Raw genomic sequence first — 53,366 nt, forward strand, 5'->3', positions numbered from 1 at the left:
CTGGACCCTCTTCGCAAGCGGCACGGCTGACGCCCAGGCACGGGTCGCCTGGGCGTGTTCGTCCGGAGAACGGAAGTGCCCGAGCTTTTCCCGCGAACCTCGCTGCGCTCGGACCGCGAAAAAATCTCGGGCACGGTTGCCGATGGGGCCCGATTACCGGGACAGTCTCCCCGAACCCTTCCCCCACAAGCGGAAATTCCGGCAACGACGCCTTCACCCTCTTCTTTGCCGGGAGGCTTCAAGAGCGCACGTGCGGGTCGCCGCGGGCAGAGGAGATGCGTGCAGGCCGGACCGATCGTTTTGCGGCGGGGGGTGAAGCGAATCCGAAGGCGTCCCGCATGGTCGCTCAAAAAGTGCTGGATGCAAGGAGCAAGAAGAATGCAAGCCCGATGCGTATGCTCCAATACGCGAGGGTTTGCATTCTTCGCAGCGACGCCGCAGACGGTGCTTTTTCAGCGACCAGGGGGGAGGGATGGGGTGTGGGGAAGGGAGGGAAGGACCCCTTTTTAAAGGGGTCCTTCCCTCCCTTCCCCACGATAAATCGACAGCAGACGCAACGCCCCACCGCACAGCAGGCCGCTCAAAAGGCGTCGGATGCAAGGAGCAAGAAAAAATCGCGCCCGACGCGTATTGCGACATACGCGAGGGCGCGATTTTTTCGCGGCGACGCGGCAGACGGCGCCTTTTCAGCGGCCTGCCTCGAGGGCCTCGATGTCGGAGATGAGCTTCGCGGGGACTTCGGAGCCGCACTCGTGGGCCTTGGCCACGTTCAGGCGGGCGGTCTTTGCGTCGCCGCGCTCGAGGGCGACGAGGGCGAGGTTCTGGTAGGCCGGGCCGAACTTGGGCTCCACGGCCAGGGCCTTGTGGCACCAGTTCTCGGCCGCGTCGAGCATGCCCTTCATGAAGTAGATGCCGCCCAGGTTGGCCATGGCCTGCACGAACTTGGGGTCCTGGGCCACGGCCTTCTTGAAGGCCGCGATGGCCTGGTCCGCCTCGCCGCGCTGCATGTGCACGAAGCCGATGTTGGCGTGGGACACGGCGAAGAAGGGGCGCTCGCGCGCGGCCATCTGGTTGTAGCGCAGGCAGGTCTCGAGGTCGCCGCGCTGCATGGCGATGCCGCCGAGCTGCACGTAGGCCTCCACCAGCTTGGGCGAGCAGTCCAGGGCCTTGATGAAGGACTCCTCGGCCTCGCGGAACATGCGCTTGGTCAGGTAGCCCATGCCCAGGTTGTAGTGGGTGTTGGCGCACTCCGGATTCTTGACCAGGGCGGCCTGCTGCTCCGCGATGTATTGGTCGACGTTCTGGGCGTTGGTCGGCATGGCTCTATTCCTCGTTTTGGTTCTGGCCTTCCATGTTCGTGACGTACCAGCGGGCGAAGTCGAACATGCCGAGGACACGCTCGTCCTCGTTGATCATGCCCAGGCACGCCTCGAAGGCGCCGCGCGCGTAAGTGTCGTTGTAGCGCTCGCGCGGCACGGTGTAGAGAAAGGCCCGGATGAGCTGCTGGGTGGTCATCCGGTTCTTGTCCTTGCGGATGTCGATGGGGTCCTTGGGCTCCTCGAAGGGATCCCACTTCTCGTAGCCGATGCGGTCGATGTACTTGCGCCGCCTCGGCGAAAGCTTCTCGTAGATGGCGCGCTTCAGCTCCTCGCGCTCCTCGGGCGAGACGTTGGCGGTCATGACTTGCCGCCTTCGCCCGGGCCCTTGACCTCGAGGACGTAGGGCTTGCCCTTGCAGCCGCCGGAGGCGGCCTGGGCGCAGCCGGAGCAGTCGCTCTCGCCGCACTCCCCGCACTCCTCGGTGGGGAAGTCGATGCGCTTGCCGGGCACGTAGGTCGCGGCGTCGGCGGGCCCGGTGGGCTTGTCGGCGGGCGCGGCGCCGGGCAGCTCGTCGGGCGCGAGCCCCGCGATCTCCTCGCCCTCGCCGTCCTTCTTGAGGCCCAGGTATTCCTCGTCGTACGTGTTCATGAGGGCCACGGACACGGGCACGAAGAGCGTGGCCAGGCCGGAGAACGAGCTGCCGAGGTCCTCGGCCACGCGCTGCGAGAGCTCCACCAGGCGGTCCTGGATCTTCTCGAGCTGCACGGTGGGATAGGGCTTGCCCGCCTCGAAGCCGGACAGGCCGCAGGTGCGGGTCTGCCCCTCGAAGGCCGTGGGGATGCCGTACAGGCGGCAGGTGATGGGCCGGTAGTCGTACCCGGCGCAGGCGCTCTCCTCGGTCAGCAGGGGGCAGCGCACGCGCTCGGCCGCGAGCTGGCGCAGGACCACCATGGTGTCCTCGCCGCTCTCCTTGGCCCGGAAGGCCTGGCGCACGATCTTGTGCTGCAGCCGCTCGGCCGCGTCGGCGCGCATGAGCACGGCGTCGCGCTCGCGGCCGGAGAAGGCCTTGTTGAAGCGGTCGTTGAGATAGGCGCCCTCGATGAGCGAGAGGTCGAAAAGGGCGTGGCAGCAGTCGTCGCAGCCCTGCTTGCAGGTCACGAGGTCGCCGCACTGCCCGCGCACGGTGGCGAAGAGCTTGTCCACCTCGGCCACGAGGGCTTCGTACTCGGCGAAATACGGGGAAAGGTCGATACCCATGCTGGCCTCCATGAACCGGCCGCACGGCGGATGCGTCACGCTGGACGGAGAGCGGAACCGGGGGCGCATGACCGGCGTTGTGCGCCCTGCCGCCGGTGCGACGTACGGTAAAAAAAGGGAGCGGCTTGCGGCCGCTCCCGTGATCCCGGATGCTCCGGGAAGAGCGCTTTACTCTTCTTCGACCGTGATGGCGTCCTGCTCGCAGACTTCGACGCAGGACTCGCAGCCAAGGCACTCTTCCTCGTTCACGGCCACGGCCTTGCCGTCCTGCATTTCGTAGACTTCGACGGGGCAGACGTCCACGCACTCGCCGTCGCCGATGCATTTCTCAACGTCGATGGTGATCTTGTAGCCCATGAGATTCCTCCAAAAAAAGATTTAATTCGGGTCTGTCTCCCCGTATGCGGAACCAGGATGGAACCGCCCCTGGAGCATTGCCTGCCGTCCGTTACGCCTCGCCAGACGAGGGGTGCGAACGAGTCGTTCTGCAATATCTTCCGAGTCCTGGCCTGTCAAGCGCGTGACCGGCCTCGAACCACCTTTTTTCACAGCCCCCGGGATGGCTTGCGAAGCCTTGTGGAACGGGCCTTTCAGGACCTCGAAGCACCGTCCGGATCGGTCGGACTTGACCGGATACGGAGCGCATGCGGCCGACGTGCCGGAGAGGGGGGCGGACCGCTCAGTCTTCGGCCTGGGTGGGGAGGTAGAAGAAGAAGACGTTGCCGCCGTCGTCGCGCTCGTAGCCCACGGCACCGCGGTGCAGCCGCACGACCTCCTTGATGAAGGACAGGCCGTGGCCCGTGCCGTATTCCGAGCTCGCGTTCCGGCTGCGGAAGCCCTCGCTGTAGAGCTTGGGCACGTCATCCTCCGGGATGGGCGCTCCGCTGGTGAGGACCGTGACGAGCACCGCCTCCTCCTGGTGGCCGTCGAAGCTCGGCACCACGCGCCAGTCGTAGACCAGCCTTGGGCCCTGGCCGTCCTCGTCGCGCGCGTACTTCACGGCGTTGGAGAAGAGGTTCGCCACCACCTGGCTTATGAGCCCCACGTCGGCCAGGACCTGCGGGTCCGGGACCTCCCGAGTGCCCGGCCCGGCCTCTATGCGCACCCCGCGCTCCTCGAGCCTCGCGCGGTAGCGCTCGAGCTGCGGCTCCACGATCTGCACGCGCAGGTTGCAGGGTCGCGGCTCGATCACGTAGCGCCCCTGCTCGAAGTGGCTGCGCCGAAGCAGCGTCTCCAGGAACATGGAGGTCTGCTCGTAGTGGCGGTAGATCTCACGGTACTGGCTCATCAGCGAGTCGAAGGCCGAGTCGATGTCGCGCTGGATGCGGCGGCACTCGTTCTCCTTCTCCGGGTCCTCCAGCGAGCAGTCGCTCGTGAACTCCGTGAACTTCGCCGTGATGTCGCGAAGGCGCATGATCCTGCTCTCCAGACGGCGGTAGAAGAGCTTGAAGTACATGTTCGGCACGATGACGTTGTGGCCGATGTCCTGCACCAGGTTGCGGATGAACTCCAGGTGCTCCTGGTTCTTTCCGGCGATGAGGCGGTTGTGGATGCGGTAGCCGATGCGGTTGGCGTACTTCTCGAAGAACAGCCGCTCGTGGTCGCCGAAATCGCCTGCCGGAAAGACCTCGAGCAGCCCGATGAGGTCCTTGTCCGGCTCGAAGGGGAGCTGCGAGAGCAACTCGTGGTTGCCCTTGATGGGGATGAAGTAGCGGCCGTCGGTGAGCGTCGGCACCTCCACGAGCACCGGCTCGGGCACGTCCGCGGGGGACTTGGGCGCGCAGCCGCCCTCGGAGCAGCAGCGCCACTCCAGGCGCTTGTGCGCGTTCAGCAGATACAGGCGGGCGCTCTTGCCGAAGATCACCTTGGGGATGAGCACGGTCAGGGTCCACAGGTCCTGCTTGTCCGTGAACTCCTGGGCCAGGTCGAAGAAGACGTTCAGGGCGCGGCTCTCGCGCTTGGTGAACTGGTAGTGCTGGTAGGCACTGAGCTTTTCGGCGATGCGGCGCGAGAGATGTTCCACGCGCCCGGCCTCCTGGTCGGGCGCCACGTCTTTCGTGCCGGCCAGATCGGGAAAGAGGATGTCCACGCCTACCGTGTTGCCTTCGTCCATATCGTCCTTCGCGTCCTGTCCGTTGCTTCTCCTGACCATTCTCTAAATGTCTTCGCCACTGCTTTGCAAGCCCCGCGCGAAACCTTCGGCAGCGCCCGGAGGCTTCATGCGCCGTTTGGCGGCGTTGCCAAAGGCGCCCCGCCTCGTGTACATGGTCGAGCACATTCCGGGGGGGATTGGGAGTCTTATGAAAGAAACGGCGTACCTGCTCAGCCGCGACGAACTTGTCGGCAAGTTCAGGAAGCTGCCCGTCCTGAACAACTTCGAGAACAAGTACCTCAGGCAGATCCTCTCGCTCAGCAAGCTGCGCATGTACGAGCCGGGCGAGCAGATCATCGAGGAGGGTCAGAACGACCGCTGGCTCTACATCGTCATCTCCGGCGAGGTGCGCGTGCACAAGGGCGGCGAGGAGCTCACCCGGCTCTCCCACGTGGGAGACATCTTCGGGGAGATGAACGTCATCGACGGCCAGCCCCGCTCGGCCTCCATCCACGCCGTCACCAACACCACCTGCCTGGCCATAGACGCCTCCTTCCTCGACAAGCTCGACGAGCAGGACAAGCACCCCTTCAACGCCGTGCTCTACCGCCTCTTCTCCGAGATCCTGGCCGAACGCCTGCGCGAGACCGACGCCGAACTCGCCCGCTGCCGCAAGGACCTCGAAAAGTACCGCAAGGCCTAGGCCGACAGCCCTCTTCCTGCACGGAGCCCTGCCGCACGCGCGCTTCCCGAGAGCGTGCGCCCCGGTACCGCTCGCCCAGGCAGACGTCGGGCGGGCGCAGCCGGTTGCCCTTCATGTCTGCGCGGGGTTTCGCGCATGGCGGACCGCTGGAATTGGATGATTTATCATCCAGCCGCTTTTATTTTCAGACCTTTTCCTTGTCGAGCAAAGAAAGAATGAAGAGCACGTGTGCATATGTATCCGTTGTGAAACGGATGCTTTTTTCATGCACGACCTGAGCGTAGAGGACAAATATTCACTCTTCCATGAAACAAGCATACTGATGCAGCTGTTGCTGCAGGCTCATTTTCCATTTTTGCACCGTCCAGATGAATGATCCAACGCAGCTTCTGGATCATGTTCCATGGCGTGTTCTCTTCGTTCTCGAAGGTCAAGGCCGTCCCGGAAGAGTGCTTGCCGCTCCACAGTTCGCCGAGCCATGCTCCATCCAGCCTGGACAGTGTGACATCGGCTGATTTATACACGGCTGCCGACCTGATCGATCGCCCATGGAAGCCTCCTGCCGCACGGCAGGGCCATGGTTTTCGGACACCGGCGCCCGCTGACGGCACTATCCTCGGGAGAATTGCTTAACAATGCGCATAAACTGGAAATATTCCTTCCTGGCGGCGATCCTGCTGCTGCCCTTCTTTTACTCCATGTGGTTCACCTTCCCCGCTGGCGACGACTTCATGTGCGCCAACCTGGCGCGGTATCCCTTCGACCTGTACACGAGCATCCAGCGAATGGGGTGGGAATGGTGGACATGGAGCGGGAGGTACACCTACCACTTCCTCTCGATATTCGTGGGAGACGCCGCCACGACGCGCTCCGGCTACGCGCTGGTCTGCACGGGGGTGGCGCTTGTATATTTCACGGCATTGCTGGGCATCTTCCGTGAATTGTGCGAGGGGCGCCACGTGGGCAATGCCGTCTTCTTCGCCCTGGTCTGCCTGCTGACCGTCTTCGCCGGCCACCGCACCTTGAGCCCGACATACTACCTGATCACCGACGCGCTGACCCTTGGACTCGGCAACGGGCTGGTCCTGCTCTTCATCTGGGCCCTATGCCGCGTGTGGTTCGCCGAGACCGTCACGCGGGGCGCCACACTCTTCGCCATCGTCAGCGGGGCCGCGGCCATCGGATGCTATGAGCATTCGGCCATCGCGACCCTCCTCGCCGCTGCGACCGCTGTCCTGCTGGCCCATGTCTACGACCACAGGCACCGCTCCACGTTCCGGCTGATCTTCAAGTTCATCGCCGGGTTCTTCCTTGTCTCCTTTCTGGCTCGAGGCAACTTCCGGCGCCAGACCAAGCGCAATGTCACCTGGGAGCTGATGCTGGAGCACCTGCTGACCGCAGGCAAGGACTGGTTCGTCTACTCGTTCTGGGGTTTCACCTCGGTCTTCCCTCTGACCGCGCTGTTCGTCTCCGGCATGATCAGGCCCCGCTGGAAAGTCTCGCTTGCAGCCAGGATCTCCGCACTGCGGGTTTTCCTCCTGGGGGGCATCCTCTTTTTCATACTTTCGGCCGGAATCGTCCTGGTGCACGCATTGAGCGACGTGACCGTGGGAGATACTCCGAAACTGCCTGCGAGCATCGGGCTTCTGACGGGCTACATCCTGGGGTTCGTCGCCTTGGCGTGCGGAGATCCCCTGCGCCGCCGGGTCGGGCGTATCCCTGTCTGGCTCCCGTCCCTGGCCCTGCTGGCCATCCTCGCCGCAACGGATAATGTCCAAAGGGCCGTGACTTCGGTGCTCAGCGGCGAAACGGCTGCCTATGGTGCGACGCAGGAGCGACGCTTCTCGGTTTTGCGCGAAAGCGCCGGACATTCCGTCGAGGTGGCTCGGCTGGATATCCACCCCTTTCCGGCTTCCACAGGGGAGGCCATCCCCGGCAATCCAGAGGCATGGCCTTCGCGCCACATTCGCCGGATGTTCGGCCTGACCGGCGTGCAGTCCACCCCTTTGTCCCCGAGCGTGGCGCTGGAAGATGCGGAGGCCTCGAAGGCCATCCATCCCACGGGCCTGCAGGTTCCACCCTTTTCCCGGACGGACATCGCCTTCGGGGTACGGGGAGGACCGAACAGGTCGTATGATTTCGACTGGCTCCTGCTGTCGGGCAAGGACATTGCGCCTGATACTGTCGTGACCGTCCTCGAGATCCCCGAGCCGGGAGGCGAACGCCTCATCCCGGTCGCTTTGCAGCGATGGCTCGACGGACGGGTCCTTTCCCAGGAGCAAGTGCGCCTTGGTTGGCTCGAGAGACTCGCCGGCTTTACACGCACGTTCGAGCTGCACGAGTGGCGCGTGCAGCCGCTACCCTCGGCAGCCACGGAATACGCGCTTCCTGTGCACAATCCGGCTGCGGGCGGTCTTCGCGCCCTTTACGTCAGTACGGACGGCACGAGATTCCAGTGTGCCTATCGGCGGGAATAATCCAGACTGCAGGCATGGCGGAAAAGACGGCGGCCTGCCCTCCGCCACCCGGCGAACGGGTGCAGGCCGTGCCTTTTCCCAGACGCGAGAATGCCCATTCAGCCAACCTGCCAAACGGCCTCCAAGGAAACCGACATGCCAGCAAAGCAGCGTACCCTCCGTTCGATCAGCCTCGTCATTCCTGTCTTCAACGAGGTTGAATCCCTCGGATACCTTCGCAAGGAGCTGGAACGCTGGCTCCCCTCCCTGGGAGACGTGACGGCGGAAGTCCTTCTCGTCGATGACGGCTCAAGGGACGGCTCGCTGCCTTTCCTGGCCCAATGGGCGGCAGACGACAGCCGCGTCAAGGTCATCTCCTTCAGCCGCAACTTCGGCCATCAGGCTGCGGTGAGCGCTGGTCTGCAGTATGCTCGAGGAGAGGCGGTGGCGGTGCTGGATGCCGACCTGCAGGACCCTCTCGATGTCGTTCACGACATGATCGCACGCTACGAGGAAGGCTACGACGTCGCCTACGGACAACGTGTGACCCGCCACGGGGAAACACGCTTCAAGCTGGCCACGGCCTGGCTGTTCTACAGGATAATGAGATTCGGCGTGCACAAGGAACTGCCTGTGGACGCAGGAGATTTTCGCCTGATTTCGCGCCGGTGCGTGGATTCCATAAATGCCATGCCGGAGACGCACCGGTTTCTGCGCGGCATGGTCGCGTGGTCCGGATTCCCGCAGGTGGGAGTCCCGTATGAGCGGGCCGGTCGCAGGTTCGGCGAGACGAAGTATTCCCTGCGCAAGATGCTTCGTTTCGCGTGGAACGCCATCACCTCTTTCTCCACCATCCCGCTCAAGCTCATGACCGCTGTCGGCGCGATCTTCTTCCTCCTCGGGCTCGGAGCCGGCGCCTATGCATTGTCGAGCCATATCTTCGGCCATACGGTCCCCGGGTGGACATCGCTCATGGGATTCAACGCCCTGGCCGACGGGCTCGTGCTCATCGGGCTCGGCCTCATCGGCGATTATGTGGGCAAGATATACGAAGAGGTGAAGCGCCGCCCTCTCTACATCATCCAGCGGGCTATCAACGTCGACGAGAAAGAAGGCGCACCCGACAATCGATAGACCAGGTGCGGCAGCCGGAACGTCCCGGCATCCGCCGGCCGCGCTCCATGCCCGGCGAGGCTGCCCGGCCGCGTCGGCACGCAGAGGGCACGATGCATCCCGCATTGCATTGCAACGACGCGCCGCCCCCCGGCAGTCTCCACCTGCGCTGACCTGCGGCGGTATCCGCACGAGTCGCCATCCCGGGTAGAAGCCATTTCCGCCCCCCTCGGGCTCATCAGGCCGGAGCCGCGCCAGAGGATCGCGCACATGCTTCGACAGGAAGGCCGCGCAGACAAAAAAAAGACCGGACACTGGGCCCGGCCTTTGCAACGTCAGCGATCAGGGACGGCTATTCTTCGGTGTCCTTGAGGGTGATGTTGAAGGCCACGTTGAAGAAGTGGTGGAAGAAGTCCACGTATTCGACCGTGGTGTTCTCGGGCACGTTGATGCGCGTGGGCGCGAAGGTGATGATGCCCTTGATGTTGGCGTCCACCAGGTAGTTGGCCGCGCGCTGGGCGCGTTCCGGCGGGGTGGTGATGATGCCGATCTCGATGTTCAGCTCCTTGACCTTTTCGGGCAGGCGGCGGGAGCAGATGACCTCGAGCCCGGAGACGACCTCGCCGATCTTGAAGGGGTCGCAGTCGAAGGCGCCCGCGATGTGGAAGCCCCGCTGCTTGAAGACCTTGTGGCGCAGGATGGCGCGGCCCAGGTTGCCCACGCCGACCAGGGCGCAGTTCCAGGTGCGATCGACGCCGAGCGCCTTCTTGATGGAGGTGTTCAGGTCCTGGACGTAGTAGCCGACGCCGCGCACGCCGAACTCGCCGAAGTAGGCGAGGTCCTTGCGGATCTGGGAAGGGTTCACGTCGCAGATGCGGGCCAGGTGCTCGGAGGAGATGACTTCCACGCTGTCGCTGTGCAGGCTCTCGAGGACCTGCACATAGATGGCGAGCCGCTGGATGGTCGCCCTGGGGATGTGTTCGCTCTTCAACGTACTCACGGTGTGCTCACGGGGGGCTCACGTTATCGTGATCTTTGTGAAATCTGTAACTTTTTCAAACGCGAAAACGGGGAGGCCCCATGGGGCCTCCCCTCTTCGCAGTCGTGACTACTGCAGGGTGACGCCGCCGACCCAGGGGTTGGCGAAGATGAGGATCAGGTTCACGACCAGGGCGTAAATGGCCAGGGACTCGATGAAGGCCAGGCCCAGGATCAGGGTAACGGTCAGCTTGCCGCCGGCCTCGGGGTTGCGGGCGGTGCCTTCGCAGGCGGCCTTCAGGCCAAGGCCCTGGCCGATGCCGCAGCCGGCGGCCGCAATGGCCATGCCGAGGGCGGCGCCCCAGGAGGTGGCGGTGATGGCGGCGGCGGCGCCGTCGGCGGCGAACGCGACGGAGGCGAAGGCGACCATGGCCATGGCGGCGAACAGAATCGTCAGCATCTTGCGCATGATGAAACTCCTTAAGCGTATAATGTTAGTGGTCTGAGACCATTTCCCCCAAGACTAGTGGGCGTGCTCCAGGGAGCCCTTCAGGTAGATCATCGTCAGGATGAAGAAGATGAAGGCCTGGATGGTCTTGGCCAGCCCGAAGAGGAAGTACATCGGGATGGTGGAGACCACCGGCGCCAGGGTGAAGAGCAGCACGAGCACGATTTCCTCGCCGCGGATGTTGCCGAAGAGTCGCAGCGTGAGAGAGAGCGGGCGGGCGAGGTGCGAGACGATCTCGAGCACCAGCATCAGCGGCGCCAGGGCCGGGATGGGGCCCATGAAGTGCTTGATGTAGCCGAAGCCGTGCTGCCGCACGCCCCAGTAGTTGTAGTAGAGGAACACGAAGATGGCCATGGCCGCGTTCGTGTTGACGTTGGCGGTGGGCGCGTCGAAGCCCGGCACCAGGCCTGTGAGGTTCATGAACCAGATGAAGAGGAAGATGGTCGCCAGGATCGGGAAGACCCTGCGGCCCGCCTCGCCCACGTTGGCCACCACGAAGTCCTCGAGGCCGCCGATGATGACCTCGAAGAAGTTCTGCAGACCGGCAGGAACCATGGACACGGAGCGCGCGACCAGAAGGCTCATGCAGATGAGCACCAGCATGACGAACCAGGTGAAGAGCACGTGCTCGGGCACATGCAGTCCCACGCTTTCCGCCAGCGTGGGTATGATCAGCAGCGAATGGGGAAGACCTCCTGCAGCGGCCATGCCTAAGCCTCCTTCACTTTTTGCCCGGCAACCCGGGTCGCGCCCCACACGAGCGCGGTTGCCACCACCGTTGTCAATCCGGCCAGCAACCCGCTGAGCGGCACGCGCAGCCAGACGATCAATCCGTACAAAGCCACTCCCGTCAGGCCGAGCCTCAGGTAGAAGCGCATGATCTGCGCCCCCACCGCACCCTGGCGCACCTTGACGGCGACCTGGGCGAAACCGGCCAGACAGTAGAAATTCACCGTCACGATCAGGGCTCCGGCCGCGAAGGCCAGGCCCCACATTCCGGTAACGGCGAAGAGCAGCGAGAGGACCGCGGCGAGAAGGATCTGCATGGCGACCAGACGGCGCACGTCGGCCTGCCGGAAACCGCGCTTGTAGAGCGCGGACTCGACATGGTGCCTAATGCTCTGGATCATCATCCTTTCCTTCCGCCTTCCGGGCGTCCTCTTCCGCTTCCTCTGCCGCCGCAGCCTGCTGCATCTTGCGTACGTCCTCGAACATGTTCTTGAAGCCCGCGACGATTCCAGCGATGAGCCAGAACAGCATCACCCAGGGCTTCCAGCACAGGCCGTGGTCACACAGCCACTTTTCGAGAAAGTACCCTATCGCCAACCCGACGAAGGTGCAGGTGACCATGTGAATGCCCATGGTCGCTGCGTTGGCAAAATAACCCCACGCTCCGGATTTCTTGCTGGTCACTTCTGCGCCTGTCGTTGGGTCCGCGTTCTCGCCGGGCCCCCCGCCGGGGCCTCGTGCAGAGGACCTCTCCGGACTCGTTCTTGAATTCACAAGTAGGAACGGCACCTACCATGCACCTCCTGTCAAGTCAATCGCCGGGGGCCGAAAAATATACAGCGAGGCCGCGCTGCCCTTGGCTCGCGCAATTTCTCCCGCGCCCGCGCGAAGCTCCCGGACCGCTCCCCCGTGACATTCCGGGGGGAAGAATTTACTTTAAGCAGCTCACTATCCCCAAGCGAGGTATCAATGGCCGCACCCAAGTCCCTGCCCGTCTCCAAGCTCTCCGCCCGGCTCGAACCGGACAAGGTCCCGTTCGCCGACTCCACGGCCATACCCCACTCGGGCAAGGCCCAGGGGCAGCAGCCCCGCGCACTGCAGGCCTTCGAGCTCGGCCTGGCCATCCCCGGCGGCGAGCACCACATCTTTCTGTCCGGAGAGCCGGAACTCGGCAGGACCTATTTCGTGCGGCGCCTCCTCGCGCCCCGCGCGGCCCGCCTCCCCGCCCCGCCGGACCAGCTCTACCTGAACAACTTCGAGGACCCGGACCGCCCCCTGGCGGTCTCCCTGCCCGCCGGAACCGGCCGCCGCTTCAAGGCCGCCATGGCCAAGGCCGTCAGCGGCCTGCAGGGCGACATCCCCGCCCGCCTCGAGCAGGACGCCTTCCACAAGCAGCGCGAGGCCCTGGTCGCGGGCTTCGCCTCCCGGCGCGACGCCATCTACCGCGAGATGGAGCAGATGGCCGAGCAGCAGGGCTTCGCCCTGGCCTTCGACGACAACGGCGGCATGACCCTCGTGCCCCTGTGGGAAGGCAAGCTCGTCAACCAGCCCGAGTTCGACCGCCTCTCCCCCCAGGTCCAGAAGAGCCTGCGCGCCGCGCGCGACCAGCTCCTCTCCGAGCTGATGAAGATGCTGCGCCGCATCCAGGCCGAGGAAAAGAACCTGCGCGAGGACGAGGCCAACCTCGAGAAGGCCCTGGTCCAGTCCTCCCTGGACGAGCACCTGGGGCCGCTCTCCCGCACCTTCGGCGTGCACGCGCCCCTGGCCTCCTGGCTCGACGCCGCCCGCGCCCACATCCTCGACAACCTCGACCAGATCATGCCCGCCGAGGAAGAGGAGCGCGACACCCGCAGCGAGCGCGAGCGCCTCTCCACCCCGGACTTCTGGGACTGCATGCAGGTCAACCTCTTCGTGGACAACTCCGCCTTCGCCGCGAAGGGCGGCGCGCCCGTCGTGGTCGAGGACCACCCCACCTTCTTCAACCTCCTCGGCCTCATCGAGCGCGAGGCCGAGCTCGGCGCCCTGTCCACCGACTTCACCCTGATCAAGGCCGGGAGCCTGCACCGCGCCAACCACGGCTACCTCGTGGTCCAGGCCGAGGACCTGCTCGTCCATCCCTCGGCCTGGGAAGGCATCCTGCGCGCCCTGCGCACCGCCCAGGCCCGCGTCGAGGACCCCTCCGAGCACGACCAGCCCCGCACCCGCACCGTGGAGCCCGAGCCCGTGCCCCTCTCGGTCAAGGTCATCCTCATCGGCACGGACGAGCTCTACGAGACCCTGCTCCTCGGCGACCCGCGCTTCCGCAAGCTCTTCAAGATAAAGGCCCACCTGCAGGACACCGTGGCCCGCACCGCGGCAAACATCCGCGGCTTCCTGCGCGAGGTCGGCGAGATCGTGCGCGAGGCGGGCCTCCTGCCCTTCACCCGCGAGGCCCTCGGCGGCCTCGTGGACTTCAGCTCCCGCCTCGCCTCGCACCAGAAGAAACTCTCCCTGCAGTACCCCCTGGTGCGCGACCTGATGGTCGAGGCCGCGGCCATGGCCTCCATGTCCGGCGAGGAGGCCGTGTCCGGCGAGACCATCCGCCGCGCCCAGGCCGCCCGCGACTTCCGCGCCAACCTCTACGAGGAGGAATTCCTCGAGGACTACGACAAGGGCGTCATCAAGGCCCCCACCACCGGCTGCGCCGTGGGGCGCGTCAACGGCCTGGCCGTCTCCTACTACGGAGACTACGCCTTCGGCCTGCCCCACCAGATAGCCTGCACCGTGGGCGTGGGCGAGGGCGGCATCATCGACCTCGAGCGCGAGGCCGAGCTCGGCGGCCCCATCCACACCAAGGCCATGATGATCCTCAAGTCCTACCTCCTGGACCGCTTCGCCCACGAACGGCCCCTGGTCATGGCGGGCTCCCTGTACTTCGAGCAGTCCTACGCCCACGTGGAGGGCGACTCCGCCTCCGGCGCCGAGCTCGCCGCCCTGCTCTCCGCCCTCGCCGAGGTGCCGCTCGACCTCTCCAAGGCCTTCACCGGCGCCGTCAACCAGTCCGGCCACATCATGGCCGTGGGCGACGTCACCCGGAAGATCGAGGGCTTCTTCGAGGTCTGCCGCCGCCGCGGCCTCACCGGCACCCAGGGCGTCATCATCCCGGCCGACAACGTCGACACCCTCATGCTCAAGTCCGAGGTCACCGACGCCGTGGCCGCGGGACAGTTCGCCATCTGGCCCGTCGAGAGCATCGAACAGGCTCTCGAACTGCTCACCTCCATCCCCGCGGGCAAGCGCGGCAAGCGCGGCTACCCCCACGGCACCATGCTGCGCCGCGTGGACCAGCGCCTCCAGGATCTCGCCGACAAGGCCCAGAGCTACAAGCGTCGCGGCCGCTCGCGGTAGGACAGGAAATCAGGGAGGGCGCCGCCCTCCCTGCATCCGCCTGCAGGAGAGGGGCTGCGCGCCCCTCTCTGGACTCTCCCGCGCCAGGCCGAGCCTGGACCCGCTTTGCAAACGATACGACCGTCGCCCGGGCACGGCCTGCCCGGGCGTGACAGGTCTTGAAGACGGAAGCGTCCGACAGGCCTCCGACGTTCGACACGCCCCCGCGAAACGGGGCCGAAAGGTTTCGGGGAAGGAGGACGGAGGGGGTTCCCTCCTTCCTCCCCGCGTCTTTCCTGGCGCCCGGGCATGGTGGCAGCCGCGCCGAATATCTTATATGGAAGGCCGAGGCATCAGGCCTCGCCTTTCCGGCGGTGTCGGCCGTCTTCCGGGGGAAAGCCGAAGGGGCATCCGTGAGCAAGCTGCATTTGAACTTCAAGGACCGTGTCGGCATCGTGGCCGACATCTCGTCGCAGATCGCCCGCCACGGCCTGAACATCATGACCATGGAAGTGGTCCAGGAGGCCGGGCACGCCCACGTCTTCGTGGAGCTCGACCACGGCGACAGGCCCTGCCCGCGCGAGGACATCCTGACGATGCTGGCCGTGTTCCCGGACCTGATCGAGATCAGCTTCGTGAACGCCATGCCGCACGAGAAGCAGTCCAGCCTCCTGCGCACCGTCCTGGACAACGTCGACGAGTCCGTCGTCGCCGTGGACGCCAAGGGCTGCGTGACCATGATCAACAGCGTGGCCGAGAGCAGCTTCAAGTGCAGGCGGGAGGAGGTCCTGGGCCGCCATGTGCGCGACCTGCGCCTGCCGGACTGCTCGATCCTGGGCTGCCTGGACGGCGAGCCCTTCAGCAACGCCAAGTGCAGCATGCTCCACGGCAGGAAGCGGATGCACTACTTCGTCACCGGGCGGCCCATCGTGGACGCCTCGGGCGACGTCACGGGCGCCGTCGCGGTCATCAAGGACGCGCAGGAGATCCAGAGCCTGGCCAAGACCATGTGCGAGCCGGACCAGATAAGCTTCAGCGACATCATCGGCACGAGCGCGGGCCTGCGCCAGGTGACGGCCGTGGCCGAGAAGATCGCCGCCACGGACGCCATCGTCACCATCCGCGGCGAATCCGGCACGGGCAAGGACCTGCTCGCCCAGGCCATCCACACGGGAAGCGGCAGGGGCGGCCAGTTCGTGGCCATCAACTGCGCGGCGGTCCCGGAGGCCCTGCTGGAGAGCGAGCTCTTCGGCTACGTGGGCGGGGCGTTCTCCGGCGCCCGGAAGGAGGGGCGGCCGGGCCTGTTCGAGCTGGCCGGAGAGGGCACCGTCTTCCTCGACGAGATCGCCGAGATGCCCCTGTCCGCGCAGGCCAAGATCCTGCGCCTGATCCAGAGCCTGCGGCTGCGCCGCCTGGGCGGCGACCAGGAGATACCCGTGCGCGCCCGGATCGTCACGGCCACCAACCGCAACCTCGAGGACCTGGTGGAGCGGCGCCTCTTCCGCGAGGACCTCTACTACCGCATCAACGTCCTGCCGCTGCACATCCCGCCGCTTCGCGAGCGGCCCGAGGACATCCCGGTCCTGGCCGACCACTTCCTCTTCCAGCTCTCCTCGCGGCTCGGCAAGGGGCTCCTCTCCTTCGCCCCCCCGGCCCGGGAGAAGCTCCTGAAGCACCACTGGCCGGGAAACGTGCGCGAGCTCAAAAACGTGGTGGAGCGCTCCGCGATCCTCTGCGAGTCCAACCGCATCGACGCGGACTCCATCCTCCTCGTGCACGGGCTCGGCCGCGAGGGCCCGGCAGCGCCCCGCGTGGCCGGCGGCCGGGGCGAATCCCTGCGCTCCGCCCTGGACCGCTACGAACGCAGCATCCTCGTGGCAGCCCTGGGGGACAAGAAGAGCATCCGCCAAGCCGCCAAGAGCCTCGGCATCTCCCACACGGCCCTGCGCAACAAGCTGCGCAAGCACCGCATGGAATCATAGCGTGCCATTGGAAATTTTTATTTCCATCGACATAACGCCTTAATTTTCAAGATAATTACAGAAAGCTTCCATCCGTTCGGAAAGTTTTCGTTCCAGAAGTGTTTCCTTTTGCCCATCGTGCCGGGCCTCCAGCCCACCCGCACCCGGCCTCGGCGGCGGCCTTCGCTCGCGCCGCCCGCCCCCCGCCCGTCCGCCCTCGTCCGTGAAAATCCCAGCAACCATCACGATTCCCGGGCAGAGGCGCCCGTTCCCGGAGGAACCTCCCGGGAGCGGCGGGAAGGGCATTCCCTACCGTTGGCAAGGCTTTTGCTTTTTCGTTGCGCCTGCGTATGAAAACAACAGAATTCCAACCAGCAACCTGGAGCAGTGAAATGATCGTCGGCATCCTCAAGGAAATAAAGACTGAAGAGAACCGCGTCTGCATGACCCCCTCCGGCGTGGAAGTCATGTGCCAGCGCGGCCACACCCTGCTGGTGGAGAAGGGCGCCGGAGCCGGAAGCGGCTTCGAGGATGCCGCCTATGCCGCGGCCGGGGCCGAGATCGTCGCCACTGCCAAGGAGATCTACGCGCGGGCCGAGATGGTCATGCACGTCAAGGAGCCCATGCCCTCCGAGTACGGCATGATCCGCGAGGGCCAGATCGTCTTCACCTACCTGCACCTGGCCGCCGACGAGAAGCTGACCCAGGGCATGATCAAGAGCAAGTGCGTGGGCATCGCCTACGAGACCATGCAGAAGGCCAACGGCTCCCTGCCGCTGCTCACGCCCATGAGCGAAGTGGCCGGACGCATGGCCGTGCAGCAGGGCGCCAAGTACCTGGAGATGGAGCACGGCGGACACGGCGTGCTGCTCGGCGGCGTCACCGGCGTGGATCCGGCCGTGGTCGTCGTCATCGGCGGCGGCGAGGTCGGCGCCAACGCGGCCAAGATGGCCTGCGGCCTGGGCGCCAAGGTCTACCTCCTGGACATGAACCTGGACCGCCTGCGCTACCTCGGCGACATCATGCCCAAGAACTGCTTCCCCCTGATGTCCAGCCCGGCCACGGTGCGCGAGCTCATCAAGCAGGCCGACGTGGTCATCGGCGCGGTCCTCATCCCCGGCGCCAAGGCCCCCAAGCTCATCACCCGCGACATGCTGAAGACCATGAAGAAGGGCTCCGTGCTCGTGGACGTGGCCATCGACCAGGGCGGCTGCTTCGAGACCTCCAAGCCCACCACCCACACCGATCCCATCTACACCGTGGACGGCGTGATCCACTACTGCGTGGCCAACATGCCCGGCGCGGTGGCCAAGACCTCCACCCTGGCCCTGACCAACGCCACCCTGCCCTACGCCCTGCAGATCGCCTCCAAGGGCTGGAAGCAGGCCATGCGCGACACCCTGGAGATCAAGCGCGGCGCCAACGTGGTGCACGGCAAGATCACCTTCCAGGGCGTGGCCGAGGCCTTCGGCCTCGAATACACCCCCGTGGATTCCCTCCTGTAGTTCCTGATGCCGCACGGGCCTTGTCGGCCCAACGCAGGGAGGGGCTCCGCGCCCCTCCCTGCACCCTCCCCGCGCGAGGCCAAGCCTCGACCTGCCTCGCACGCGTCACCTCGGCCGAACGGACACAGGCTGCCCGGGCGTGATCTGCCGCAAGAATTCTCTTCCCCTTTCCCTTCTCCCCCCACGCCTTCGATACCATCCGTCGTCCTCACCGCAGGCGCAAACGAACCCGCCTTCACGCCTCGTCCCGACACGGCCCGCCGTGGCGCACGACCGCGCCGACCGAAGGGACCGACGGTCCCGCGGCGCGCGGCAGGCCCCCGCGAAGCGGAGCCGAAAGGTTTCGGGGAAGGGGGATGGAGGGGTTCGGGGAATCTTCCCCGACGGCAACCGTGCCCGGGATTTTTCCGTGGTCCGAGCGCAGCGAGGGGCACGGGAAAATACCGGGCACATTCGTTCTGTTGCCTGTCACGCCCAGGCGGCCTTTATCCGGCCGTCAGTCGTGCCGCATGCGAAGGGGGTCCAGGCTCAGCCTGGCGCAGGGAGGGTCCAGGGAGGGGGCGCGCAGCCCCCTCCCTGGCCGTCGGAGGCATCTTTCTCTGGCCTTACTCGGCCTGCGAATAGATCTCGTCGAGGATTTCCCTGCCGCCCGCGTCGAGGATTTCCTGGGCCAGTTCCTGGCCGAGGTCCCAGGCGTCTTCGGCGTCGCCCTGTGCGGAGCGGCGCACGGAGCGCTTGCCGTCCACGGAGGCCACGAGGCCTTCGAGGCGCACGGTCTCCTCGTCGGGCATGGTGGCGTGGCCCGCGATGGGCACCTGGCAGCCGCCCTGCAGCCCGGTGAGGAAGCCGCGTTCCGCGGTGACGCAGACGGCGGAGGCGTCGTCGTTCAGGAAATCGAGGAGTTCCGCGGTCTCGTCGTCGTCCCTGCGGTACTCGATGCCCAGGGCGCCCTGGGCCACGGCGGGCAGGAAGGCGGGCGGGGCCAGGACCTCCATGCGCGGGGCGGAGAGGCCGAGGCGCTTGAGGCCCGCGCTGGCCAGGACGATGGCGTCGTACTGGCCGTCGAGGAGCTTTTTGAGGCGCGTGTCCAGGTTGCCGCGCAGGGTCTCGATGGTGAGATCGGGTCGCAGCATGAGCAGCTGGGCCTGACGGCGCAGGCTGGCCGTGCCCACGCGGGCGCCCTGGGGCAGCTCGGCCAGGGAGGCGAAATTCACGGAGCAGAGGGTGTCCGTGGGCAGCTCGCGGGTGGGCGTGACGCCGATCTCGAGCTGGTCGGGCAGTTCCACGGGCACGTCCTTCATGGAGTGCACGGCGAGGTCGGCGCGGCCGTCGAGGAGCGCCTCCTCGATCTCCTTCACGAAGAGCCCCTTGCCGCCGATCTTGGCCAGGGGCACGTCGAGGATCTTGTCGCCCTGGGTCTTGATGGTCAGGAGCTCCACGGAGAGGCCGTCGTGTTCGGCCTCGAGGAGCGCCTTGATGTGGTTTGCCTGCCACAGGGCCAGCATGCTGCCGCGCGTGGCGATGACGAGCTTTCGCTTCATGTCGGTCCTTTGTCTCGTTTCGGGAAAGGGGGGGCGTTTCGGGGGCGCAGGGACCGGGGGAGGGGCGCGGTGCGCCTCTCCCCCGGGATCCGTGCGGGGTGCGCCGATGCTAGTGGCAGGTGGCGCAGCTGCCGCCGGAGCATCCGGCGCAGCCGCCGCCGCCCGAGGAGGGGGCGCTCGGCGCGGCGAAGTCGCCGCCGGACGCGCCGCCGTTCTTGTGGCGGCAGCAGGACATGAGCTTTTGCGTGTCCTTGGCCGCGCAGTGGGGGCAGGGGGGAGTCTCGTCGCCGAAGACCAGCTCCTCGAACTCCTTGCCGCATTTGCCGCAGACGTATTCGAAGATGGGCATTGTCTTATACCTCCGGGGATCCGTCGAGGTAGGGAGCGAGTTCGCTCACGGCCTCGAAAAGGAAATAGTCCACCAGGTCGCAGAGAACGTGTCCGATGGCGATGTGCACCTCCTGCACGAGGCAGGTGCGCTTGTGGGGCACGGCCAGCAGGCAGTCGCAGAAGCGCGCCATCTCGCCGCCGCCCTGGCCGGTCAGGCCCACGGAGACGATCTCCTTCTCGCGCGCCGCCTTGAGCGCCTGGACCACGTTCGGGCTGTTGCCCGAGGTGGAGATGCCGACGAGCACGTCGCCCTTTGCGCCCAGCGCCTGGACCTGCTTCAGGAAGGCCTGCTCGAATCCGTAGTCGTTGCCGATAGCGGTAAGTATGGAACTGTCGGTGGTCAAGGCCACGGCGGGCAGGGGCGGGCGCTCGAGCTCGAAGCGGTTGACGAACTCGGCGGCCAGGTGCTGCGCGTCCGCGGCGCTGCCGCCGTTGCCGCACAGGAGGATCTTGCCGCCGCGCGCGAGGCTCACGGCCATGAGGCGGGCGACGTCGACCACGGCCGGGCCGTGCTCGGCGAAGAACTTCTCGCGCAGGGCGGTGCCTGCGGCGATGGAGTCAAGGACGCGGGAAAGGGCGTTGTCGGACATCGTGGGCCTCGTCTGGTACGTGGGGTGCGAGGGTCCTGTTACACCATCGGGCACGGACCGACAAGGCGGCCCGGAAAGAGGCGCGAGGCGGCGCGCGAAGGGCCTTCCGGCCCGGGTGCGGCGGGGATCGCCGGGGGGCCGGCGTGGTGCTCTAGGGGGCGTCCTGCCCGTCGGGGAGCAGGCGGCAGTCCGTGACGTCCTCGGCGATGCCCACGAGGCGCACGAATTTCCCTCCCTCGTCGCTTACCGGGTAGTTGCGCACGGAGAGCCTGTGCATGCCGGAGCCGTTCTCGATGCGCAGCCAGTGGCGCATGCAGGCGGGCTCGTCCCATTCGCCGCGCAGGAGCCGTTCGAGGATGGCGCGGTCCTCGGGCACCACCCGCGAGAGGATGCGTCCCGGCTTTTCGTAGGCGTCGGCGCAGGGCATCTCGAAGATGCGCTCGAAGGCCGGGCTCAGGTAGCTGATGGAAAGGTCGGCCTCGATGATCCAGAACAGCTCGCGCATGTTCTCCACGAGCAGGCGGAAGCGTTCCTCGGTCTTGCGCAGCGCCTCCTCGGCGAACTTGCGCTCCGAGATGTCCATGGCCCAGAAGAAGATGGAGCTGACCTCCCCGTGCTCGTCGCGCGTGGGGAGCCACTGCGCGTAGAGGTAGGGCGCGGAGCCGTCCGGCATCATCACGGGCAGCTCGGCGATGGCCCGCTCCCCGGCCAGGGCCTTCCTGATGTAGGGGATGCTGCGCGCGTAGTTCTGCGGTCCCATGACCTCGATCACGGAGCGGCCGATGCAGTCTTCCAGCCCGTTGCCGCGGTAGTGGAGGTAGTGCCTGTTGACGAAGAGGTAGCGCTCGTCGGCGTCGATGGTGGCGATGAGCAGGGGCAGGGAGTCCAGGATGTTGCGGGTCCTGCTGTCCGTCTCGCGCAGGGTGCGGGCCGTGTGCTCGTGCTCGGCGATCTCCTCGTTCAGGCGGGCGATGGTCCGGTCGAGCTCGCGCGTGCGCTCGTGCACGCGCACCTCCAGGATGTCCCGGGTGCGGCGCAGGGCGTCCTCCAGGTGCAGGGGCTCGGTCACGTCCACCATGCAGCCGACCACGGCCTGGCTGCCGTCCTCGGCGCCGGGCATGGCCGCCACGGTGAGGATGACGCGGCGGGCCTCGCCGTCCGCGCGGCGGACGCGCAGGGGCAGCGGTCCGACCTCGGCGCCCGGACGCGAGTGCTCGCAGGCGTCGCGGAAGCGCTCCTTGTCCTCGGATACGACGAACTCCGCGAGCACGCAGCCGGTCTGCTCGGTCTGGCGCGGGGCGCGGCCCAGGAGGCGGTTCAGGGAGGCGGACATGACGCTTTTGTCGCTTGCCGGGTCGTAATGCCAGACCCCGAGGTCCGAGACGTGCTTCAGCCAGTCCGAGTGGCGCGCTTCGTCGGAGGCCTCTCCGCCCTGGCGTTCGGGCTCGAAGAAGAGGAGGAGGTTGGCGGGCTCGGTGGAGAGGGCCCTGGCCAGGGCGCAGATGGCCTTGAACGACGGTGCCGCCGCGCCGCGTTCGAGTTTGTTTAAATGTTCAAGCGAGATGCCGGCGCATTCGGCCAACTGGGCCTGTGTGAGCCCTTCCAGCTTGCGCATGAAGCGCACGCGCTGTCCAAAGGCCTTCATGTACGCTGGAGTCTTCACCTCTGCCCCCCAAATAGTAGTGACTCCCCGGACCGCGCGCGGCGCTGTCCAGGGGTCTCCCCTCCCGGTTGTGTAGTTGACACATTCAACCCTCTCTGAACACGTAATCAGATTACGTGTTTTTTTATGAAAAACAGCGCACCCAGACCGGCATTTCGAGCGGGGGCCTGATGCCGAATTTATCAAAAAGAAAGTACGGCATGAAATTATTTATACATTTCAGTGGCCGAACGCCCCCCGTGGGACGCCAGGCCGGGGACCGGAGGGCCGTCTCTCCCCCAATGCCGCGCGGGAGAGGCGAAATTCCGGGGCGCAAAAGGCTGGAATGCTTTTTTCCTATTTTTGAGACAAAATGGTAAGCGACTGAAATTATGGAGGTGAATCGTCGGCATTCGTCTTGAAAATCCGCCCCTTTTCCGGTTACAAGACCTCCGCGGCATCATATCGTTTTTCCCACGAGCCAACGATCTGGAGGTACCGACCATGCGCATTTCCTTGTCCCGGTTCCTTCCTCTCGCCCTCCTGGCGGTCCTGGGCCTGGCCCTGGTCTCCGGCTGCGGCGAGAAGAAAGAAGAAATGAAGAGCATCAAGATCGGCTTCGACATCCCGAGCACCGGCGACATCCCGAAGGTCGGCGAGTCCGCCCGCCAGTCCGCCGAGATGCTCAAGGAAGAGATCAACGCCGCGGGCGGCGTGGAGATCGCCGGCAAGAAGTATCCGCTCGAGTTCGTCTACGAGGACAACGAATCCAAGGCCGAGTCCGCCGTTTCCGCGGCGCTCAAGCTCATCGAGCAGAACAAGGTGCTCGGCATGATCGGGCCCTACGCCTCCAAGCAGGCCATTCCGGCCGGTGAGGTCGCCAACGCCAACAAGACGCCCATGATCTCGCCCTGGTCCACCAACCCGGCGACCACCAAGGGCCGTCCGTTCGTCTTCCGCGCCTGCTTCCTGGATCCCTTCCAGGGCCCGGTGCTGGCCAAGTTCGCCACCGAGGAGTTCGGCGCCAAGAAGGCCGCGGTGCTCTTCGACATCGCCTCGGACTACCCCAAGGGCCTGGCCGAGTTCTTCAAGAAGTCCTGGGAAGAGATCCACGGCCCCGGCTCCGTGGTGGCCTACGAGACCTTCACCACCAAGGACCAGGACTTCAGCGCCCAGCTGACCAACATCGTCAACTCCGGCGCCGACGTGCTCTTCGTGCCCCAGTACTACTCCGAGGTCGCCCTGATCGTGCCCCAGGCCCGCAAGCTCGGCTGGGACAAGCCCATCATCGGCTCCGACTCCTGGGGTTCCGCCGAGCTCATGCAGCTGTGCGGCGACGCCTGCAAGGGTCTGTTCTTCTCGACCCACTACGCCGCTGCCGGCGCCACCGGCGCGACCAAGGAGTTCATCGACAAGTTCCAGAAGAAGTACGGCTACGTGCCTGACGACGTCGCCGCCCTCACCTGGGACGCCACCCGCATGATGATCCAGGCCATCAAGAACACCGGCGGGCTCAAGGGCGACCTGGCCGCCCAGCGCGAGCAGATCCGTGCCGCCCTGGCCGCCATCCCGCAGTTCGACGGCATCACCGGCTCCATGAAGTTCGACGCCGAGGGCGACCCCATCAAGTGCGCGGTGATCGTCAAGATCTCCGACCAGGGTGAGTTCACCTTCTACAAGTCCGTCTGCCCGCAATAAGGGCGCCGGGCCGACAGGCCCGCAGCAGTCGATTCCGAACCGGGAGGCGGTGCGCCGCCTCCCGGAACTTTTCCTCAGAGAAAGGGCGGCCCCATGGAGATCATCTTTCAGACGCTTTTCCAGAACATCCTGAACGCGCTGCAGTGGGGAAGCTTCTACTCCCTCATCGCCCTGGGCTACTGCCTGGTCTACGGCGTGCTGCTGCTGATCAACTTCGCCCACGGCGACGTCTTCATGGTCGGCGCCTACATCTCCTATTTCTGCGCCACCCTGCTCCTCGGCCACCAGTTCGGCCTCATCCCGCCCGGCATGCCCGGCTGGCTGGTCCTGGCGCTGTGCGTGCCCCTGACCATGATCCTGACCGCGGCCGTGGGCGTGACGCTCGAGCGCATCGCCTACCGGCCGCTCAGGCGGCGCGGCGCGCACCGGCTCTACGTGGTCATCACCGCCCTCATGTGCGGCCTGATCCTCGAGAACGGCAACCTGGCGCTCTTCGGCGCCTCCCGCCGCAAGTTCCCGGCGCTCATAGAGGAGCGCGTCTGGGACCTCGGCCTCTTTTCCGTGACCAACCTGAAGATCGGCGTCATCCTCACGGCGCTGCTGGTCTTCGTCCTGCTGCAGCTCATCGTCACCAGGACCAGGATCGGCATGGCCATGCGCGCCATCTCCTGGGACCGCTTCGCCATCCCGCTCATGGGCATCCCCGTGGACACGGTGATCATCTTCACCTTCATCCTGGGCAGCTCCATCGCGGGCCTGGGCGGGCTCCTCTTCGCCATGTCCTACCCGGTGCTCGACCCCTACATGGGCGCGCTCATCGGCTGGAAGGCCTTCATCGCCGCGGTGGTCGGAGGCATCGGCTCCATCCGCGGCGCCTTCGTGGGCGGCTTCCTGCTCGGCTTCGTGGAGATCATGGTCGTGGCCGTCTTCCCGTCCACCTACCGCGACCTGATCAGCTTCTCCATCCTGCTGATCATCCTCTCCTACAAGCCCACCGGCCTCTTCGGCATGGCCAAGACCACCAAAATCTGACGGAAGGGACCAACCGATGAACTCTCCGAGCTCCACGATGCAGCGTCTCTCGGTCCCCCTCGTGCTCCTGGCCAGCCTGGTCGTCGTCACCGTCCTGGCCCACACCGGGACCATCAACGGCTACGCCCAGACCGTGCTCATCTTCGTGGGCGTGAACATCATGATGTCCACGAGCCTGAACCTGATCAACGGCAACATGGGCGAGTTCTCCTGCGGCCACGCCGGATTCATGGCCGTGGGGGCCTACGTCTCCTCGGTGCTCACGGTCGTCTTCCTGACCGACAGCCGCTTCGGCGGGGCCATCCTGCCGCCCTCCGCGGCGCTGTGGTTCTTCCCGCTCTCCCTGCTGGCCGGAGGCGCGGTGGCCGCGCTGGCGGGCCTGATCGTGGCCTTCCCCTCGTTCAAGACGCGCGGCGACTACCTGGCCATCATCACCATCGCGGCCCTGTACATCATCAAGAGCGCCATCGAGAACATCGAGGCCGTGGGCGGCGCGCGCGGCTTCATGGGCATGAGCCGCGTGGTCGCGGACATGGAAGCCGTGATCGACCTGCCCTGGATGCTCATCTGGACCTTCCTGGCCACGGTCTTCTGCATCTGGCTCATCCGCCGCTACGTCTCCTCGACCTACGGCAAGGGCGTCATGGCCATCTGCCAGGACGAGGTCGCGGCCGAGATCATGAGCGTGAACACCAACCGGGTGAAGCTCGTGACCTTCATGCTCTCCTCGGGGCTGGCCGGCATCTCCGGCGGGCTCCTGGCCCACGTGCTCGGCTACGTGAACCCGGGCAACTTCGGCATCCTGAAGTCCACCGAGGCCATGGTCATGGTCTACCTGGGCGGCATGGGCTCCATCGGCGGTGCGGTCATGGCCGCGGTGTTCATCACCTTCCTCATGGAAGGGCTGCGCTTCGTCATCCCGGCGCTGAACGACCTGCTGCACGCGATCTCCATCCTGCCCGCGGGCTACGACCTGACCCAGGTCTGGAAGTGGGTGATCATCCCGCTGCTCCTCATCCTCCTCATGATGTTCCGACCCGAGGGCATCATGGGCAACAAGGAGCTCCCGGACCTCTTCCCCAGACTGCGCAAGTACTACAAGTTCAAATAGCGAGGCGAGCATGGCCCTCATCGACGTTACGAACCTGACCATGCGCTTCGGCGGCCTCACGGCCGTGAGCGAGTTCTCCACGCGCCTGGAAGGCGGGGAGATGGTCGGCCTCATCGGCCCCAACGGCGCGGGCAAGACAACGGTCTTCAACATGGTCTCGGGCTTCTACACCCCGACCGAGGGCGCCATCGTCTTCGACGGCACGCCCACGGCGGGCATGAAGCCCCACCAGGTGACCACGCTCGGCATCTCGCGCACGTTCCAGAACATCCGCCTGTGGCACGACCTCTCGGTCATGGACAACATCCGCATCGCGCAGCACGCCCGGCTCGGCTACTCGGTCTGGGACTGCTTTTTGCGCACCGGCCGCTACCGGCAGAACGAGACGCGCATCGACAAGAGCGCGCTCGAACTGCTCGAGGCCATGGACCTCCTGCGCTACAAGGACGAGCTGCCCAAGAACCTGCCCTACGGCATGCAGCGCAAGGTGGAGATCGCCCGCGCCCTGTCCACGAACCCGAAGCTGCTGCTCCTGGACGAGCCCGCCGCGGGCCTGAACTCCGCCGACGTGCGCGGCCTCATCGACCTGGTCCGCTGGATCCACAAGGAGTTCAAGATCACCATCTGGATGATCGAGCACCAGATGACCGTGGTCATGAGCCTGTGCCAGTGGATCAAGGTCATCGACTTCGGCCGCACCATCGCCGAGGGCACGCCCGAGGACATCCAGAAGAACCCCGTGGTCATCAAGGCCTATCTGGGCGACGACCAGATCTAGGCGCAGACGCGGACGCGGCCCGAACAGGACACGAGAAGAATTTCAGGAGCCCCGGCGGACGTCCGAAGGACGGGGCGCCGGAGACCGGAGAAGCGAATGTATCTGCAAGTCAAGGATCTGGTGGTCAAGTACGGCAACATCGAGGCGCTGCACGGCATCAGCTTCGAGGTCGAGCGCGGCGAGATCGTGACCCTCATCGGCGCCAACGGCGCGGGCAAGACCACGACGCTGCACTCGGTCATGCGCCTGCCGCCCCCGGAGGCGCCGCGCGTGGTCTCCGGCGACATCCTGGTGGACGGCGTCTCCGTGCTCAAGACCCCGCCCCACGACGTGGTGGCCAAGCTGCACATGGGGCTCTCGCCCGAGGGCAGGCACATCTTCGGCAACCTCACGGTGGAGGAGAACCTGGAGCTGGCCACCTACGCGCGCGGCAAGGACACCTCGGGCATCAAGTCGGACTACGAGCGCGTCTACGCCCTGTTCCCGCGCCTGTCCGAGCGCCGCAAGCAGCGCAGCGAGCAGCTCTCCGGCGGCGAGCAGCAGATGCTCTCCGTGGGCCGCGCGCTGATGACCAACTGCGAGTTCCTGCTCCTGGACGAGCCCTCCATGGGCCTGGCCCCGCTGCTCATGTACGACATGTTCCGGGCGCTCAAGCAGTTGAACGCCGAGGGCATGACCATCCTGCTCATCGAGCAGAACGCCAAGCTGGCGCTGGACTTCGCCCACCGCGGCTACGTCCTGGATACGGGCGAGATCGTGGCCAGCGGCCCCTGCGCCGAGCTCAAGCACGATCCCGAGGTCAAGAAGGCGTACCTGGGCGGCTAGCCCCGCCCTCTCCCCGGCCGGGCCGTGACATCCGGCGCGGCATCGTCTAACACTCCGCCCGAGAGATTCGCGGATCGTGGGACAACGAAACCACGGGATCAGGCCGTTCGCGGCCGCACTGGACGCCCCGCGGCCGGTGGACGCCGCCCGCTCCGCGCGCACCCAAGACACCAGGTGACGTCTATGCCTCTGCTCGATTCCATGTGCATTTCCCTGATCGGCATCGCCGGCGCGGGCAAGTCCACGCTGGCCCCGCTCCTGGCCCGCGAGCTCGGCTGGGAATGGCTGGACACGGACCGGCTCATCGAGGCCACTTACGGCGGCAAGCTGCAGGCCATCATGGACGCCTGCGGCACCGAGAAGTTCCTCGAGCTCGAGGGCCGGACCGTCGCCCACCTGGGCGCGCAGCGCTGCGTGATCTCCACGGGCGGCAGCGTCATCTACTGCGACGAGGCCGTGCGGCGGCTGCGCCTGCTCGGTCCGGTCGTCTTCCTGGACATCTCGCTCGAAAGCTTCAGAAAGCGCGTGGGCGAGGCCCAGGGCCGCGCCTTCGTCTGCCGCGAGGGCCAGGGCCGCGACGACGTCTTCACCGAGCGCAGGCCGCTCTACCTCTCCTGCGCGGACGTCGTGGTGCGCACGGACGAGGCGACTCCGGGCGAATGCGTGCGGCGCATCGTGGACCGCCTCACGAACGACGAGGTGGGCGACCCCCGCCATCACCACGACCATGGGCACGATCATCACGGGATCGGCGACCACCGCGGCAGCGCCGCGGGACACGAAGGGGGCAAGCGTTGAGCCGGGCGAGCGTCTTCCGCAAGCTGGAGGCCCTGTACCGCGAGATGCAGGAGGCCTACGACGAGGTCGCGGGCAAGCTGGGGCACACCTGCGACGGCTGCGCCCGCAACTGTTGCGTGAGCCATTTCGAGCACCACACCTACGTGGAGTGGGCCTATTTCTGGAAGGGCATGAAGGCCCTGCCCGAGGCCGAGCGCGCGAAGATCGTGCACACGGCCGAGGAGAACGTGCGCCAGGCGCGCGTGGTCCTGGCCGAGGGCATGACCCCGAGCCTGATGTGCCCGGTGAACGTGGACGGCCGCTGCTCGCTCTACGCCAACCGGCTGATGATCTGCCGCCTGCACGGCATCCCCAACGTGCTCGCCGACCCGCGCGGCAACAGGCGCGCCTTCCCGGGCTGCTGGCTGAGCCAGGAGCTCAGCGAGAAGTTCGGGACCGAGGGCCGGGACGTGCCGCACCTGGACCGCACGCCCTTCTACATCCGCCTGGCCGCCCTGGAGCGCGAGTTCCTGGGCGCCAAGTGGGGCAGGCTGCCCAAGGTGGACAGCACGCTCTCCGAGCTCATCGTCGCGGGGGAGCCCCGCTTCTGATGGCCGGACCCAAGGGCCGGGGCAGGCCCGCGCAGGGCGACGACGCCCTCCCGGCATCCTCCACCATCCTGCTCACCTGCCCGCGCGGCCTCTCGCCCTTCCTGGCTGCCGAGGCCGCGGCGCTCGGCTACGAGGGCAGGGAGCTCGCCGCGGGCGTGGCTGTCACGGGCGGGCCGCTCGACTGCCTGCGCCTGAACCTGCACCTGCGCACCGCCCACCGCGTGCTCTACGAGGTGGCCCGCTTCCGCGCCCCGGACCCGGACGCCCTGTACGCGCGCGGCCGCGAGCTGCCCTGGGAGGAGTGGTTCCTGCCCGGCGCCGCCTTCTCCATCTCCTCGAGCGTGCAGAACCCGCACGTGCGCGACACCCGCTTCCCCAACCTCAGGCTCAAGGACGCCGTGGCCGACCGCTTCAGGGCGCGCACGGGCAGCCGCCCGGACTCGGGCCGCGAGCGCGCCGGGGCCTCGGTCTTCCTGCACTGGCGGGGCGACGACGCCACGGTCTACCTGGACACCACGGGCGAGCCCCTGGCCAGGCGCGGCTACCGCCTGCAGCCCCACAGGGCGCCCATGCAGGAGACCCTGGCCGCGGCCTGCCTGCTGGCAGCGGACTACGACGGCGCTCTCCCGCTGGTGAACCCCATGTGCGGCAGCGGCACCCTGGCCATCGAGGCCGCGCTGATCGCCACGCGCACCGCGCCCGGGCTCCTGCGCACGAACTTCGCCTTCTCCTTCCTCGCCCCCTTTGCGGACGAGGCCGGGGACAAGGCCTGGAAGGACATGCGCACGCAGGCGCGCCGCGCCATGCGGCCCGCGCCCTGCCCCATCCTGGCCACGGACATCGACCCCGCGGCCGTGGACGCCACGCGCGCCAACGCCGAACGCGCGGGCATGGACGAGGCCGTGGCCGCCGTCGAATGCGACTTCCGCGACACGCCGCTGCCCTCCGACCCCGGGATCATCGTCATGAACCCGGAATACGGCCAGCGCCTGGGCAGCCAGGAGAAGCTCGAGGGGATCTACGCGGCCACGGGCGACTGGCTCAAGCAGCGCTGCATGGGCTGGCGGGCCTTCGTCTTCACCGGCAACCTCGAGCTCGCGGGCCGCATCGGACTCCGCCCCTCGCGCCGCATCCCCTTCTGGAACGCCAAGATCGAATGCCGCCTCCTGGCCTACGAGCTCTACGCGGGCAGCCGCAAATCCGGCGCCTGACCCCTTCTCCCGTCGCTTTAGCGCCCCTTTCCGGGAACCCCTCCGCCTCCTTCCCGAACTCTTGACTGCCGCCCGCCAGGGGGTAATCTATGTAATGGTGGCGAGGGCTCTGGTTGCCCTGCCGTTCCGGAATATCAGCAAGGAGGCAGCATCATGTTCGAGAACTGGCTTCCCGAGTTGCGTCGCCGCTCGTTGGAGACGAGCCGGCCGACGAGCATTGCGGACCTCATGGAGGAGTTCTGGAAGGAGCCCATGAAGGTGTTCGAGGACTTCCCCGCGTCCCGCCGCATGGCCTTCCCCTCGGTCAACATCGCCGAGAACGACAAGGAGATCACGGTCACGGCCGAACTGCCCGGCATGGAGGCCAAGGACGTGGACATCTCCCTCGAGCACGGCGTGCTGACCATCAAGGGCGAGAAGAAGTTCGAGCAGGAAGAGAAGAAGGAACAGTACCACCGCATCGAGCGCAGCTACGGCGCCTTCTCCCGCTCCGTGCGCCTGCCCAAGGCCGTGCAGGAGGACAAGGTCAAGGCCACCTACACGAACGGCGTCCTGACCCTGACCATGCCCCTGGCCGCCGAGGCCAAGAGCAAGAAGATCGAGATCCGGTCCTGACCGGGCCGGGCCTGGTTCTCTTGCTCCTTGAATCCGACGCCTTTTGAACGGCCTGCGGTAGCGAGTCTGCTGTCGCTTTTTCGTGGGGAAGGGAGGGAAGGCCCCCTTCCCCACACCCCATCCCCCCCATCCCCCTAAACTTTCTGGTTCGCTTCGCGGGGCTGGACGACAGCCCGGAGACGGTCGGTCCGGTCATGGTCGGCGCGGCCGTGCGCCGTGTGCGGACGTGAAGATCGGGCCGTATCTCCTGTGCCTGCGAGGAGAACAGCGAGCGCTCATGAAGGCTCATGGGCAAAGGAGAGGGGAAGAAGGGATTTCGAGAAACTTTTCAGACCTGGACGAGGGGTTCGGGGGGACTGTCCCGATAATCGGGCCCCGACGGCGACCGTGCCCGAGATTTTTCCGCGGTCCGAGCGCAGCGAGGCTCGCGGGAAAAGCTCGGGCACTTTCGTTCTGCTGCCTGCCACGCCCAGGCGGCCTTTATCCGGCCGTCAGTCGTGCCGCACGCGAAGGGGGTCCAGGCTCAGCCTGGCGCGGGGAGGGTGCAGGGAGGGGCGCGCAGCCCCTCCCTGCCCGCCGGAGGCATTCTTTTCCCGGTCTATCCGGCCTTGAGCTCGCCGATGAGGTCGCCCAGTTCCGAAGCCATGTCCGCCAGTTCGCTCACGGCGCGTTCGGAGCGGGCCATGCCCTCGGCCGTTTCCGAGGCCACGCGGTTGACCTCGTCGATGGACTGGCTGATCTCCTCGGAGGCCGCGGACTGCTGTTCGGCGGCCGAGGCGATGCTCTGGATCTGCAGCGCGCTCGTCTCGACCAGGCCCACGATCTCGCCCAGCGCCGTGCCGGACTCGCCGGAGAGCGCAGCGGCCTTGTCGACCACCTCCACGGTGCGGCCCATGTCGCTCACGTTGCGCTTGGCCGCCTCCTGGATGCCCCGGATGTTCTCGGCCACTTCCTTGGTCGCGCCCATGGTCTTCTCGGCCAGCTTCCTGACCTCGTCCGCGACCACGGCGAAGCCGCGGCCCGCGTCGCCCGCGCGCGCGGCCTCGATGGCGGCGTTCAGCGCCAGGAGGTTGGTCTGGTCCGCGATGTCGTTGATCACGTTGATGATCAGCCCGATGGACTCGGCCTGCTTGCCGAGCTGCCCCAGGTTGTCGTTCATGGAGGCGGACTTGCTCTTGACCTCGTCCATGGTGGTCACGACCCGGGTGACGATCTCGGCGCCCTCCAGGGCCTTCTGCTTGGCCTGATCCGCGCCGCCTGCGGCCTCGGAGGCGTTGCGCGCGACCTCCATGACCGTGGCGTTCATCTCTTCCATGGCCGTGGCCGTCTCGGCCATGCGGCCCTTCTGCTGCTCCGTGCCGCGGGTGATCTGCTCGGTCTGGGAGGAGAGCTCCTCGGCCGCGGTGGTGATGCGGCCGACGATGCCCTCGAGCCTGCCCGCCGCGGCCAGCATGCCTTCCTTGACCGCGGCGTCCGCCTTGCGGCGCATGGCCTTGGCCTCGGTCACGTCCTGCAGGACCTCGATGAAGCCGATCTTCTCGCCGCTTCTGTCGTAGAGGAAGGAGGAGTTGGCCTGGTACTCGAGCCCGTTCTGGGCGAAATCCGTGGTGCTCTGGCCGCGCTTCATGCATTCGGCCGCGCAGCGCTCCGTGCCGCAGATCTCGGTGTCCCACTCCCTGCACTGCTTGCCCGCGATCTGGGCGCGCGTGAGGCCCGTGGCCTTTTCCGCGGCCTTGTTCAGGAAGGTCCAGTTGAGGTCGTTGTCCGTGACCGAGATGGGGAACGAGATGGAATCGAGGATGGACTCGTACCAGAAGGTCTTCTCGACCACGATGTCGAAGGCTTCGTTCAGGTAGCGCGCGGCAGTGCCGACCTCGTCCCTGGAGGCGACCTCGAGGCGGCGGTTGAAATCGCCCTCGGCAAAGGCCCTGGCTGCCGTGACGATGGAGCCGAGCGGCTTGCTGACCAGCCGGCGCGAGACCGCGAAGACCACGATCAGCAGCAGGAGCACGGCGCCGCCGCCGATGAGGAAGCTCGTGCGCACGCTGGCCTCGGCCTCGGCCATGAGATCGTCCATGGGCACGGAGATGGCGAGGCTCCAGGGCGTGTCGGTGCCGTCCACGGTGAAGGGCGTGAGCACGTAGTAGGAGCGCGCGCCCGTGGCCAGGGACTTGTTCTCCTCCGTGCGCACGGTGCCCTTCTTGATGGCCTCGACGCGGGCGGTGGCGTCCTTGCGCACCTCGAGCACGCCCTTGCCCACGAACTCCGCCTTGGGATGGGCCACGTACACGGCGTCGTTGGAGAAGAGGAAGGCGTAGCCCTTCTCGAAGGGCTTGAGGCCGAGCACGAGCTTGCTCAGGTTCGCCTCGTCGATGTCCACGCCGGCCACGCCGACGATCTTGCCCTTGTCGAGGATCGGGGAGCAGAGGCTGATGAGGGTCACGGTCTTGCCGCCCTGCGTCACCTGGTATGGCTCGCTCAGCGTCTCGTGGCCCGCGGCCAGGGTGGCGGCATAGAGCTTGCCCGCACCGGGCTTGTCCGCGGACGGCAGGGCGTCGATTACGATCTCGCCGTTCTGCCGCGTGGCGCGCGGCATGAAGCGGCCGTCGTCGTCGGAGCCGGTCACGCCCATGTTGAAGTCGTCGTGGTTGTCGAAGGCGTTTTCCTTGAAGCCGAACCACACGGCGAAGTACTGCGGGTTGTTCTCGAGCATGCCGCGCAGCACGCGCATGGTGTCGTTGCGGCTGAGCCCGCTCTCCTTGATGCCTTCCATGAGGTCGGCCAGGGTGTTGGCCGCGTGCATGGGCTCGCTCAGGGCCGCCTTGACCAGGGCGGCGTCTGCCTCGCCCTCGGCCTTGGCCGCGTCGTAGACCCGGCTGCGCGCCGTTTTTTCCAGCGTCGTGGCGGAATACCAGATGACCCCGGAGAAGACGGCCAGGGTGACGATGCCCACGACCAGGGAGAGTTTCAGACCGATGCCCAGATTGCGCATGTGAGGCCTCCTGGAAAATGTCAAATGAAGTCTTAGGAAAGCCCCCGGGGGAGGCAATTATATTATCGAGGCTGAAGGGCTAAGGCAGGGAACCCGCGGTCAGCGCTCCGTGAGGAGCAGTCTGGCGCCGAGCGCCAGGAAGAGGCCGCCGCAGGCCTTGTTCAGGACCGCCGCGACCCGGGGCTTGCGGCGCAGGAAGCCGGTCACGCCCGAGGAAAAGTACGCCAGGCAGAGGCACCAGACGGTGCCGGTGAGGAAGAAGGTGGCGCCGAGCAGCAGGAAGGGCAGGATGCCGCTGTCTGCCCCGGGGTCCACGAACTGGGGCAGGAAGGCCAGGAAGAAGAGCGCGACCTTGGGATTCAGCACGTTGGTCAGGAGCCCCTGCAGGTAGATGGTCCTGTTCGAGGCGGCCGCGCCCTCGCGCGGGATGAAGCCGCCGTCCCTGGCGAGCAGGGCCTTGAGGCCCAGGTAGCCGAGGTAGAGCGCCCCGGCGGTCTTGACGATCTGGAAGGCCAGGGCGGAGCGGGCCAGGACCACCGAGAGCCCGAGGGCCGCGAGCAGGGTGTGCACGGCCACGCCGGAGCTGATGCCGAAGACCGAGAGGAGCCCGGCCCTGCGCCCCTGGGCCACGCTGCGGCCGAGGATGTAGAGGGTGTCAGCGCCCGGGGTCATGTTGAGCAGGATGCCCGCGAGCAGAAAGAGCTTGAAGTGGAGTATGCCGGTCATGGTCCGTGTCCCGTGGCGTGAAGGGCGGCCCTGCGGCCGCCTAGCCCACGCTCAGCGGCTTGCCCGCGAGCCCGCAGAAACCCTTGGCGTCGTCGCCCGTGCGCGCGGGATCGGCCCAGCGCCACATCATGCACTTGGGTCCCTGGCAGAACTTGAGCTTGTCGTCGTGGGTGGTGAGAAGCGGACAATAGGTGAACCTGGCGTCGCTCGGCGTTGCCAGCATGACGTCCTCCTTGCGTGTCGTGCGCGGACGTATAGCATAACCAGTCACGATCCGCTACTTCTCAGGGGCTTGCGGCCCCGGCGCGGCTGAGGCATGGTGCATTCCCAAGGCTGCGTGCGAGCCCCGGGCCGCTTCGGCGGCTTCCGCGGGACCGGGCGCGGCGCGGGAGACCGGAAGGGACGGGAAGCATGGCCGAGGAGAAGGAGCACGGGAGCGTGCGGCGCCGGGTGTGGCGCAAGCGCACCAGGGAGAACCGCGAGGGCGTGGCCGCCGCCATGGGCGACGTCCTCTCCGGGCTCGTGGAGCGCCTCGGCGGCACGGCCCGCATCCGGCTGACCTCCCTGTGGCGCGTCTGGGCCGAGGTGCAGACGCCGGAGATCGCGGCCCTGGCCCCTCCGCTCGGCGCGCGCGGGCGCACCCTGGTGCTCGGCGCCGAGGACCCCGTGGTCATGCAGGAGCTGGCCTTCATGGCCCCGGAGCTCCTGCGCCGGGCCAACGGCTTCCTCAAAGAGGAATATTTTGACAAAGTGGTCTTCGAGTTGGTAAGTGGCCGAGTCCCGCTGGACGGCATAAGGGGCCTTTCGGCTCCGCCTCCCGCGCCGCGCGTCAAAGGGCCGCGCGACCTGGGAGGGCTGGCGGACCTCATGGCCTCGGACGATCCCGTTGGCCGCAGTTACAGAGCCTATGTCCGCCGCTTCCGCGGCGAGAGCGATACCGGAGGACAGCAATGAGCGACGTCATCGAAGTCAAGTTCGAGGATCTGGGTCTGACCAAGCCCCTGGAGAAGATGACCCAGAAGGAACTGCGCGAGATGTGCATGGAGAAGCTCCCGCAGATCACGGGCGCTTCGGGCAAGAGCAAGGAAGAGCTGGTGGCGATCATCAAGGAGCTCTTCGGCATCGAGGATACCGAGCCCACCCCGGCCGAGCTGAATAAGGAGAACATCCTGAAGCTCAAGGCCCAGATGCGCGACCTGAAGGGCAAGCGCGCGGAGCTCGGGAACCGCAAGCAGCGCGAGATCATGCGCCGCAAGATCAGCAAGCTGAAGAAGGAGACCCGCCGGCTGGCCAAGAACGTCTAGTCCGGGTCTTGACATTTTCTGGGACGCTCATTAAAAAGCTGCTTCCCATTGCTGGGGGATCGTCTAGCGGCAGGACGACGGGTTCTGGCCCCGTTAACCAAGGTTCGAATCCTTGTCCCCCAGCCATTAGCGCATTCTGGAGGTTCCCTGGCCTCCGTTCGAGCGTCCCTATCGTCTAGCCTGGCCCAGGACACCAGCCTTTCACGTTGGCGACGCGGGTTCAAATCCCGCTGGGGACGCCAATATTTCAAAGGGGTTGCGAGTGATCGCAACCCCTTTTTCGTTTCGGGGAGGTGTGGCGGGGAGGCGACTTTCTCCGGCGCCACCGGGCCGGTCCCCGCCCGATGAGCCGTCCCTTTCGCTGCCCCGTCCCCCCTGAATGTCCCGGCTCAGCCCCCGTTTTTTCGGCCGTGGTTTCTTCGCAGCGACAAAGGTGCCTTGTCGCAAGAGCTGCGCTGCTGTCTCTGCACCATCCTGTCCCGTCATGAATCTCATGTTCCGGCGAAGATGAAGCCGCAATAATGAAGACCGCAGTCGTCAATATTGATGGAATATAGGTGATGTTGATTAATATTCGGCAAGGGGATAGACACCGCCTTGGTGAATGATACGACCTCTTGCGCAACGGCGAGGGCCCATGGAAAGGACACCGGACGGGCAACATGCGGAAATTGCACGAGATGGCAGGTATGCTCCTTGGGAAGGGCCGCCTCCCTCGTGGGCTGAATACAAAGAGGCCTGCCTGGCGAAACGAGTGCAGATCGACAAGACGATCGTCTACATGGCGATCGATCTGCCGGGGATGCCGAAGACTGCCTGCATTCCGTGCACGCTGGTGCTTCTGCTCGGCTACATCGCCTTGCCCGCTTCCGTCGCCTGGTATTTCATCTCCGACATTTCCGCCTTGTGGATGGTCGGCGGCCTCGCGGCAAGCTACTCGCTCATAAGGCTTTCGCGCGAGCTACGGTGCATCGGGATCAGGGAGGCAGCCTTCAGGAACGAAGAGCTCTACGTCTTCCTGCTCGAGCGCGGCGCGTTCCTGTTCGGGCCCGACAGGGCATGATGCAGTAAAAGGAAGTCTCTCCGCGGCCACGGAGCGGCCCCGTCTCTCCAGGACGGTCCTTTCCCCTTTGCCGATTCGCCCCGCGCCCCCTCTGTCTTCCCGTGCGCCGCAAAGTCCCGTATAGATCGAGCGCAGCCCGGCATACGCCGGTTCCCTCCTGGAGGCGCACCATGGATCGCAGGTTCTTCCTCCGCCTTTCGCTCTTCGCCGCCGCCTCGGCGCTCGTCGGCTGGCGGCCTTCGCCCGCCCGGGCCGCCTCTTCCCGCGTTCCGGGCGAATACGACGCCGTGATCGTCGGCGCGGGGCTCGGCGGCCTCACGTGCGCGGCCTATATGGCGCGGAACGGGTATCGTCCGCTGGTCCTGGAGAAGCAGGGCACGGTGGGCGGCTATGCCGGTTCCTTCACGCGCAGCGCGGGCGGCGCGGAGTTCACCTGCGAGATCTCGCTGCACGCCTCGGCGCTGACCACGCCGGATTCGACCAGGATGCTCGAGGACGTGGGCGTGCGCGACAAGATCGACATCGTGCCGCACCCCCATGCCTGGGTCTCGCGCTTTCCGGACTTCACGGTGGAGGTCCCCGCCAGGACCGGACTCGACGGCTTCGAGCGCCAGCTCGCGGGCATGTTCCCTGCCGAGCGGCAGGGGCTGGCGGACTACTTCGGGCTTTGGCGCGGGGTCATGGCCGAGCTCGCGAAGCTCGACAAGGGGCTCTCCCGGGAAGAACGGGCGGAATTCCCGAGGCTCTTCCCGAACCTCTGGGCCATCCGCGACAAGACCGTGGGCCAGCTCATCGACGCCAGGCTGCGCGACCCGCGCGCCAGGGCCGTGCTCGCCCAGAGCTCCGGCTACTACGGCCTGCCGCCCTCGCGGCTCGCGGCCTTCTACTATCTGGCGCCCACGGCCGACTACCTGACCTACGGCGGCGACTACATCAAGGGCACCTCCCAGTCCCTGAGCGACGCGCTGGCCGACGCGGTGCGGGCGGGCGGGGGCGAGGTCGTCCTGGACACCGCGGCCGTCGGGATCCTCGTGGAGAACGGCCGGGCCGTGGGCGTGCGCGCGGACGACGGCCGCGACTACCGCGGCCGGGCCGTGGCCGTGAACTCCGCCGCGCCGGACCTCCTCGCGGGCCTCCTGCCGCAGGGCGCGCTGCCCGAGAAGCAGCGCCGCCGCATGGCGGGCCTCTCGCCCAGCCCGTCGAGCTTCATCGTCTGGCTCGGGCTCGACAGGGACATCACCCGCGACTTCCGCTTCGCCGAGATGTCCTGCTTCCCGGGCACGGACCTCGACGCCTCCTGGCAGACAGCCATGGACTGCGACCTCGGCCGCTCGGGCTTCTCGCTCATGGTCTACGACAACCTGATCCGGGGCTACTCGCCTCCCGGGCACACCAGCCTGAGCATCATGTCGCTCACCGGCTACGACCACTGGAAGCCGTTCGAGGCGGCCTATCACGCCGGGGACAAGAAGGCCTACGACCGCGAGAAGGCGCGGCTGACGGCGCTGCTCGTGGAGCGCGCCGAAAGGCTCGTCCTGCCCGGGCTGTCGAAGATGATCGTGATGCAGGACTCGTCCACGCCCCTGACCAACGTGCGCTTCACGGGCAACACGGCCGGGGCCCTGTACGGCTACAACCAGACCCCGGACAACTCCTTCATGACCCGGCTTCCGAACCGCACGGGCGTCCCCGGCCTCTATTTGTGCAGCGCCTGGGGCGATCCGGGCGGCGGCTACGGCGGCGTCATGCTCGGCGGCAAGAAGGCCTTCCGGGAGATGGTGGAGGACTGGGGCTAGGAAATATCCACGGTATTTTCACAGCTGTGAGCAGTTTGTGCGGCCGCAGGACGTCTTTGGCTAAAAATCAACAGCCGTTTATACGATAAATAGAGGATGGCTGAACATCCCTTACTAAGGGAGCACTACATGCCGCGATATGCAATACTTTATATAAAGAGGAGTTGCGCATATGAATGTACATCTTGATGCAGAAACTGTCGTTACGATTATTGCTATCCTAGTTGGTCCCATAATGGCTGCAGTTGTCGGCATATGGTTACAAGATAGAAAGGAAAGAATTTCAAGAAAAAATTATATATTCAAAACACTCCTTTCTACTCGAGCAATGTTTCTACTGCAAGACCATGTTAGAGCACTGAATATGATCGATGTCGAATTTACTGGAAACAATAGTTTGGATAAAGATGTTAGGGATAAATGGAAAGCATTGTTGAATCATTTTGGGAAAAAGCCAAATAATGATCCACAATGGGGTGAAGAGAGAGCGAGAAGGCTCACAGATCTTTTATTTTCAATGTCGAAGAATCTCAAATATGATATAGAAAAATCTCATATTGAAAGTGGAGCATACGCACCAGTTTTCTATGAGAACATTGAAACACAGATAGCAACCATAAGAGAAAAATTGATAGAACTACTCGACAAGGGGCATCCTTTTCCGATTAGGATTATAGAGGAAGATGAATCATCTCAGTAGCATTTTAAAATGCCTGTAAGATGCCTCTACTGAATTACTTCGTATTTATTTGTCTTTATTGTTGGTGCGGTGCTCGGCTACGTCCACTCCGGAATCCGGAGTCTCGGTTTTTGCGGCCTCGCCCGCGGCCAGCTCGGGCTGGAAGAAGAGGGTCACCGTGGTGCCCTCGCCCTCCCGGCTGACGAGCTCCACGCGGCCGCCCGCCTCCTCCACGATCTTCTTGATCATGGCCAGGCCCAGGCCGTAGCCCTGCTCCTTCGTGGAGTAGAAGGGGCTGAAGACCTTGTCCATCTCCGAGGGCGCTATGCCCGGGCCGTCGTCCCGCACCGAGGCGTGGGCCATGAGCCCGTCGAAGCCGGTCTCCACCACCACGTGCCCGCCCCCGGGCATGGCCTCCACCGAGTTCTTGATCAGGTTGATCAGGCACTGCTTGATCGTCTCGGCCTCGCCGCGCACCCTGGGCAGAACGCCGGTCTCCTCGAGGGTCAGGTCGAAGCCCTCGTGGCAGTAGCCGATGCGCATGAGCTCCGCGGTTTCCCTGGCCGCGGCGGCGAGGTCCGTCGTCTCCCGGGGGCGCTGCTCCGTGCGCACGAAGCCGAGGATGCTCTTCAGCAGGTGGTCCAGCCGCTTCGTCTCCTCGGCGATGATCTTGACCTTCTCCACCTCGCTCTCCGAGAGGTTCGGCGAGCGCAGGAGCGAGTTCACGAAGCCGCCGATGGCGAAGAGCGGGTTCCTGATCTCGTGTGCCAGGTAGGTGGACATCTCGCCGATCACGGCCAGCTTCTCGGTCTGCTGGGCGCTCCGCTCGCGCTGCGTGCGCTCGGTGATGTCGCGGCGCATGATGAGCACGTGGGAGAGGTCGCCGTGCCTGTCCAGGATGGGGTAGGAGTAGACGCGGAAGTAGCGCAGCCGCCCCTCGGCGTCCACGCGGGTGAGCATGGCCTCGGCCTTCTGCTTGCTGCGCAGCGTGACCCCGAAGGGGCAGGCCTCGTCCGGGTCCGTGCAGAAGGTGCGGCCGTCGCCGTCGTTCGTGAGCTGGATCTCGGTGCACGGCCTGCCGATCAGCTCCTCCTTGCTGCGGCCCATGCGCGCGGCCACGTTCTGGTTAAGGTCCACCACGCGCCGCTCCTTGTCCAGGAGCAGAATGTCGTCGTGCACCTCGTCGATGATGGCCTGCATGAGCGCGCGCTGGCTCGTGAGGGCGAACTGCCGGTGGCGGCTTATCTCCAGCATGTTGTGCAGGCTGCACAGGAAGATGGCGGCCCCGTGGTCGATGAGCGAGACCGAGGTCGGCAGGCGGGAGCGCAGGAGGCGGATGTTTCCGGCCGAGCCGGTGAGCTCGAGCACGAGGTTGATCTGCGGATGGGCGGCGAGCATCTCCTCGGGCGTCTCGTAGACCGGGGCGCCCATGGAGCGGGCCACGTCGAGCTTGGGGGACTCGAGCATGCCCGCCCTGGCCACGGCGCGCAGCCGCATGGGGGGCAGGAACTCGCTCGAGTCCTTGCTGCGGATGATGTTCAGGATGGTCAGGAAGCCGGGGCCGGTGCCGACGATGCCCAGCTCGAAGCCCCAGTCCTCGGTTTCCCAGAGGCAGAAGTTGCCGTTGCGAGAATCGTCTGCGGCCATGCGTCCTCGATCCGTCCGGGGCGTCGTCCGCGGACCCGCTCCCCCGGGCGCGTCCAGGGGGGCCGTCCGCCGCAGTCCCTGCCGTCCGGCCGCGTCAGGGACATGGCTGCACCCTACGTGGCTTTGCGCCCGTTTGGCAACCGGTGCGCGGACTTCGCCCGCCGGGTCCGCCGCGGGCGGCCTACATGAGGTCCGCGTCCTCCTCGGCCCTGACCGGGAAGACGAACTCGAAGGAGGCGCCGCCGTCGATCCCCCGGCCCACCGTGAGGGTGCCGCGCCTCTGGCCCGCCAGGCGGCTCACGAGCTGCATGCCGAGCGTCTCGCAGCGGGCCGGGTCGAAGCCCTCGGGCAGGCCCGGGCCGTCGTCGGAGAGGCGCAGCAGGCCGCGTTCGCCCATGTTGCGGATGACCAGGCGCAGGGTTCCGCCTCCGCGCTGCCTGAAGGCGTGCTTCACGGCGTTGGTCACGAGCTCGTTCAGCACCAGGCCGCAGGGGATGGCCTGCTGCAGGGGCAGGGGCAGGGGCTCGGTCTCCTGCTCCACGCGGACCGTGGTCGTCCCCAGGCTCTGGATCAGGCGGCGCAGGAGCTTGTCCGTGTACTCGCGCAGGTCCACGGCCGAGAAGTCCTTGGAGCGGTAGAGCTCCTCGTGGACCAGGGCCATGGTGGCGATGCGGCTCTGGCTCTCGAAGAAGACCTCCTGGGTGGCCTCCTCCTTGATGGACAGGGCCTGCAGATAGAGCAGGCTCGAGATGATCTGCAGGTTGTTCTTGACCCGGTGGTGGATCTCGCGCAGCAGGATCTCCTTCTCGTCCAGCGAGGCGCGCAGCTCGTCCTCGGCCTTGCGGCGCTCGCTCACGTCCTCGAGGATGGACTCGAGCATGACCAGGCGGCCTTCGTGGAAGACCCCGCGCGCGTGCAGCTCCACCCAGAGGCCGGTCCCGTCCCTGCGCCGCATGCGCACCTGCATGTGCGCCTCGCCGTGCTCCCTGGCCGCTGCCACCACGCGCAGCCGCTCCGAGGGGTCCACGTAGAGCTGGCGGCCGATGTCCTCGAAATAGGCGATGACCTCGAGGGGGTCCTCGAAGCCGAAGATGCGGGCCGCGGCCGGGTTGGCCGAAAGGAAGCGCCCCTCGGGCGTGCTCTGGGTGATGCCCTCGGCCGCGTTTTCGAAGATGGAGCGGTACTTCTCGCGCGACTGGCGGAGCGCCTCCTCGCGCTCGGACACCGTGCGGGCCATGGTGCCGAACTCGCGGGCCATGATGGCCAGCTCGCGGAAGTCCTGGGTCCCGCCGCGCAGCTTCGTGTAGTCGCCCCGGGCCACGGCCTGGATGCCCTGGGTCAGCCCGTCGATGGGGCTGACGATGTTGCGTCTGATCTGGCGCAGCACGAGCAGGGCCAGGAAGGCCACGTAGGCCAGGCAGAGGCCGAGGAAGGTCGCGGACAGGGCGGCGATGGGCCGAAGGACCATGCGCGCGGGCTTTAAGATCACCAGGCGCCAGCCGATGGCGGGCACCACGGCGCCGGAGCCGAACCACGTCCGCCCCTGCGCGCGCACGAGGTCGAAGCTGTCCTGCTCGGTGCTCAGGGCGCGCAGCACGCTCATGCTCCCCAGGTTGGCCTGGGTGCGCACCATCCAGGGGTCGGGGTGGGCCACGACGTTGCCGAAGGCGTCGGTGAGGAAGACCACGCCGCCCTCGCCCTTGGGCACGAAGCTCTGCAGGTGGTGCTGCAGGTCGCCCAGGTTCAGCTCGCCCAGCACCATGTCGCCGTCCGCCGTGACGTGGCGCACGTAGATGGTCAGCTCGTCGCTCTCGGGCGAGTACATGGGCCGCGAGATGACGTTGCCGGGGCCCGCCAGGGCGGGGAAGGAGACGGGGAAGTCCAGCCCCGGGGCCTCCTCGGGCGAGGCCTTGAGGATCGTGCGGTTCTTGTCCAGGAGCAGGATGCGCGCGAAGCGCTTGTCGGCCTGCAGGCTCTGCATGGCCGCGGCCATGGCCTGGGACGAGACGTCGAGGTCGTGCAGGCGGGCCAGGTAGCCGAGCGCCTCCACCGCGCCGTCGAGGTACATGACCACGTTCTGGGCCAGGGAGGCGGAGAGCATGCGGTCCTGCACGCGCACGGCCTCCAGGCGGGAACGGGCCAGGTAGAGGCCGAGCACCGCGACCATGAGCAGCACGGGCAGGAGCATCCACGGCAGGAGGCGCGTGCGCACCAGGCGCTGCAGCGACGGACGCGGCTTCATGGCTCGATGGATTCGAGGGTTTTGAAGCCGCCGTCCTTGACCTCGACGATGAAGCCCCGGCGCGAGACGTCGCCGTACTCGTCGAAGACCAGCGGGCTCTGCACGCCTTCCACCTTGCCCAGGGCGGAGAGCGCCTCGGGCAGGCCGTTGCGGCTGCCGCGGGTCCATTCCAGGGCCCGGGCCAGGACCATGACCGCCTCGTAGCTGAAGCAGGCCGCGAAGCTCGGCGGCGTGCCGAAACGCCGCTCGAAGCGCTGCTTGAAGGCCTGGAAGCGCGGCAGGGGGTTGTTGTCGTCGTAGTTCAGGGAGAACAGGGCGCCCTCCACGGAGAGGCCGCCAGTCTGCAGGAGCTCCTGGGTGGCGGACCACATGGAGCCGAGGAGCAGGGTCCGCGTTCCCTGGTGGTGGAGGTCGCGGGCCAGGGAGGCGAAGTCGCGGCCCGAGAGCACGCCGAACACGGCGTCGGGCCCGAGCCGCGCGAGCTCTGCCGCGGTCGGCTTCCAGTCGCCGACCGCGGCCGAGTTCAGCCGGATGTCGGCCAGGACCCGGCCCCCGGCGGCGTGCAGCTCGGAGATGAAGTTGTCGGCGCAGGGCACGGTGTAGGCTGCGTTGGCGAGGTCCGTGATCACGGCCACGTCGCGCACGCCCCGCTTGGTGAGGGCGAAGCGGGCCAGGGCCGCGCACTCGTGCGGGGTGTCCGGGGTCAGGCGGTAGAAGTTGTCCTTCTTGCCGGAAAGGTAGGGCGAGGAGACCGTGGGCGAGATGAGCGTCAGCCCCTCCTCGGCGGCCAGGGGCAGCACGGTCACGGCCACGACGCTGGTCATGGGGCCGATGACCGCCGTGACCTCCTGCCTGCCCAAGGTGCGGATCGCGGCCACGGCCTTGGCCTCGTCGTTGGCGTCGTCCACCGCGGTCAGGAGCAGGGGCCGTCCGGCCACGCCGCCCTCGGCGTTGATCTCCTCCACGGCGAGCATGGCGCCGTTGCGGCCCTGCACGCCGAGGTCCGAATACTTGCCCTGCAGCGGCCCGAGGAAGCCGATGGCGATGGGGTTGCCCTGGCAGCCGGGCAGGCACAGGGCGCACAGGACGAGCAGCAGGAACAGGCTCGGTCGGCCCGATCGGGCAAGTCGGACGAAGGGGCTCACGCTGGATCGCTTCTCTCTTGCCGCGCGCGGCGCCTGGGCGCCGCGCGGTTGCGGGGGGCGCGAAAAAGATTAAACCAGCCCGCCTCGTCTGACAATGCGCTTTTGCGCGTTGGCCCGGGCCCCTGTTTCTGCTAGCCTCGGCCCGAAAGAGCCCGACCGTCCGCAACCGGAGGCCCCCGTGATCCCTCGCCGCCTCAAACAGGCCCTGTCCCTGGCCGTGCGCAACCGCTTTCCCGTCCTCGTGGTCGGCCCCCCGGGCGTGGGTAAGTCCGAGATCGTGGCCCAGGTGGCCGCGGCCGAGGGATTCGACCTGGTGCTGACCCACCCGGTCATCGCCGACCCCACGGACTACAAGGGCATGCCCTTCGTGGTCGAGGGCAGGGCCGAGTTCCTGCCCTTCGGCGACCTGCGCGCCATCATCGAGGCCGACCGTCCCACGGTCTGCTTCATGGACGACCTGGGCCAGGCACCGGCCGCGGTGCAGGCGGCGGCCATGCAGCTCCTGCTGGCCCGGCGCGTGGGCGGCCACGCGGTGAGCCCGGAGGTGACCTTCGTCGCGGCCACCAACCGCCGCCAGGACCGGGCCGGGGTGCAGGGCATCCTCGAGCCGGTCAAGTCGCGCTTCGTCTCCATCTTGCACCTCGAGCCGGACGTGGAGGACTGGTGCGCCTGGGCCGCCGGGCAGCGCCTGCCCCACGAGCTGACCGCCTTCGTGCGGCTCAGGCCCGAGCTCCTGACGTCCTTCGAGCCGAGCCGGGACATGGCCAACAGCGTGAGCCCGCGCACCGTGGCCCACGTGGGCGCGCTGCTGGCCGCCGCCGGGGCCCCCGGGAACAGCGACGGCTCCTTGCCGCGCGAGGTCCTGGCCGAGATGGTCGCGGGCGCGGCGGGCCCGGCCTTCGCCCAGGAGTTCATGGCCTTTGTGCGCGTCTACGGCCTCATCCCGGACCCGCGGGCGGTGCTGGCCGATCCCGGCGCAGCCGCCGTGCCCGGCGAGATCTCGGCGCTCTATGCCCTCTGCCTGGCCCTGGCCGCGCGGGCCGCGCCGGACAACTTCCCGGCCTTCGCCGCCTACGCGGGCCGCCTGCCCGCCGAGTTCTCCGTGCTCATGATGCGCGAGGCCGTGCTGCGCGACGCCCGCCTGGCCGAGGACCCGGCCTTCGCGGCCTGGGCCGCGGACCACGCCGACGTGGTCCTCTGAGGAGCGGAGGCGAGACGTGCCCGGCTCCCCGGACGCCCTGCGCCGCCTGGCCCGCGCCCGCGCGAACCTGATCATGCGCGCGCCCTTCTTCGGCTCCCTGGCCCTGCGCCTGTCCCTGGCCGAGGACCCGTCCTGCGAGGGGCTGTGGACCGACGGCCGCGTCCTGGCCGCGAACCCGGACCGGCTGCGGCGCCTCTCCGACGACGAGCTGCTCGGCGCCCTGGCCCACGAGGTCCTGCACCTGGCGCTCGGCCACCATCTGCGCCGCGGCCGCCGCGACGCCCCGCGCTGGAACGCGGCCACGGACTACGCGGTCAATCCCCTGGTCCAGGAGGCGGGGCTCAGGCTCCCCACCGGCCGCCTCTTCGACCCCACCTACTCCCGTCTGCCCGCCGAGGAGATCTACGAGAAGCTGCCGCGGCCGGACGACGAGGGCCGCGACCCGCAGGGCGGGGACGGCGGCGGCGAGCGGGGCGAGGGGAAGGCGGAGGAGGGCCGGATGCAGGACAGACGGATCGTCCCGGACGATCCCGGCGGCACGGGCGAGGTGCGCGATTTTCCGGACGACGCGCCCGAGGCCAGGGCCGAGGAGGCGCGCGCCTGGGAGCAGGCCGTGCGCGAGGCCGTGCGCGCCGCGGGCGGCTGGGGCCGCCTGCCCGCGCGCCTGGCGCGGCGCATGGGCGCCCTTGCCCGGCCGCGCCTGGACTGGCGGCGCGAGCTCGCCCGCTTCGTGGAGGAGACCGCGCGCACGGACTACGTCTGGACCGCGCCCAACAGGCGCTACCTGCCCGCGGGCGTTGTCCTGCCGAGCCTGGCCTCGCGCAGGCCGGGGCGCATCGTGGCCATCGTGGACTCGAGCGGCTCCGTGGACCGCGCCGCGCTCACGGCGCTCGTCTCCGAGTGCCTGGGCCTGCTCGAGGCCGAAGGCCAGGAGCACGGCCTGCCGGTGCTCTACGTGGACACGGCCGTGGCCCGCACGGAGCGCCTCTTTCCCGGCGACACGCCCAGGCCCGCCGGGGGCGGCGGCACGAGCTTCCGTCCCGGGTTCGCGTGGCTGGCCGCGCGCGACGAGGAGCCGGACGCGGCCATCTACTTCACGGACGGGGAGTGCGAGGAGTTTCCCGAGGCGCCGCCCTACCCGGTGCTCTGGGTGCTGCCCGAGCCCAATCCGCGCTTCGAGGCCATGCTCCCCTTCGGCCGCGTCGTGTCCATCGCCTCGGATCGCTGAGGGAGCGCGCCGAGGCTTCATTCCAGGACGTCCAGGGAGGTTTTCGCAATGCGCATCAAGTGGGGCATCCGCAAGCGGCAGGGCAACCACCGGCCCATCTTCTGGTACGAGATCGAGTATTCGCCCGAGGAGGCGGCCCTGCACCCCATGCCCGGCCGCGTGGAGACCGCGGTGCCCGTGCCCGTGGCGCTCTTCGCCAAGGACGGCATGGACCGCGAGCCCGAGGGCGAGGCGCTTCGGCCCTCGCACCTGGACGGGCGGCCCGACCTGCCGTTCCTGGAACTCTTCGGCGGACGCGGCAGGCGCCACGTGGTCCTGCCCTGGCGGCCGGACGGCGAGGTCTTCGAGGCCGAGATCGCCCAGGCCGTGGAGGGGCTGCGGCTCGCCGTGGAGACGGCCCTGCTCGCGGCCATGGACTCGGCCGAGGTGAACATCGAGCGCGAGGCGGCCATGAGCGAGGACACGGCCCGCCGCCTGGCAGGCTACGTGGCGCGCAGGAAGATGCTCGGCTGAACGGCCGAGAATCTTTTTCCAGGCGCAAGGCGCCGCATTGCAGGGATTTTTCGAAAAATACGAACAGGAGGCGTTGACGTCGGGCGCTTCGGACTTAATTGCTATACCAGAGACAGAGGGAATCCAGTTCGGCTCGGAAACATCCCGAACCAACCGGCAACCCGGCCGCGCACAGCCACGTCACCCGGTGCGCGGCCGGTTTCGTTTTTTCCGGCCGCCCGCCTCGCCTTCCCCGCCTTTCCCGCTTCCATCCGCCTCGAGCCCCGGCGCGAACCGTGCCGCAAAGCCCTTCACGTCGAACTTGCGCATGGCCCCGGCCAGGGTCATGGAGCGCACCGTGCCGTAGACCGGCCGCTCGCCCCAGGGACGGTCGTGCACCCCGCCCATGGACCAGGCCAGCCCCGCGTAGCCGTTGGCCTCGCGGCCGTCGAGCTGGTGGCGGTCGTTCAGCCGGATGCCGATGCGCAGCGCCTCGGCGGCGGAGGGCGTCCACTCCAGGATCTTCTTGGCCCAGTACATGCGCAGCCAGCCGTGCATGTGGCCCGTGTCCAGCATCTGGCGCTGGGCCGCGTTCCACAGGGGATCGTGCGTCTCCCCCCGCTCCAGCGCCTCCTCGTCGTAGAGGTGGGGCCGCGGGTCCGCCGCGTGCTTTTCGAGCGTTTGCCGCGCCCAGTCCGGAAAGCAGGAGGCGGAGTCGTAGTCCGGCGCGTGCAGGCAGAAGTTGTCCGCCAGCTCCCGGCGCACGACGAGCTCCTCGAGGAAGGAGTCCTTGGCCTCCTGCGGCGCCTCGGCCCGCGCCACGGCCAGGGCCGCGCGCTGCGCCGAGAGCATGCCGAAATGCAGCCACGGCGAGAGGCGCGAGGTCGCCTCGGCGTTCGGGTCGTTGCGCTCGGTGTAGCGGGAGAGGTCGGAGGCGATGAACCCGTCCAGGCGCGCGAGCCCCGCGTCCGTGCCCGGGGCGGCCCAGTCCACGGGCGCCACGCCGCGGTCCACCCCGCGGTTCCTGTCGAGCCCGGCCAGGGCGGCCGCGAAGTCCGGCTCGGGCAGGTGGGCGGCAAAGGGGACGGGATGGGGCCTGGGCTCCGGCAGGGGCGTCAGGAACTCGGGCAGCAGGCGGTGGATCTTGGGGCGGATGGTGCGGGCCATGTACTCGCGCTTGTCCGAGACCAGATAGGCCGGGCAGACGTTTCGCGAGTCCACCTCCCGCACGGGGCAGGAGAGCGCTTTCGCCGCCGCCGCGATCCACTGCCTTTTCAGGCGCAGGGAGTCGAAGTCCGTGACCACGGCCCGGGCGCCGTGGTCGCGCGCGAAGCGCACGATCTCGGCGGGCGGATCGCCACGCAGGAACGCGAAGGGGATGGACAGGGCGGCCAGCTCGCGCGCCGCGAGCGCGAGGCCGCGCAGGAGAAAGTCGTATTGCCGCAGGGCGGCCCCGAGAAAGCCGGGCGCCAGGCAGTAGGCCACGACCAGGGGGGCGTTCGCGGAAAGCGCCAGGGCCTGGGCGTGCGCGAGCCCCCAGTTGTCGCGGCAGCGGTGCTCGCGGTGCATCCAGTAGACGACCGGGCCCTCTCCCTTGGCTATTTCTCCCGACGTGCCGGCCTCGGCCCGCCCGCCCACGGCGAAGGCGCGACGCGCGGCGCTCGCGGCGGCCGCCTCGAAGGCCTCCGGGCCCCGGCTCACCGCTGCGGCTCCTCGCCGTCCAGCAGCTTGCCCATCATCATCGCGTCCACGTAGCGGCCGCGCACGAGGTAGGCGTGGCGCTCGAGCCCCTCGTCCAGATAGCCCGCGCGCAGGTACAGGGCGTGGGCCGCCTCGTTGGGCGCCATGAGCCGAAGCTCCAGGCGGTGCAGCATCCGCTCCTCGGCCCAGGCGTCCAGGCGGCGCAGCATGCCGAGCCCCACGCCGCGGCGCCTGGCCTCGGGCAGCACGCCCAGCCCGTTTATGCGCGCCGCGTGGGCGATGCCCCGCAGATGCCCGCCCAGGGCGAAGAGATAGCCCGTGAGCCGTCCGCCGTCCCCGTCCTCGGCCACGATCACGGTGCAGTTCTCCCGGCCCAGGAAGAGGCCGAGCCGCCGCGTCATGGCCGTGGCGTCCATGGTCAGCTCCTCGACCTCGGGCAGGAGCCAGTCCGTGGCCGATTCCACGCGGCGCACGAGTTCCACCATCGCCCCGGCGTCGTCGAGGCGTGCCTCGCGTACTCGCATACGGTTCCTCCAGGATGCAGACTAGCAGGAAAGCGCGGCGGGAAGAACCCCCGTCCGGGCGGCAGTCCCGGCCGGGACCTGGCTCAGCCTGTCGGGAAGAAGCCCGCCAGCCTGCGCGTGTCCTGGAACTCCCGCGCCTCGTTCGCGCGCAGCAGGGCCACGAGCCCGGCCGTGTCGCGCGGAGCCGGGCCCGGCAGGACGTTGGCGAAGCTGCCGATGCACGGGACGCGGTGGGCGTCCGTGTTGTAGAGGCGCGAGAGGCCGTAGCGCTCGGCCGCGGCCTCGTAGAGGCGGGCGTTCTTGGGCAGGCAGGCGCCGTTCTTCCAGCGCCAGCCGGGCCTGAGGATGTTGATGGAGTTCATCTCCAGCCCGTCGGCCCAGTCGAAGATCTCCCCGGCCTCGGGCGTGATCGCGTCCTGCCAGCGGAAGGGATGGGCCACGAAGGCGTACGCCTCCTCGCGCACCGCCTCCAGCACGTCGCGCAGCAGCGAAAAGGGCACGGGCCGGGGCAGGTCCAGGTGCATCGAGTCGGTGATGACCACGATGTCGTGCCCCTCCTCCACGGTGATCTCCGTGCCCGAGTAGAGCATGAGCCCGGGAAAGAGGTCGCGCAGGCGCGCGAGCTCGCGCTCGCGCCACTGGTAGTGGTGCTCCGTGAAGACGAGGCCCGAGAGCCCCGTGGCCAGGGCCGCGGCGCAGGCCTCGTCGGGCGGGATCGTGGAGCAGGCCGAGTGCAGGGCCGTGTGCACGTGGCAGTCGATGAAGCTGAGCTCGGACATGGCTACCTGCCGCCGGGAGCGGACCCTTCCCTCTTCTCCGAGGGTTCTGCCGCGGATTCCCCCGCGGGCTCTCCCCCGGCCTCCACCACGCGGGCGTCGGCCAGCACGAGGATGAGCCGCTTGATGGCGTCCGTGTCGTAGAGCCCCCGGGCGCACTGCAGCCGCGAGAGGGCCTCGAAGGGCGAGAGCGCCGGTCCGTAGGCCCCGGCGCGGGTGTAGTTGTCGTACATGTCGCAGACCGAGAGCACGGCCACGTGGCGCGGAATGTCCGAGGCCTGGGCCCCGCCCGGGTAGCCCGAGCCGTTGACCCGCTCGTGGTGCATGAGCATGCAGTGCAGCGCGGCCGGAGGCAGGGACACGCCCGAGCACATGGCCACGCCCAGGGCGGGGTGGCTCCGGTACAACTCGAGCTCGGCCGCGGAGAGCGCCTCGAGGTTCTTCTGCGCCACCTCGCGCGGCAGCCGCGTCTTGCCGATGTCGTGCAGCAGCGCGCCCATGGCGCAGGCCTCGAGCAGCTCGTCGTCCACGTCCTCGCAGCCCTGCAGCACGCAGGCGGTCAGGACCATGGTCCCGATGCCGTGGGAGTAGACCGAGAAGCCGCGCGTGAGGAAGCGCGCCATCTCGCGCACGGCCTCCTGCCTGCTCAAGAGGTCGAGCGTCGTGCGCACCAGGCAGCGGACCTTCTCGAAGCGCCGCGCGCCGAGCGGCCGGGGCAGCTTGTGCTCGAAGACGTCGCGCACGAGGCCGAGCGTGGCCTCGTACCAGACCTGCACGCGGCCCGAGAGCGGGATGGATTCGTCGTCGAGGATCGAGCCCAGGTGCTCCTGCAGATAGTTCTCGTAGCCCCCGCGCTCCTCGCTCTTCACGAAGAGGCGGCGCACGCCGAGCTCGTGCAGCCGCGTGCGGTGCCGGTCGGTGAAGCGCTCGCCCTTGCGGGCGTAGAGGATGAGATTGCCGTCCAGCCGCAGATAGATGCTGAATCCGCCGACGGCGGAGGGGATGATCAGCAGGGGCGAGACAGGGAAGACGCCGTCCGGGTCGTGCGGCTGCTGGGCAGGGGAGGGACCGTGACTCACGGATGCCTCCGGGATAGTTTTCCCATGGGCGTTGAGTATCCAACCCGGGCATGGGCTGTCAATGCGGCCCCCGGCCCGCGGCCCGGCCTGCGCCTTGCGCGGGGCCGGGAAGGGGGCTAGAACCGGGCGGAACGGTATTTCTGCATCACGCGAGCATCCCCAGCATCCGGAGGAAGACAATGCGCAGCACGAAAATGACCGGCGGGCTCTCCCGCGCGCCGCACCGCTCCCTGCTCTACGCCCTCGGCCTCACGCGCGAGGAGATCGAGCGCCCCCTGGTCGGCGTGGTCAACTCGGCCAACGAGATCGTCCCCGGCCACAAGCACCTCGACACCATCGCCGCCGCGGTCAAGGCGGGCGTGCGCATGGCCGGGGGCACGCCCATCGAATTTCCCTCCATCGGCGTCTGCGACGGCCTGGCCATGAACCACGAGGGCATGGGCATGTCCCTGCCCAGCCGCGAGAACATCGCCGACTCCATCGAGATCATGGCCACCGCGCACCCCTTCGACGCCCTGGTGCTCATCCCCAACTGCGACAAGTCCGTGCCCGGCATGCTCATGGCCATGCTGCGCCTGAACATCCCGGCCGTGCTCGTCTCCGGCGGCCCCATGTTCGCGGGCAAGGGCGGCACCGACCTCATCAGCGTCTTCGAGGCCGTGGGCAAGGTCAAGCGCGGCCTCATGAGCGAGGAGGAGCTCGAGGAGATGGAGATGTGCGCCTGCCCGGGCTGCGGCTCCTGCGCGGGCATGTTCACCGCCAACTCCATGAACTGCCTCTCCGAGACCATCGGCCTGGCCCTGCCCGGCAACGGCACCATCCCCGCGCCCACGGCCGCGCGCGTCCGCCTGGCCAACACCGCGGGCCGGAAGGTCATGGAGCTCCTGAAGAGGAACATCACCCCGCGCGACATCGTCACCAAGCAGGCCGTGGCCAACGCCGTGACCCTGGACATGGCGCTCGGCTGCTCCACCAACACCGTGCTGCACCTGCCCGCCGTGTTCCGCGAGGCCGGACTCGACCTGAACCTGGACATCTTCGACGAGATCAGCCGCCGCACGCCCAACCTCTGCCACCTCTCCCCGGCAGGGCACCATCACATAGAGGACCTGCACGCCGCGGGCGGCATCCCCGGCGTCATGGCCGAACTCGCCGGGGCCGGGTTCATCGACACCGCCTGCATGACCGCCACCGGCAAGACCGTGGGCGAGAACCTCGCGGAGCTCAAGGCCCGCGTCGTGGACCACGAGGTCGTGCGGCCCGTCTCCGACCCCTACAGCAAGCACGGCGGCATCGCCGTGCTGCGCGGCAACCTGGCCCCGGACGGCGCCGTGGTCAAACAGTCCGCCGTGGCCCCGGAGATGATGACCCGCAAGGGCCCGGCCCGCGTCTTCGACACCGAGGAGGCCGCCAACGCCGCCATCCTCGACGGCGCCATCAAGCCCGGCGACGTGATCGTCATCCGCTACGAGGGACCCCGCGGCGGCCCGGGCATGCGCGAAATGCTCTCGCCCACCTCCAACATCGCGGGCATGGGCCTGGACAAGGACGTGGCCCTCATCACCGACGGCCGCTTCTCCGGCGGCTCGCGCGGCGCGGCCATCGGCCACGTCTCGCCCGAGGCCGCCTCCGGCGGCGCCATCGGCCTGGTCCAGGAAGGCGACACCATCGCCATCGACATCCCGAACCGCTCCCTCGTCCTCGAAGTCTCCGAGGACGAACTCGCCCGCCGCCGCGCCGCCTGGAAGCGCCCGGAAAAGGAACTCAAGTCCCCCATCCTGCGCCGCTACGCCCGACAGGTCGCCTCCGCGGCCAACGGCGCCGTGCTGCGGGAAGAATAGACGGAGGAAGATGCCTCCGGCGGGCAGGGAGGGGGCTGCGCGCCCCCTAGATCGGAAGAGCGGGTCAGCAGGAATGCCGAGACCGGGAGCTAATCTCGTATGCCGTCTTCTGCTTGCAAAAA

At 67.3% G+C, this 53,366-nt stretch carries 48 protein-coding genes and 2 tRNA genes; 26 read left to right on the top strand and 24 right to left on the bottom strand.

Going from position 1 to position 53,366, the window contains the following annotated elements:
* Window positions 1-686 precede the first annotated feature (686 nt).
* The 5 genes from DSX2_RS11740 to DSX2_RS11760 all read right to left on the bottom strand — a co-directional run bounded on the left by DSX2_RS11740 (window position 687) and on the right by DSX2_RS11760 (window position 4,689).
* The gene (locus DSX2_RS11740; protein WP_020881317.1) at window positions 687-1,319 is read right to left on the bottom strand and encodes a tetratricopeptide repeat protein; all 633 of its coding nucleotides are present in this window, start codon (window positions 1,317-1,319) and stop codon (window positions 687-689) included.
* A gap of 4 nt (window positions 1,320-1,323) precedes the next feature.
* Complete coding sequence (locus DSX2_RS11745; protein ID WP_020881318.1) at window positions 1,324-1,680, bottom strand: hypothetical protein; 357 nt, start codon at window positions 1,678-1,680, stop codon at window positions 1,324-1,326.
* Window positions 1,677-2,576 (bottom strand): YkgJ family cysteine cluster protein, encoded by a 900-nt coding sequence (locus DSX2_RS11750; protein WP_020881319.1) that lies wholly within the window; start codon window positions 2,574-2,576, stop codon window positions 1,677-1,679. The genes DSX2_RS11745 and DSX2_RS11750 overlap by 4 nt, the downstream gene beginning before the upstream one ends.
* Before the next feature lie 168 nt (window positions 2,577-2,744).
* Entirely contained in the window at window positions 2,745-2,933 is a 189-nt protein-coding gene (locus tag DSX2_RS11755; RefSeq protein ID WP_020881320.1) for a ferredoxin, read from the bottom strand.
* 322 nt (window positions 2,934-3,255) lie between these two features.
* Window positions 3,256-4,689 (bottom strand): sensor histidine kinase KdpD, encoded by a 1,434-nt coding sequence (locus tag DSX2_RS11760; protein ID WP_020881321.1) that lies wholly within the window; start codon window positions 4,687-4,689, stop codon window positions 3,256-3,258.
* A gap of 187 nt (window positions 4,690-4,876) precedes the next feature.
* Between DSX2_RS11760 and DSX2_RS11765 the strand changes: the two genes are divergently transcribed.
* From DSX2_RS11765 to DSX2_RS11775, 3 genes are all read left to right on the top strand, one after another.
* Window positions 4,877-5,371 (top strand): Crp/Fnr family transcriptional regulator, encoded by a 495-nt coding sequence (locus DSX2_RS11765; protein WP_035042147.1) that lies wholly within the window; start codon window positions 4,877-4,879, stop codon window positions 5,369-5,371.
* Between the two features lie 635 nt (window positions 5,372-6,006).
* The gene (locus tag DSX2_RS11770; RefSeq protein WP_020881323.1) at window positions 6,007-7,848 is read left to right on the top strand and encodes a hypothetical protein; all 1,842 of its coding nucleotides are present in this window, start codon (window positions 6,007-6,009) and stop codon (window positions 7,846-7,848) included.
* A 135-nt stretch (window positions 7,849-7,983) separates the two neighbouring features.
* A complete protein-coding gene (locus DSX2_RS11775) occupies window positions 7,984-8,961 on the top strand; it encodes a glycosyltransferase family 2 protein (protein ID WP_020881324.1) in 978 nt (325 codons plus the stop codon).
* Between the two features lie 331 nt (window positions 8,962-9,292).
* Here the strand turns inward: DSX2_RS11775 and DSX2_RS11780 are convergent, their stop codons facing one another.
* From DSX2_RS11780 to DSX2_RS11800, 5 genes are all read right to left on the bottom strand, one after another.
* Window positions 9,293-9,940 (bottom strand): redox-sensing transcriptional repressor Rex, encoded by a 648-nt coding sequence (locus tag DSX2_RS11780; RefSeq protein ID WP_020881325.1) that lies wholly within the window; start codon window positions 9,938-9,940, stop codon window positions 9,293-9,295.
* 108 nt (window positions 9,941-10,048) lie between these two features.
* A complete protein-coding gene (gene atpE / locus DSX2_RS11785; protein WP_020881326.1) occupies window positions 10,049-10,387 on the bottom strand; it encodes an ATP synthase F0 subunit C in 339 nt (112 codons plus the stop codon).
* 54 nt (window positions 10,388-10,441) lie between these two features.
* Window positions 10,442-11,134 (bottom strand): F0F1 ATP synthase subunit A, encoded by a 693-nt coding sequence (gene atpB / locus DSX2_RS11790; RefSeq protein WP_020881327.1) that lies wholly within the window; start codon window positions 11,132-11,134, stop codon window positions 10,442-10,444.
* Window positions 11,135-11,136: 2 nt separating this feature from the next.
* Window positions 11,137-11,556: an ATP synthase subunit I gene (locus tag DSX2_RS11795; RefSeq protein ID WP_020881328.1), complete on the bottom strand. Its 420-nt coding sequence runs from the start codon at window positions 11,554-11,556 to the stop codon at window positions 11,137-11,139.
* Window positions 11,540-11,839 (bottom strand): AtpZ/AtpI family protein, encoded by a 300-nt coding sequence (locus DSX2_RS11800; RefSeq protein WP_020881329.1) that lies wholly within the window; start codon window positions 11,837-11,839, stop codon window positions 11,540-11,542. The genes DSX2_RS11795 and DSX2_RS11800 overlap by 17 nt, the downstream gene beginning before the upstream one ends.
* A 285-nt stretch (window positions 11,840-12,124) precedes the next feature.
* On the opposite strand from DSX2_RS11800, the gene DSX2_RS11805 reads away from it, so the two are divergent.
* The 3 genes from DSX2_RS11805 (at window position 12,125) to ald (ending at window position 17,987) form a co-directional block, all read left to right on the top strand.
* The gene (locus tag DSX2_RS11805; RefSeq protein WP_020881330.1) at window positions 12,125-14,542 is read left to right on the top strand and encodes a Lon protease family protein; all 2,418 of its coding nucleotides are present in this window, start codon (window positions 12,125-12,127) and stop codon (window positions 14,540-14,542) included.
* A 392-nt stretch (window positions 14,543-14,934) separates the two neighbouring features.
* A complete protein-coding gene (locus tag DSX2_RS11810; protein WP_020881331.1) occupies window positions 14,935-16,503 on the top strand; it encodes a sigma 54-interacting transcriptional regulator in 1,569 nt (522 codons plus the stop codon).
* A gap of 371 nt (window positions 16,504-16,874) precedes the next feature.
* Complete coding sequence (gene ald, locus DSX2_RS11815) at window positions 16,875-17,987, top strand: alanine dehydrogenase (RefSeq protein WP_020881332.1); 1,113 nt, start codon at window positions 16,875-16,877, stop codon at window positions 17,985-17,987.
* A 605-nt stretch (window positions 17,988-18,592) separates the two neighbouring features.
* On the opposite strand, the gene hemC is transcribed toward ald, so the two are convergent.
* From hemC to DSX2_RS17685, 4 genes are all read right to left on the bottom strand, one after another.
* Window positions 18,593-19,528, bottom strand: coding sequence for a hydroxymethylbilane synthase (gene hemC, locus DSX2_RS11820; RefSeq protein ID WP_020881334.1), 936 nt, complete (start codon window positions 19,526-19,528; stop codon window positions 18,593-18,595).
* 109 nt (window positions 19,529-19,637) lie between these two features.
* A complete protein-coding gene (locus tag DSX2_RS11825; RefSeq protein ID WP_020881335.1) occupies window positions 19,638-19,877 on the bottom strand; it encodes a zinc ribbon domain-containing protein in 240 nt (79 codons plus the stop codon).
* A 4-nt stretch (window positions 19,878-19,881) separates the two neighbouring features.
* Window positions 19,882-20,508 carry a D-sedoheptulose 7-phosphate isomerase gene (locus tag DSX2_RS11830; RefSeq protein WP_020881336.1) on the bottom strand — a complete coding sequence of 209 codons (627 nt, stop codon included), beginning with the start codon at window positions 20,506-20,508 and terminating at the stop codon, window positions 19,882-19,884.
* Window positions 20,509-20,659: 151 nt separating this feature from the next.
* A complete protein-coding gene (locus tag DSX2_RS17685; protein ID WP_152512932.1) occupies window positions 20,660-22,171 on the bottom strand; it encodes a PAS domain-containing protein in 1,512 nt (503 codons plus the stop codon).
* A 483-nt stretch (window positions 22,172-22,654) separates the two neighbouring features.
* Here DSX2_RS17685 and DSX2_RS11840 point away from each other — a divergent pair, with 483 nt between their 5' ends.
* The 9 genes from DSX2_RS11840 (at window position 22,655) to DSX2_RS11880 (ending at window position 30,808) form a co-directional block, all read left to right on the top strand.
* Entirely contained in the window at window positions 22,655-23,848 is a 1,194-nt protein-coding gene (locus DSX2_RS11840; RefSeq protein WP_020881338.1) for an ABC transporter substrate-binding protein, read from the top strand.
* Between the two features lie 93 nt (window positions 23,849-23,941).
* The gene (locus DSX2_RS11845; protein WP_020881339.1) at window positions 23,942-24,880 is read left to right on the top strand and encodes a branched-chain amino acid ABC transporter permease; all 939 of its coding nucleotides are present in this window, start codon (window positions 23,942-23,944) and stop codon (window positions 24,878-24,880) included.
* A 37-nt stretch (window positions 24,881-24,917) separates the two neighbouring features.
* Entirely contained in the window at window positions 24,918-25,991 is a 1,074-nt protein-coding gene (locus tag DSX2_RS11850) for a branched-chain amino acid ABC transporter permease (protein ID WP_020881340.1), read from the top strand.
* Window positions 25,992-26,001: 10 nt separating this feature from the next.
* Window positions 26,002-26,769, top strand: coding sequence for an ABC transporter ATP-binding protein (locus tag DSX2_RS11855; protein ID WP_020881341.1), 768 nt, complete (start codon window positions 26,002-26,004; stop codon window positions 26,767-26,769).
* Between the two features lie 96 nt (window positions 26,770-26,865).
* A complete protein-coding gene (locus tag DSX2_RS11860) occupies window positions 26,866-27,594 on the top strand; it encodes an ABC transporter ATP-binding protein (RefSeq protein WP_020881342.1) in 729 nt (242 codons plus the stop codon).
* Window positions 27,595-27,777: 183 nt separating this feature from the next.
* The gene (gene thrB, locus DSX2_RS11865) at window positions 27,778-28,392 is read left to right on the top strand and encodes a homoserine kinase (protein ID WP_020881343.1); all 615 of its coding nucleotides are present in this window, start codon (window positions 27,778-27,780) and stop codon (window positions 28,390-28,392) included.
* Window positions 28,389-28,982 (top strand): hypothetical protein, encoded by a 594-nt coding sequence (locus DSX2_RS11870; RefSeq protein ID WP_020881344.1) that lies wholly within the window; start codon window positions 28,389-28,391, stop codon window positions 28,980-28,982. The genes thrB and DSX2_RS11870 overlap by 4 nt, the downstream gene beginning before the upstream one ends.
* Window positions 28,982-30,193, top strand: coding sequence for a class I SAM-dependent RNA methyltransferase (locus tag DSX2_RS11875; protein ID WP_020881345.1), 1,212 nt, complete (start codon window positions 28,982-28,984; stop codon window positions 30,191-30,193). The genes DSX2_RS11870 and DSX2_RS11875 overlap by 1 nt, the downstream gene beginning before the upstream one ends.
* 153 nt (window positions 30,194-30,346) lie before the next feature.
* Complete coding sequence (locus DSX2_RS11880; protein ID WP_020881346.1) at window positions 30,347-30,808, top strand: Hsp20/alpha crystallin family protein; 462 nt, start codon at window positions 30,347-30,349, stop codon at window positions 30,806-30,808.
* A 598-nt stretch (window positions 30,809-31,406) separates the two neighbouring features.
* Here the strand turns inward: DSX2_RS11880 and DSX2_RS17690 are convergent.
* From DSX2_RS17690 to DSX2_RS11895, 3 genes are all read right to left on the bottom strand, one after another.
* Window positions 31,407-33,800 (bottom strand): methyl-accepting chemotaxis protein, encoded by a 2,394-nt coding sequence (locus DSX2_RS17690; protein WP_020881347.1) that lies wholly within the window; start codon window positions 33,798-33,800, stop codon window positions 31,407-31,409.
* A gap of 99 nt (window positions 33,801-33,899) precedes the next feature.
* A complete protein-coding gene (locus DSX2_RS11890) occupies window positions 33,900-34,526 on the bottom strand; it encodes a LysE family translocator (RefSeq protein ID WP_020881348.1) in 627 nt (208 codons plus the stop codon).
* A 40-nt stretch (window positions 34,527-34,566) separates the two neighbouring features.
* Entirely contained in the window at window positions 34,567-34,749 is a 183-nt protein-coding gene (locus tag DSX2_RS11895; RefSeq protein WP_020881349.1) for a hypothetical protein, read from the bottom strand.
* 188 nt (window positions 34,750-34,937) lie between these two features.
* On the opposite strand from DSX2_RS11895, the gene DSX2_RS11900 reads away from it, so the two are divergent.
* From DSX2_RS11900 to DSX2_RS18375, 7 genes are all read left to right on the top strand, one after another.
* Window positions 34,938-35,480 carry a DUF721 domain-containing protein gene (locus tag DSX2_RS11900; protein WP_020881350.1) on the top strand — a complete coding sequence of 181 codons (543 nt, stop codon included), beginning with the start codon at window positions 34,938-34,940 and terminating at the stop codon, window positions 35,478-35,480.
* On the top strand, window positions 35,477-35,830 hold the full coding sequence (locus DSX2_RS11905; RefSeq protein WP_020881351.1) for a hypothetical protein: 354 nt from the start codon (window positions 35,477-35,479) through the stop codon (window positions 35,828-35,830). Before DSX2_RS11900 ends, DSX2_RS11905 begins: the two co-directional genes overlap by 4 nt.
* 52 nt (window positions 35,831-35,882) lie before the next feature.
* Window positions 35,883-35,956, top strand: a tRNA-Gln gene (locus DSX2_RS11910).
* 38 nt (window positions 35,957-35,994) lie between these two features.
* Window positions 35,995-36,072 (top strand) — tRNA-Glu (locus DSX2_RS11915).
* Between the two features lie 512 nt (window positions 36,073-36,584).
* Window positions 36,585-36,893 carry a hypothetical protein gene (locus DSX2_RS11920; protein WP_020881352.1) on the top strand — a complete coding sequence of 103 codons (309 nt, stop codon included), beginning with the start codon at window positions 36,585-36,587 and terminating at the stop codon, window positions 36,891-36,893.
* A 170-nt stretch (window positions 36,894-37,063) separates the two neighbouring features.
* Window positions 37,064-38,689, top strand: a complete 1,626-nt coding sequence (locus DSX2_RS11925) for an NAD(P)/FAD-dependent oxidoreductase (protein WP_020881353.1) — start codon at window positions 37,064-37,066, stop codon at window positions 38,687-38,689.
* A gap of 172 nt (window positions 38,690-38,861) precedes the next feature.
* On the top strand, window positions 38,862-39,389 hold the full coding sequence (locus DSX2_RS18375) for a DUF6680 family protein (RefSeq protein ID WP_152512933.1): 528 nt from the start codon (window positions 38,862-38,864) through the stop codon (window positions 39,387-39,389).
* Between the two features lie 45 nt (window positions 39,390-39,434).
* Here the strand turns inward: DSX2_RS18375 and DSX2_RS11930 are convergent, their stop codons facing one another.
* The 3 genes from DSX2_RS11930 to DSX2_RS11940 all read right to left on the bottom strand — a co-directional run bounded on the left by DSX2_RS11930 (window position 39,435) and on the right by DSX2_RS11940 (window position 44,402).
* Window positions 39,435-41,015, bottom strand: a complete 1,581-nt coding sequence (locus DSX2_RS11930; RefSeq protein ID WP_020881354.1) for a nitrogen regulation protein NR(II) — start codon at window positions 41,013-41,015, stop codon at window positions 39,435-39,437.
* A 181-nt stretch (window positions 41,016-41,196) separates the two neighbouring features.
* A complete protein-coding gene (locus DSX2_RS11935) occupies window positions 41,197-43,257 on the bottom strand; it encodes a sensor histidine kinase (protein WP_020881355.1) in 2,061 nt (686 codons plus the stop codon).
* Window positions 43,254-44,402 (bottom strand): ABC transporter substrate-binding protein, encoded by a 1,149-nt coding sequence (locus DSX2_RS11940; RefSeq protein WP_020881356.1) that lies wholly within the window; start codon window positions 44,400-44,402, stop codon window positions 43,254-43,256. The genes DSX2_RS11935 and DSX2_RS11940 overlap by 4 nt, the downstream gene beginning before the upstream one ends.
* A 178-nt stretch (window positions 44,403-44,580) precedes the next feature.
* On the opposite strand from DSX2_RS11940, the gene DSX2_RS11945 reads away from it, so the two are divergent.
* The 3 genes from DSX2_RS11945 to DSX2_RS11955 are packed head-to-tail and all read left to right on the top strand — an operon-like array spanning window position 44,581 to window position 47,344.
* Window positions 44,581-45,603 carry an ATP-binding protein gene (locus DSX2_RS11945; RefSeq protein ID WP_020881357.1) on the top strand — a complete coding sequence of 341 codons (1,023 nt, stop codon included), beginning with the start codon at window positions 44,581-44,583 and terminating at the stop codon, window positions 45,601-45,603.
* Window positions 45,604-45,619: 16 nt separating this feature from the next.
* Window positions 45,620-46,831 carry a VWA-like domain-containing protein gene (locus DSX2_RS11950; protein ID WP_020881358.1) on the top strand — a complete coding sequence of 404 codons (1,212 nt, stop codon included), beginning with the start codon at window positions 45,620-45,622 and terminating at the stop codon, window positions 46,829-46,831.
* Between the two features lie 48 nt (window positions 46,832-46,879).
* Window positions 46,880-47,344: a hypothetical protein gene (locus tag DSX2_RS11955; protein WP_020881359.1), complete on the top strand. Its 465-nt coding sequence runs from the start codon at window positions 46,880-46,882 to the stop codon at window positions 47,342-47,344.
* Between the two features lie 180 nt (window positions 47,345-47,524).
* On the opposite strand, the gene DSX2_RS11960 is transcribed toward DSX2_RS11955, so the two are convergent.
* From DSX2_RS11960 to DSX2_RS11975, 4 genes are all read right to left on the bottom strand, one after another.
* On the bottom strand, window positions 47,525-49,024 hold the full coding sequence (locus tag DSX2_RS11960) for a deoxyribodipyrimidine photo-lyase (protein ID WP_020881360.1): 1,500 nt from the start codon (window positions 49,022-49,024) through the stop codon (window positions 47,525-47,527).
* Window positions 49,021-49,548, bottom strand: coding sequence for a GNAT family N-acetyltransferase (locus DSX2_RS11965; RefSeq protein ID WP_020881361.1), 528 nt, complete (start codon window positions 49,546-49,548; stop codon window positions 49,021-49,023). The genes DSX2_RS11960 and DSX2_RS11965 overlap by 4 nt, the downstream gene beginning before the upstream one ends.
* Window positions 49,549-49,631: 83 nt before the next feature.
* Window positions 49,632-50,327, bottom strand: coding sequence for a PHP domain-containing protein (locus DSX2_RS11970; RefSeq protein ID WP_020881362.1), 696 nt, complete (start codon window positions 50,325-50,327; stop codon window positions 49,632-49,634).
* 2 nt (window positions 50,328-50,329) lie between these two features.
* The gene (locus DSX2_RS11975) at window positions 50,330-51,403 is read right to left on the bottom strand and encodes an HD-GYP domain-containing protein (RefSeq protein WP_020881363.1); all 1,074 of its coding nucleotides are present in this window, start codon (window positions 51,401-51,403) and stop codon (window positions 50,330-50,332) included.
* A gap of 179 nt (window positions 51,404-51,582) precedes the next feature.
* On the opposite strand from DSX2_RS11975, the gene ilvD reads away from it, so the two are divergent.
* The gene (gene ilvD, locus DSX2_RS11980; RefSeq protein ID WP_020881364.1) at window positions 51,583-53,244 is read left to right on the top strand and encodes a dihydroxy-acid dehydratase; all 1,662 of its coding nucleotides are present in this window, start codon (window positions 51,583-51,585) and stop codon (window positions 53,242-53,244) included.
* Window positions 53,245-53,366 lie beyond the last annotated feature (122 nt).

Source organism: Desulfovibrio sp. X2, assembly GCF_000422205.1.
In the GTDB taxonomy this organism is placed as follows: domain Bacteria; phylum Desulfobacterota; class Desulfovibrionia; order Desulfovibrionales; family Desulfovibrionaceae; genus Alkalidesulfovibrio.

Bases quoted from the DNA above. Each gene is read 5' to 3' on its own strand.
- DSX2_RS11745 (WP_020881318.1), bottom strand. From the start codon at position 1,680: ATGACCGCCAACGTCTCGCCCGAGGAGCGCGAGGAGCTGAAGCGCGCC.
- DSX2_RS11755 (WP_020881320.1), bottom strand. From the start codon at position 2,933: ATGGGCTACAAGATCACCATCGACGTTGAGAAATGCATCGGCGACGGC.
- DSX2_RS11860 (WP_020881342.1), top strand. From the start codon at position 26,866: ATGTATCTGCAAGTCAAGGATCTGGTGGTCAAGTACGGCAACATCGAG.
- DSX2_RS11905 (WP_020881351.1), top strand. From the start codon at position 35,477: ATGAGCGACGTCATCGAAGTCAAGTTCGAGGATCTGGGTCTGACCAAG.
- ilvD (WP_020881364.1), top strand. From the start codon at position 51,583: ATGCGCAGCACGAAAATGACCGGCGGGCTCTCCCGCGCGCCGCACCGC.
- DSX2_RS11765 (WP_035042147.1), top strand. From the start codon at position 4,877: ATGAAAGAAACGGCGTACCTGCTCAGCCGCGACGAACTTGTCGGCAAG.
- DSX2_RS11775 (WP_020881324.1), top strand. From the start codon at position 7,984: ATGCCAGCAAAGCAGCGTACCCTCCGTTCGATCAGCCTCGTCATTCCT.
- DSX2_RS11890 (WP_020881348.1), bottom strand. From the start codon at position 34,526: ATGACCGGCATACTCCACTTCAAGCTCTTTCTGCTCGCGGGCATCCTG.
- DSX2_RS11925 (WP_020881353.1), top strand. From the start codon at position 37,064: ATGGATCGCAGGTTCTTCCTCCGCCTTTCGCTCTTCGCCGCCGCCTCG.
- DSX2_RS11965 (WP_020881361.1), bottom strand. From the start codon at position 49,548: ATGCGAGTACGCGAGGCACGCCTCGACGACGCCGGGGCGATGGTGGAA.
- DSX2_RS11930 (WP_020881354.1), bottom strand. From the start codon at position 41,015: ATGGCCGCAGACGATTCTCGCAACGGCAACTTCTGCCTCTGGGAAACC.
- DSX2_RS11880 (WP_020881346.1), top strand. From the start codon at position 30,347: ATGTTCGAGAACTGGCTTCCCGAGTTGCGTCGCCGCTCGTTGGAGACG.
- DSX2_RS11895 (WP_020881349.1), bottom strand. From the start codon at position 34,749: ATGCTGGCAACGCCGAGCGACGCCAGGTTCACCTATTGTCCGCTTCTC.
- DSX2_RS11825 (WP_020881335.1), bottom strand. From the start codon at position 19,877: ATGCCCATCTTCGAATACGTCTGCGGCAAATGCGGCAAGGAGTTCGAG.
- DSX2_RS11845 (WP_020881339.1), top strand. From the start codon at position 23,942: ATGGAGATCATCTTTCAGACGCTTTTCCAGAACATCCTGAACGCGCTG.
- atpB (WP_020881327.1), bottom strand. From the start codon at position 11,134: ATGGCCGCTGCAGGAGGTCTTCCCCATTCGCTGCTGATCATACCCACG.
- DSX2_RS11900 (WP_020881350.1), top strand. From the start codon at position 34,938: ATGGCCGAGGAGAAGGAGCACGGGAGCGTGCGGCGCCGGGTGTGGCGC.
- thrB (WP_020881343.1), top strand. From the start codon at position 27,778: ATGCCTCTGCTCGATTCCATGTGCATTTCCCTGATCGGCATCGCCGGC.
- DSX2_RS11955 (WP_020881359.1), top strand. From the start codon at position 46,880: ATGCGCATCAAGTGGGGCATCCGCAAGCGGCAGGGCAACCACCGGCCC.
- DSX2_RS11750 (WP_020881319.1), bottom strand. From the start codon at position 2,576: ATGGGTATCGACCTTTCCCCGTATTTCGCCGAGTACGAAGCCCTCGTG.
- DSX2_RS11935 (WP_020881355.1), bottom strand. From the start codon at position 43,257: ATGAAGCCGCGTCCGTCGCTGCAGCGCCTGGTGCGCACGCGCCTCCTG.
- DSX2_RS17690 (WP_020881347.1), bottom strand. From the start codon at position 33,800: ATGCGCAATCTGGGCATCGGTCTGAAACTCTCCCTGGTCGTGGGCATC.
- DSX2_RS11805 (WP_020881330.1), top strand. From the start codon at position 12,125: ATGGCCGCACCCAAGTCCCTGCCCGTCTCCAAGCTCTCCGCCCGGCTC.
- DSX2_RS11850 (WP_020881340.1), top strand. From the start codon at position 24,918: ATGCAGCGTCTCTCGGTCCCCCTCGTGCTCCTGGCCAGCCTGGTCGTC.
- DSX2_RS11770 (WP_020881323.1), top strand. From the start codon at position 6,007: ATGCGCATAAACTGGAAATATTCCTTCCTGGCGGCGATCCTGCTGCTG.
- DSX2_RS11760 (WP_020881321.1), bottom strand. From the start codon at position 4,689: ATGGACGAAGGCAACACGGTAGGCGTGGACATCCTCTTTCCCGATCTG.
- DSX2_RS11740 (WP_020881317.1), bottom strand. From the start codon at position 1,319: ATGCCGACCAACGCCCAGAACGTCGACCAATACATCGCGGAGCAGCAG.
- hemC (WP_020881334.1), bottom strand. From the start codon at position 19,528: ATGAAGCGAAAGCTCGTCATCGCCACGCGCGGCAGCATGCTGGCCCTG.
- DSX2_RS11830 (WP_020881336.1), bottom strand. From the start codon at position 20,508: ATGTCCGACAACGCCCTTTCCCGCGTCCTTGACTCCATCGCCGCAGGC.
- DSX2_RS11840 (WP_020881338.1), top strand. From the start codon at position 22,655: ATGCGCATTTCCTTGTCCCGGTTCCTTCCTCTCGCCCTCCTGGCGGTC.
- DSX2_RS18375 (WP_152512933.1), top strand. From the start codon at position 38,862: ATGAATGTACATCTTGATGCAGAAACTGTCGTTACGATTATTGCTATC.
- DSX2_RS11875 (WP_020881345.1), top strand. From the start codon at position 28,982: ATGGCCGGACCCAAGGGCCGGGGCAGGCCCGCGCAGGGCGACGACGCC.
- DSX2_RS11970 (WP_020881362.1), bottom strand. From the start codon at position 50,327: ATGTCCGAGCTCAGCTTCATCGACTGCCACGTGCACACGGCCCTGCAC.
- atpE (WP_020881326.1), bottom strand. From the start codon at position 10,387: ATGCGCAAGATGCTGACGATTCTGTTCGCCGCCATGGCCATGGTCGCC.
- ald (WP_020881332.1), top strand. From the start codon at position 16,875: ATGATCGTCGGCATCCTCAAGGAAATAAAGACTGAAGAGAACCGCGTC.
- DSX2_RS11855 (WP_020881341.1), top strand. From the start codon at position 26,002: ATGGCCCTCATCGACGTTACGAACCTGACCATGCGCTTCGGCGGCCTC.
- DSX2_RS11795 (WP_020881328.1), bottom strand. From the start codon at position 11,556: ATGATCCAGAGCATTAGGCACCATGTCGAGTCCGCGCTCTACAAGCGC.